The sequence below is a fragment of the uncultured Pseudoflavonifractor sp. genome, from assembly GCF_944387805.1.
In the GTDB taxonomy this organism is placed as follows: domain Bacteria; phylum Bacillota; class Clostridia; order Oscillospirales; family Oscillospiraceae; genus Pseudoflavonifractor.
In genome coordinates this window covers 1-57,671 of sequence record NZ_CALXGI010000014.1, presented here as the reverse complement: position 1 = coordinate 57,671, position 57,671 = coordinate 1, and the positions used below count along the sequence as shown (strand labels likewise).

Here is a 57,671-nt window from a genome sequence, read left to right as displayed (position 1 = left end):
TGCGGCAGCCGTGCAGGCAAAATGGAGCAGCACAACGCCGGCAAGCCGGTGGTGGACGAGGACAAGTGCCGCAGGTGCCACGCCTGCGCCAAGAGCTGCGGCCAGGACGCCATCTTCTTTGACGGCGCCGGCGGCAAGGCCCGCATCGACCACGACCGCTGCGTGGGCTGCGGCCGCTGCCTGGGCGCCTGCAACTTCGACGCCATCTCCAACCCGGAGAGCAATACCAATACCATCCTGGACTGCAAGATGGCCGAGTACGCCAAGGCGGTGGTGGACGGCCGGCCCAGCTTCCATATCAGCCTGGTCATCGATGTGTCCCCACTGTGCGACTGTTACGGCGGCAACGATGTGCCCGTGCTGCCCGACCTGGGCATGTTTGCCTCCTTTGACCCGGTGGCCCTGGACCAGGCCTGCGCTGACGCCTGCCTGCGGCAGGAGCCCCTGCCCGGCTCTGAGCTGGACGAGAAGATGCACGCCCCCGGCTTCTGCGACCACCACGACCACTTCAAGAACCTGGAGCCTGACTCCGAGTGGAGGGCTTGCCTGGAGCACGCTGAGAAAATCGGCCTGGGCACCCGCTCTTATGAGCTGATCACCGTGAAGTAAAAAGAAAATCCCGTCTGTACAGCTGTACAGACGGGATTTTTTCTGCTCAGTCCACCGGGGGTACGTCGTCCTGGCGCTGTGTGCCGCCTTGTTCACCCCGGACGGCGGAGGCAAAGGTGATGGCTCCGCCGCCGTACTTGTCCCGAATCTTGTCCATGGCCCGTTCCAGCCGCTCCAGCTTGTCCCGGTGGGGGGCGGCGCCGGCGGCAAAGAGATCCAGCTGCTCTCCGGCATCATCCTCGTCCACCAGGTTCTGGCCGGTGACGGTGAGGGCCCGGATAGGCAGCTTCAGGTTCCAGGCGGAGAGCAGCAGCTCCAGCGCGGCGTCGGCAATGTCCCGGGACACATAGGTGGGGGCGGGGAGCCGCTTCTGGCGGCAGATGTCCCGAAAGCTGGGGTCCCGGATGGTGACCTGCACGGTGGTGCACTTGAGGCCGTGCCGCCGCAGCCGGGCGGCCACCTCGTCGGACAGGGCGGAGAGCCCGGTGCGCACATCCTCCAGGCCCAGCAGGTTGCGCCGGAAAGTGAGGCCGCTGCCCACTGACTTGGGGGGCGGCAGGTCCCGGGCGGGAACCACCGGATCGTGCTCCGTTCCGGCGGCGTAGCTGTGGAGGGCGGCGCCCTGCTTGCCCAGAATGGACACCAGGGCCTGGGGGTCAAACCGGGCCAGGTCCCCGATGGTCTGGACGCCGTAGCTGCGGAGCACCTTGGCCGCCGCGCCGCCCACAAAGAGCAGGTCGGTCACCGGCAGGGGCCAGAGGAGCTGGCGGAAGTTTTCCCGGGTAATCACCGTGGTGGCGTCCGGCTTTTTGTAGTCGCTGCCCATCTTGGCAAAGACCTTATTGAAGGACACCCCCACCGACACGGTTAAACCGGTCTCCGCCTTCACCGTCTCCCGGATACGGTCGGCAATGGCCTTGCCGTCTCCGCCCCACAGGTGCATGGAGCCGGTGATGTCCAGCCAGCTCTCGTCAATGGAGAAGGGCTCCACCAGGTCGGTGAACCGGTCGTAGATGGCGTTGACAATGCGGGAGTACTTCCGGTACTGATCCCGGTGGGCGGGGAGGAGCACCAGATCGGGACACTTCCGCCGGGCCTGCCAGATGGTCTCGGCAGTTTTGACCCCCATGGCCTTGGCGGGCTCGTTCTTGGCCAGGACAATGCCGTGGCGGGAGTCAGGGTCGCCGCATACGGCCACCGGCTTCCCGCTCTCCCGAAGCTCAGGCAGGGAGAGCAGCTCCACCGAGGCGTAGAAGCTGTTGAGGTCACAGTGGAGTATGGTCCGGTCCATAGCGTGCCGCCCTCCTTTTTCGTGACGCATTGTTCAACAACAGTATAATATCCGGGATGGGAAAAGTCAAACTTATGTTCTATAATTTAACAATAAAAATGCCCCGCCCGGAGAAAAGACCGGGCGGGGCAGCGGCAGGGAAGAACACTCAGATGATATCAGCCAGGACCAGGCCCAGCAGTACGGCGGTGGCCAGCAGGATAACAGCCACAATGGTAACGCCGATGGTGTTGCGCTTGTGGGCCGCCTGACTGGAGCTCTCGTGCTCGGGGACCAGGCGGGCCTTCCGCAGGGCGGTGACCACGGGCTTGTAGATCAGCATGGTGAGTGCGCCGTTCATCAGGGCCTTGACCAGGTTAAAGGGGAGAAAGGCTGTGGGCAGCATGGCCACTACCACATCCCGGGGGACATTCATGTACAGCGGAGTGATGAGGTAGTTCCACAGCAGCATGACGCCGGTCATCATAACGCCGCCCGCAAGCAGGCCCGCCACGGCGCCGGAGAGCTTCTGGCGGCGCTTGTAGATGAAGGCGGCGGGGCAGGCAAAGGCAATGGTGGACAGCACGTTCATCAGCAGGCCGATGGGGCCGGTCTCGCTGACAGTGAACATTTCAATAACAGAGGTGACCAGGGAGATACACAGGGCGTTGAGAGGGCCGTACAGAAAGCCGCCGATGGCGATGATCACGTCCTTCATATCGAAGGTGAGGAACCCGGCCACGGTGAGGGGAGCGAAGATGGTCTTGGAGATGAACATGACCACATAGGAGATGGCACACAGCATACCGGTGCAGACGACGGTGCGCACGTCCAGCCGCTTGGAGCCGGAGGAGGGGAGGGAAGAGGACATAACGGGCATAGAAAAACACTCCTGAAAGCAAAGTAACACCTGAAAAGCAATGCCTTTCAGGTGTTAAATACAATCGAGAAGGGAGGTGCATCCATCGCATTAACACATCTTCTTCCATCCAGACTTCGCGCGTTGGAGCCTTGCGCGTCACTGTCGGTCCCGGAGTTACACCGGGTCAGCCGCACTGCTGCGGGTCGCGGACTATACCGCCGATCGGGATTTTCACCCTGCCCTGAAGACATTCTCTGTTCAGTTGTCCTAATGCTATTATAGCGTGCACGGAAAAGATTGCAACCCCTTTTTAAAAAATTTTTTCGCACTGGTGTTCGAATATGGCGTTGACTTGGGACGCGGGATATACTAGAATGGACACGATGAAAACGAGAGAGCCAGTGAGGGGAGTGCCATGGAACGAGAGACCACCTGTTGTTTTACGGGTCACCGGCCCGACAAGCTGCCCTGGCGGGATGACGAGAAGGATCCCCGCTGCGTGGCGCTGAAGGAGCGGCTGACCGCCGCTGTGGAGGAGGCCTACGATAAGGGTATGCGCCACTTTATCTGCGGAATGGCCCGGGGTGCGGACTTCTATTTCTGCGAGGCGGTCCTGTCCCTGCGGGAGCGGCGGCCCGGCGTCACGGTGGAGGCCGCCCTGCCCTGTGAAGAGCAGGCCGCCCGCTGGAAGGAGCGGGACCGGAACCGGTATTTCAGTCTGGTGGCCCAGTGCGACTACGAGACCATGGTCCAGCACCACTATGACAAGGGCTGCATGCTCCGGCGGGACCGGTACATGGTGGACCGGTCGGCCATGATCATCGCCGTGTACGGCGGCGTGCTGGGCGGCACCATGTACACCCTGGCTTACGCCATGAAAAAAGGCCTGGAAGTGAATATTTTGGACGTGGAAGTGGAGAAGCAACAGACGACAGGAGGAAAAACATGAAATATGCGTTTCTTGTCATGGGGAGCTACGACAGCAGGACGGACAGGGCGGAGATTCAGAACGGAGCCACCCGAATCATTGGCGTGAGCAGCGTGGAGGAGGCCTGTGGGATTGCCCGTGCCCTCCAGGCGGAGGGCGTGGCCTGCATTGAACTGTGCGGCGCCTTCGGCGAGGAGGGAGCCCGCCGGGTCATTGACGCCACGGGCGGAACCCTGGCCGTGGGCTATGTGGTCCACTTTCCCGAGCAGGATGGACTTTTTAAGGCTGTGTTTGGATGAGAATGCAGAAAATACCGGCGCGCTGCCCATTCAGGCGGCGCGCCGGTTCCGTCTATTCCTTTGCCATATGGTTTTCCAGCCAGGTGAGCACGTCCTGATATACCTCATCCCGGTTGATCTCGTTGAGCATCTCGTGCCGCCCGCCGGGGTAGAGCTTCATGGTCACGTCCCTGACCCCGGCGTCCTGGAAGAAGCCGTATACCTTCCGCACGCCCTCGCCCATGGCGCCCACCGGGTCCTGGTCGCCGGAGAAGAGGTAGATGGGGGTCTCCGGGTCCATTTTGGCCAGGTTGTTTGGGTCGGCAATGAACTGGAGGCCCTCCATCATGTCCCGGCTCATGCCGGCCGTAGGCAGGAAGGAGCACAGCGGATCGGCCACATAGGCGTCCACCACATCGTTGTCCCGGGAGATCCAGTCCGCGCCGGTGCGGTTGGGGGCGAATTTTTTGTTATACACCCCCAGAGACAGGTCGTTGAAGAACTTGCAGGGAATGTGATAGCCGCGGATAGCGCCGAACATGGCCAGCACCGCCTTACCGAAGGAGACCGTGGCGGCGGACTCCTGGCCGGTGCCCGAGAGGATGCAGCCGTCCAGCGTGCCCGGCCAGCGGATCAGGTAGGTGCGGGCCACAAAGGAGCCCATGGAGTGGCCCAGCAGGAAGTAGGGAAGGCCGCCGTACCGTTCGCCGGTCAGCACCCGCAGCATGCGCACATCGTCGGTAATGTGGGTCCAGCCGTTGCGCTCAGCCAGGAAGCCGTACTCCTCAGGGCCGGAAGCGGTGCCGCCATGACCCAAATGGTCGTTTCCCACCACGACAAAGCCGTGATCGGCCAGAAAGCGGGCAAAACCGTCGTACCGCAGGATATATTCCGAGATGCCGTGAACCAGCTGGAGTACCGCCCGGGGGCCGCCGTTTTCCGGTGTCCACTCGGCGGCGTGTACCTGGTGGATGCCGTCGCTGGAGGGGTAGGTAAATTCCCGCAGATTCGCCATAGAAAATTCACTCCTCATGTGATAAAATAAAATTACCCCTGTGTATCCCGCCGGAGAACAGGCGGGCGGGAGAGAGATATGGTCCTGATACCAGTCTATCCTGAACGGGAACGTTCGTCAATATACAACCCGGGCCTGTTGTCCCGCCGGGACGCCCGGATGCAGAAAGGAAGCCTGAACATGAGTGTAGCAGAGCGGTTTCTCCGTTATGTAGCCTATGATACCCAGTCTGACGAAAACAGCGATACCGTGCCCTCCACGGAAAAACAGAAAATTCTGGGAGAGACTCTGGCCGCCGAACTGTCCCAGATGGGGCTCCAGAACGCCCACATGGACGACAACGGCTATGTGTATGCCTGGCTGCCCGCCACCCCCGGATGCGAAGGCGTGCCCTGTGTGGGCCTCATCGCCCACATGGACACCTCGCCCGACGCCTCCGGCGCCGGGGTGAAGCCCCGCATCGTGGAGTACCACGGGGGCGACATTGTCCTCAACGAGGAAAAGGGCATTGTAACGCGGGAGGCGGAGTTTGAGAGCCTGGCCCGGTACAAGGGCCAGCGGCTTATCGTCACCGACGGCACCACCCTCCTGGGTGCTGACGACAAGGCGGGCGTGGCGGAGATTCTCACCGCCGTGGAGTACCTGGCGGCCCACCCTGAGGTGAAGCACGGCCGCATTGCCGTGGGCATTACCCCCGACGAGGAGGTGGGCCATGGGGCCGACCACTTTGACGTGGAGGGCTTCGGCGCGGCCGTAGCCTACACGGTGGACGGCGGCGAGCTGGGGGAGATTGAGTACGAGAACTTCAATGCCGCTAACGCGGGTGTGTATTTCCACGGCGTGAACATCCACCCCGGCTCCGCCAAGAACAAGATGAAGAACGCCCTGCTGATGGCCATTGAGTTCATGAACATGATGCCCCCCGCCGAGACCCCGGCCCACACCGAGGGCTATGAGGGCTTCTACCACCTCCACGCCATGAAGGGCGACGAGACTGAGGCGGAGCTCCACTTTATCATCCGGGACCACGACCGGGAGAAATTCGAGGAGCGGAAGCAGTATCTGGGCCGGGTGGCCGCCTATCTGGACGGCAAGTACGGCAAGGGCACTGTGGAGCTCTATCTGAAGGACTCCTACTACAACATGCGGGAGCAGATTGAGCCCCACATGTACCTCATTCTCCGGGCCCGGGCCGCCATGGAGAAGGCGGGGGTCACGCCCCAGGTAGTGCCCATCCGGGGCGGCACCGACGGCGCCCGGCTGAGCTACATGGGCCTGCCCTGCCCCAACCTGTCCACCGGCGGCGTCAACTTCCATGGCGTCCATGAGTATATCCCTGTGGAGAGCCTGGAGAAAATGGTAGAGGTGCTCATCAACCTGGTGACGGTGGAGGAATAGGCCCGCGTCACACCCGGAAAACACATCTAACACAGAAAAGGCAGATATAGCGGACAAGAGGCCGGATTCTCAGGAATCCGGCCTCTTGCCGTTTACTGCCTGAGGGACAGTTGCCGGGACAGAAGGGAGCGCACTCTTAACAAAAAGTTCATCGGTATTTCAGCCTGGTTTCAGCTTGGACTGGTATGCTCTACTCCGCATGAATGCCGCCCTGAGCGGCGGAGCAAAGGAGGATATGGCATGATAGAAGTACGCGACCTGGTGAAGCGCTACGGCCGCCATACGGCGGTGGATCACCTCAGCTTCACTGTGGAACAGGGGCAGGTCTACGGCTTCCTGGGTCCTAATGGCGCGGGAAAGTCCACCACGATGAACATTATGACCGGTTATCTGGGGCCCACCGAGGGCGAGGTGCTGGTGGACGGGTACAGCATGGCTGACGAGCCGGAGAAGGCCCGCCGCCGCATCGGCTATCTGCCCGAGCAGCCGCCCCTGTATGTGGACATGACGGTGACCGAGTACCTGCTCTTTGCGGCCGAGCTGAAGAAGGTACCCGCCAGAGCCCGGAGCGGAGAGGTGAAGCGGGTTATGGAGCGCACCATGCTCGCCGACGTGGCAGGCAGACTCATCCGCAACCTGTCCAAGGGATACAAGCAGCGGGTGGGCATTGCCCAGGCCCTTCTGGGCAACCCGGAGATTGTCATTCTGGACGAACCCACCGTAGGCCTGGACCCCAAGCAGATCATCGAAATCCGCGCCCTCATCCGGGCCCTGGCCAAAGAGCATACAGTAATTCTCAGCTCCCATATTCTGGCTGAGGTCCAGGCGGTGTGCGACCGGATTCTCATCATCCACCACGGGAAGATGGTGGCCGCGGGCACAACCGAGGAGCTGGAGCGCCAGCTGGCCGGAACCACCGCACTGGAGGTTACTCTGAAGGCGGACGAGCCTGCGGGCAGAAACCTGCTGCGGCGGGTGCCCGGCGCGGGGGCCGTATCCTACCGGCCCGGTGCGGCGGAGGGGGAGAGCACCTTCCGGGTGGAGAGCCGCAGGGGCGACCTGCGGGAGAAGATTTTCCAGGCCTGCGCGGCGGAAAACGTGGCCCTGCTGGGCCTGCGCAGCGCCGGCATGACCCTGGAGGACGTGTTCCTCAAGCTCACCGCCGACGACGGCGCCCGGGAGGAACTGCCGGTATCCGGCAGAGAAGAGGAGGATGAAGCGGAATGAGAGCTGTCTACAAGCGGGAGCTGCGCTCCTATTTCACCAGCATGACGGGATATCTCTTTATCGCTGTGGTGGTGTTCTTCATCGGCATCTACTTCATGGCCAACAACCTGTACTACGGAGCTCCCGGATTCTCCACCACCCTGGTCAACGTGATGGTGGTGCTGCTGGTGGCGGTGCCCGTGCTCACCATGCGCTCCATGGCCGAGGAGCGGCGCAGCCGCACCGACCAGCTGCTGCTCACCGCGCCGGTGTCCGTGTCCGGCGTGGTGGCGGGCAAGTACCTGGCCATGGTAACCATCCTGGCCATCCCCATGCTCCTCTCCTGCATCTGTCCCCTCATCATCGCCGCCAACGGCACGTCCCAGCTCATGTCGGACTACGCGTCCATCTTCGCCTTCTTTCTGATGGGATGTGTATTCGTGGCGGTGGGCATGTTTATCTCCGCGCTGACCGAGAGCCAGATCATCGCCGCTGTGGGCACTTTTGCCGCCCTGCTGACCCTCTATCTGTGGGACAGCCTGATGCAGTTCCTGCCCGACGTCCTATCCAATGTGCTGGGACTGTTCTCCTTCAGCTCCGTGCTGTACAACTTCGCCTATTACAGCGTGTTTGACGTGCGGGGCGTGGTGCTCTACCTGACCCTGGCCGGGCTCTTTGTATTTCTGACCGTGCAGGCGCTCCAGAAGCGCCGCTGGAACTGAGGGGGTAGCCGCTTTGAAAAAGACACATCGCAGGCTCCGCCAGGGCGGTTACCTGGCAGCCACCACTGCTATCGTGGCTGCCATTGTAATTTTCATCAACCTGATTGTGGGCCAACTGCCCACCCATCTGCTGGAATTCGACCTGTCGGACAAACAGCTCTATACCGTTACCGATACTTCCAGGGAGCTTCTGGCCGGGCTGGATAAGGACGTGGAGATTGTGGTTCTGGCCGAGGAGAGCAACGTGGATGAACGCATCGCAAAGTTCCTGGACAACTACGCCGCCCTCTCCAGCCATATCACCGTCACCGAGGTGGACCCGGTAGCCCATCCCTCCGCCGCTGAGAGCTACAACGCTGCGGTCAACTCTCTGGTGGTCCGGTGTGAGGAGACGGGCAAGGCGAGAGCCATCTCCTTTGGCGACATCATTGTCTATGACCAGATGTACTACTACATGTACGGACAGGTGTACGAGACCGAGTTTGACGCCGAGGGACAGCTGACCTCCGCCGTGGACTATGTGACCGGCGACAGCGACACGGTAATCTACGCCATGGAGAACCACGGCGAGACCGCCCTCTCCGCCCAGGTCACCGACGCCATTGAGAAGGCCAACCTGACCCTGGACAGCACCAGCCTGCTCCTCACCGGCAGCGTGCCCGAGGACTGCAGCCTGCTCATCAGCTACGGCGCGTCCAAGGACCTGACCGACGGTGAGCTGACCCTGATCCGGGAGTATCTGGACGGCGGCGGGCAGGTGATGTTCGTTCTGGCCCAGACTGAGGAAAAAATGCCCAACTGGGAAGCCCTGATGGCGGAGTACGGCCTGGCCCTGGCCGACGGCTACGTGGCGGACACCGCCCGGTACTACCCCCAGCTGGGCAGCGCCTATGCCATCGCGCCGGTGCTCTCCTCCTCCAGCCCCATCACCAGCGGCTTCTCTGACGACGACCTGACCCTGATGCTTAACGTCCGGGGTATGACCGAGCTGGAGACCCTGCCCGACAACGTGACCGTCACACCCTTCCTGGAGACCTCCTCCTCCGGCGTGGCCGTCACGGCCGACGGCACCCAGACCCAGGGAACCTATCTTCTGGGCGCGGTGTGTGAGAAGACCGATGAGGATGGAAACGCCGCCGGACGGCTCACCGTCATCTCCTCCGCCTCTCTGGTGGATGACAGCATCCTCAACACCATCCCCAACGGCGTCAATCTGGATGTGTTCATGAACGCGGTCACCGACGGCTTTGAGGACATCGACAACATCTCCATCGAGGCCAAGAGCCTGGAGACCACCTATAATACCATCCAGAACGCCGGCAGCTGGAGCCTGCTCTTCATCGCCGTCATCCCGCTTCTCACCCTGATTGTGGGTCTGGTGTACTGGCTGCGCAGGAGGAAACTGTAATGAACAAGGCGACCAAGCTGATGTATGTGCTGGTGGGCGTGCTGGTGGTGTGCATGGCGGCCTACCTGGGCCTGCGCTGGTGGAACGGCACCGCTGAGGACCGGGCGGTGGACGACAAGACCTATCTGGCCCAGCTGGAGGACATCACCTCTCTCACCTGGCAGCGGTCAGGGGAGACCCTGTCCTTTGAGAAGGATGAGGAGGGGGTGTGGCGCGACGCCTCCGACGCCGACTTCCCTCTGGACCAGAGCTATCTGACTGCCCTGGAGACCACCCTGTCCCAGCTCTCGGCCGTCAAGGTTATCTCTGACCCGGAGGAGGACGCCTCCTACGGACTGGACGCCCCTGAGCTGACCCTCACCGCCTCCACCTCCGTCGGCGAGACCTGGGAGGTGACCGTGGGCAGCGAGGTGGACGGCAACTACTACGCCAGACCCGCCGGAGACAGCCAGGTGTACACCATCGCCGCGGCTCTGATGAACCAGACCGAGTACGGACTGATGGAGATGATTGACCTGGACACCATCCCCACCGTCACCGAATCCAGCGTGGAGTCGGTGGAGATCACCGCCGGAGGCGTCACCACCCTGTTTACCAAGGAGACTGTCACCAGTACCGACGGGGAGGGCAACGAGACCACCACCTATGCCTGGAGCCGGAACGGGGAAGCGCTGTACAGCGAGGACGGGAACCTGGCGGACGGCGTGGACGCCCTGGCCGGGCTGTCCTTCACCTCCTGCGCCTACTGGAAGCCAAGCGGCGACACCCTGACGGCCTGCGGGCTGGACGACACCGCCACCAGAATCACCATCACCTATGAGGGCGGGAGCTATGTCCTGCTGCTGGGCGGCACCGATGAGAACGGCTACTACTACGCCCAGCTGGAGGGCTCGCAGCAGGTGAACCTGATGTACGCCGCCACCCCGGACAGCCTGCTGAGGCTGCTGACCGCCCAGACCCAGGCGGAGGCCGACGCCGCCGCCCAGGCGGAAGAGACGGAATCCGAGACGGCGGAGGAGAGCGCCACCGGGACGGATGCCGCCGCCAGCGAGACCCCTGCGGAGACAGACAGCGGGGCAGAGTAATTTCAATACGGTTTCACAGGGCGGGCACAGCGGTTTTCCACTGTGCCCGCCTTTTTGTGGACAATTTCTCTGAGCAGAAGGAAAAAATCTGGGCAAACCGGGGCGAAAAGCGGCGGAACAGAGGGACGGGGGTGTTGACAAACGGACAGTTTGTGATACAATATCTAAGCCAAAGGCCATGACGAAGCCAAGCGGGCCACGCCGCGACGAGCGAGAGGGGACGGTGAGAGCCCTCCGCGACACGGACCCGCGCGCCACTTCACCAGCCGCCCGCGACGAGCGGGACGCCTCATCCCCGTTACCGGATGACATGAGATGCTCTGTTTTAGGGCAGATCAGGGTGGTACCGTGGAGTGAACTTGCTCCGCCCCTGACATGGGGCGGGGCTTTTTTTATGGCCGAACAGGGGGGATATAAATGCTTGACAGCCAGGGATTTGATCTGTGGGCGGATGACTATGACAAGGATGTGGGACTATCCGACGAATCCGACCGATATCCCTTTGCCGGATGCCGGGAGATACTGAACGATATCTACAACCGCATACTCTCACGTCGGAGTGATGAGGCCCCCAGAGTGCTGGACCTGGGGTTTGGTACGGGGACACTGACGACGCGGCTCTATGACCGAGGCTGCCGAATCTGGGGGCAGGACTTTTCCCCGCACATGATTGCTCGGGCGCGGGAAAAGATGCCGGAGGCGGAACTGTATCAGGGTGATCTGACCAAGGGCCTGGTTGACGCACTGTCAGCACAGAAATACGATGCGATCGTTGCCACCTACTCCCTGCACCATCTAACCGACGGGCAGAAGACCGATTTTCTGAGAGAACTGCTCCCCCTGCTGAACCCGGGCGGGAGTATCTATATCGGCGATGTGGCCTTTGCCACACAGAAGGAACTGGAACATTGCCGGGAGGAGGCTGGAACCGACTGGGACGACGATGAGATCTATTTCGTAGTGGACCGGTTGAAAGAGCAGTTTCCATGGCTCACCTTTACCCGCCATTCCGACTGTGCCGGTCTAATCGAGCTGACACAGATAGATGGCTCGGCGGCTCCACTGCCGCAGTAACCAAAAAACAATCAGCAATTCAAATATGGAGGTAGATTTCCATGAAAAACCCCAAGGCTTACGGCCTTAACGAACTGCGCGAGATGTTCCTGAAATTCTTCGAAACAAAGGGCCATCTGCGCCTGCCCAGCTTTTCCCTCATCCCCCAGAACGATGCCAGCCTGCTGCTCATCAACTCCGGTATGGCGCCCATGAAGCCCTTCTTCACCGGCGAGCAGGAGCCCCCCCGCCACCGTGTGACCACCTGCCAGAAGTGCATCCGCACCGGCGACATTGAGAACATCGGCCACACCGCCCGCCACGGCACCTACTTCGAGATGCTGGGCAACTTCTCCTTCGGCGATTACTTCAAGAAGGAGGCCATTCACTGGGCCTGGGAATTCCTGACCAGCCCCGAGTGGGTAGGCCTGGACCCCCAGCGGCTCTATCCCTCCGTGTTCGCCGGCAACGAGACCACCCCTGCCGACGACGAGGCCTTCCGCATCTGGCACGAGGAGATCGGCATCCCCGCCGACCGGATTTTCAAGTTCGGCAAGGAGGACAACTTCTGGGAGCACGGCTCCGGCCCCTGCGGCCCCTGCTCCGAGATCTACTATGACCGCGGCCCCCAGTGGGGCTGCGGCAAGCCCGGCTGCACCGTGGGCTGCGACTGCGACCGGTATATCGAGGTCTGGAACATCGTGTTCTCCCAGTTCAACAACGACGGCGAGGGCCACTACACCGAGCTCAAGCAGAAGAACATCGATACCGGCATGGGCCTGGAGCGTCTGGCCTGCGTGTGCCAGGACGTGGCGTCCCTGTTTGACGTGGACACCGTCATGAACATCACCAACAAGGTGAGCGAGATCACCCACGCCCACTACGGCGAGAGCCAGGCCAAGGACGTGTCCCTCCGGGTCATCACCGACCACATCCGCTCCGCCACCTTCATGATCTGCGACGGCGTGCTCCCCTCCAACGAGGGCCGGGGCTATGTGCTCCGCCGTCTGCTCCGCCGGGCCGCCCGCCACGGCAAGCTGCTGGGCGTCAACGACCCCTTCCTCTATGAAGTGTGCGACACCGTCATCCACGAGAACGAGGGTCACTACCCCGAGCTGCGGGAGCGCCAGGACTATATCACCAAGGTCATCCGCACGGAGGAGGAGAACTTTGCCCGCACCATCGACGGCGGCATGAAGATCTTCAACGACCTGCTCGCCGGCCACAAGGCCAAAGGGGAGACCGTGTTCTCCGGCGCCGACGCCTTCAAGCTGTACGACACCTACGGCTTCCCCATCGACCTGACCATCGAGATGGTTCAGGAGCAGGGCATGACCGTGGACCAGGAGGGCTTCAAGGCCCTCATGGAGGAGCAGAAGGTCCGCGCCCGCAAGGCCCGGGAGGCTCTGGGCGACCTGGGCTGGGCTGGCGTGGAGTTCGGCAAGGACGTGCCCGAGACCCAGTTCGTGGGCTATGACCACACCGCCATTGACGGCGCCAAGGTAGTGGCCCTGGTGGTGGAGAACGAGCAGGCCGAGGAGGTTATGCCCGGCGTGGAGGCCATCGTGGTGCTGGACAAGACTCCCTTCTACGCCGAGATGGGCGGCCAGGTGGCCGACCACGGCGTCATCACCGACGGCTCCGCCGTCTTTACCGTCACCGACGTGCAGAAGAACAAGGGCGGCAAATATATGCACTACGGCAAGCTGTCCAACGGCGTCATCAAGCTGGGCGACACGGTGTCCGCTTCCATCGACGTGAAGCGGCGCAAGGCTGTCATGCGCGCCCACTCCGCCACCCACCTGCTGGACAAGGCCCTGCGCACCGTGCTGGGCGACCACGTGCAGCAGGCCGGCTCCCTGGTGGAGGAGGACCGCCTCCGCTTCGACTTCACCCACTTCTCCGCCATGACCGCTGAAGAGCTTGCTCAGGTCAGCGCCATGGTCAACGAGGCCGTGCTGGAGGGGTACGACATCCACACCGATGTGCTGCCCATCGAGGAGGCCAAGAAGAAGGGGGCCATCGCCCTCTTCGGCGAGAAGTACGGCGACACCGTCCGGGTGGTGGACATGGGCCGCGGCTACTCCGTGGAGTTCTGCGGCGGCACCCACCTGGACAACACCGCCAAAGTAGGCGTATTCCACATTGAGAGTGAGTTCTCCGTGGCCTCCGGCGTGCGCCGCATTGAGGCCACCACCGGCGCCCAGTCCCTGGAGATTATGAACCGGAACCAGGCGCTCCTGTTTGAGGCCGCCGCCATCCTCAAGGCCAAGCCCGGAGAGCTGCGGGAAAAGGCCGAGCAGAACATGGCCGAGCTGCGGGAGATGCGCCATACCATTGAGAAGTTCCGGGCCAAGGAGGCCGCCGGAGAGACCGAGCGCATCCTCTTCGGCGCCCACGAGGTGGGCGGGCTGAGGGTTCTCACCGCCACGGTGCCCGAGGCGGACGCCGCCAAGCTGCGCCAGATGGGCGACCAGCTCCGGGACAAGGCCCCCAACGTGGTGGCGGTGCTGGCAGCGGTGAACGGGACGAAGATCACGTTCCTGGCCGTCTGCGGCAAGGAGGCGGTGGCCCGGGGCATCAAGGCCGGGGACATCGTCAAGCAGGTGTCCGCCATCGCCGGCGGCTCCGGCGGCGGCAAGCCGGACAGCGCCATGGGCGGCGGCAAGGACCCCCTGATGCTGGACAACGCTCTGGCCATGGTGGACAATGTGGTCTCCATGAAGCTGGGGAAATAGGAGGAGCCGCCCATGCTGCCTCAGGACCCTGTAATTCTGCTCAGCTATCTCAACACCAAGCTGCGGGACCAGTACCCCAGCCTGGAGGCACTGTGCGATGACCTTCAGGCCGACGCCGGGGAGATAGCCGCCAAGCTGGGGGCTGTTGGGTATGCTTACGACCCGCAGAGAAACCAGTTTGTGTAAATGAAAAAGCAGGGAAGGGTGATCGGCTGGCCGATCACCCTTCCCTGCCTTTAAGAGAAGCGAAACCATTTGAACCTTTTGAAAAATTGAGCGGGAGAAATAGCGCCATGAAAAAGATTACGGCTATGATTCTGATGTTTGCAATGCTGTTTGCCGCCGGCGGCTGTACCGGCGACCCGGCCCAGCCGCCGGCGCAGGCAGAATCCGCGGCTGTCGGGACGACGTCCGCGGCCCCCACTGCCTCTGAACCTGAGACAACCGAGCCTGCGGAATCCGTTCCTGCCGAGAGCGAACAGCCCGCCTCCCCGTCCGCCTCCGCCCCCGATCCTGTCGCGGAGCAGATGGCCGCTATGACCCTGGAGGAGAAGGTGGGGCAGCTCTTCATTGCCGGATTTTACGGCACGGAGGACGGAGACTATGTGGACAGCCTGATTCGGGATTACAAGGTGGGCGGGCTGATTTTCTTCGGCCGCAACGTGGGCACGGCGGAGGAGCTGGTGACCTTGGTCAACGATCTGCGGGCTGTGAACGGCGATTACATCCCGCTCTTTTTCTCCATGGACCAGGAGGGAGGTACTGTGGAGAGAATGCCCGATGAGGTGAATTCCCTGGAGGATGCCTACGTCTATGGCCAGAGCGGCAGCAGCGAGGTGGGCTATGCCCTGGGTCAGGTGCTGGCCCACGAGTGCGCGGCCTTTGGCTTTAACCTGGACTTCGCCCCCTCCCTGGACATCTGGAGCAATCCGGAGAATACGGTCATCGGTACCCGGGCCTTCGGCACTACGGCGGAGGCGGTGGAGGCGGTGGGCCCCTGGGCGGCCTACGGCCTGATGGACGGCGGGGTGATTCCGGTGGTCAAGCACTTCCCAGGCCACGGCGATACGGCGGTGGACTCCCACGTGGGCCTGCCCACGGTATCCAAGACAGTGGACGAGCTGCTGGCCTCCGAGCTCATCCCCTTCCAGAGCGCCATCAAGGGGAGGGAGGGAGCGGGGGTGCCCGCCGTCATGGTAGCTCATATCCTTATGAGCGCCATCGACCCGGACCATCCCGCGTCCCTGTCCCCGGCGGTGGTCACCGGCCTGCTGCGGGAGCAGCTGGGCTTTGACGGCGTGGTGTTCACCGACGACCTGACCATGGGGGCCATCACGGAGCATTACGGCCTGGATGAGGCCGCCGTCCTGGCCCTGGAGGCCGGCTGCGACGTGCTTCTGGTGTGCCACAACGAGGGGGACCTGGCCCTGGCCCGGCAGGCGGTGCTGGATGCGGTCTCCTCCGGACGCCTGACCGAGGAGCGGATTGACCAGAGCGTGTACCGTGTCCTCTCCCTGAAGCAGGATTACGGCCTGACCAACAATCCCATTGAGATGCCCGACGTCCAGGCCCTCAACCGGGAGATCGCCGCCCTGAAGTGAATGTAGTCCAACATACAACACAAATCAGGCCCAGACGGGAGAAAATTTCCCGCCTGGGCCTGATTGATAGAACCATTTCTTGCGGAAAATAGACCGGTATGGTATGCTGAAACTGGAAAGAGGCAGCCCGCTTTTGGAGCGCCCGCAGGAATACGGGCGGGAAGGAACTGGTGATAAACATGAAGAGACGCCTGTGGAAGGCGGCGCTGGCCCTGCTGCTCCTGGGGGCCTGGACCGCGCCCGCCGCCTCTGCCAACTCGGCCCAGTCTCACTGGTCGGGAACGGACCGGGCGGGGGCCATTGTAACCGGCGGGACCTGCCCGCTGGAGGTGCAGGGGGAAACGCTGACCTTTGAGGTGCGGGAGTTCCCGAAAAACTACTACTCCACCGCGGAGGAATTCCTGGCCTATACCGGCCGGGTGACGGCGGAGTATACCTTCTGTAACCCGGCGGATTACACCGTCACTGCTACCCTGGTATTCCCCTTCGGGGCGGTGCCCGACTACGGATACTACTACGACAGTAAGACCGGGGCGTACATCTGTGGCGCCGACGGGGATAAATATGATATCACCGTCGACGGCGCGGCGGTGGAAAAACGCCTGCGGCACACCCTGGCGGAGCGGCACGACCAGTTTGACCTGGAGCGGGACATGGCGCTGCTCCACGACGGCTATGTGGATGACCCATTCTATGCCCCGGATCTGCCCGTGACGAAATATATCTATGAGGTCACTGGGGTGGACAGTGAGGCGTACCCGGCCGCCAACGCCGCCTTCCGCCTGAACGCCGACCCGGCCCGCACCCGGGTGCTGCTGAAGGAGCAGAGCGGGGGCAAGACCCTGGAGAAGGGTGTGCAGGCGGAGGCCTGGGCGGAGAACGGGGAGCGGTACACGGTCTACTGCTTCGGTGAGCCGGTGGGCGCGCTGGACTGGCAGATGTACGAAAACGGAGCCTGCGACAAAGAGATTGAGGGCGCCGTAGAGCTGATAGACACCTCCGCTATGACCTTCAAGGACCTGGCCCTGGAGGACTGGGAGAGCGGGTCCGGCGTGCTGGAGCAGGACTGGTACAACGCCTTTGTGGAGGAGCTGAACCGGAGCATGTGGAGCTGCGGCGTCATCAGCGGCGGCGATATCCACCGGGATCTGTTGGAGAACCTGATGCGCTGGTATGAGTACGAGATTACAGTTGGACCGGGGGAGCAGGTGGTCAACACCGTGACCGCGCCCCTCTATCCCGCCATCAACACCAACTACGACCCGTCCATCTACACCTATACCTACCTGCTCTCTCCGGCCCGGACCTGGAGGAGCTTTGGAACCCTGGATATCAGGGTGAACACCCCTTATTTCATCACGGAGAGCAGCCTGAAGGGCTTCGAGAAGGGGGAGGGGGGCTACGCCCTGTCCCTGGACGGCCTGCCCGGCGGAGAGCTGACCTTTACCCTCAGCACGGAGGAGCACCCCTCCCAAAAGCCGCCCAACCTGGGCTATCTGATCTTTTATCTTCCCATTCTGCTGCCGGTGCTGGCCCTGATTCTGATACTGGTTGCGGTGATTCTGGTGCGCCGGAGAAGAAAGAAAATGTAAAGCGCAAGAAAATGCCCCGCACCTGTGCAAACCGCATTCAGGTTTCCGAGCTCAAAGAGTGACGGAGTATTTTTCCTTTGCGCACTGCTTTGCGCAGCAAAAAGGGAGGGGGTGTTACCCCCTCCCTTACGCTTACAGAAAGAGTGCCAGCGCCCAGACCAGTGTGGCCGCGCCCGCCCCGGCCAGCCCGTAGACCGGGCCGGGAATTCTTCGGAACCACCGGCCTGGGCCGGTGTTGCGGCGGATGTACCCATCTGCCACCCGCTGAGCCTCCTCCAAAACCTGCCGGGCCGTAACCCCCTGGGCGGAAAACGCCTCCTCCTTGACAATAAAAATGGCCTGCTCAAACAGGCGGCGGTCAGGGGACTTAACCACAATCACCCGCCGGGTGACGCCCTTTACCATGTCCCATCGTCCTCTCCATATTAAAAATTTTATATCTAGTATGGCCCGTTCTTTCTTCCACTATTCTCCATCCGACCTTTTTTCGGAAACCATTTCCTCTGCTTTTTTCGCATACCCCGCCTTTTTCCGCCGTACAATATAGCCAAATGCAGAACAGGAAATGGGGGATTCTCATGCAAAACCGGCGCAGGCTGGTGCTTTCCCTGGCCGTGCTCTTTGCGGTCAATATTGCGGTCATCACCTTCTTTCAGTCGGCGGAGGCCGCCGTATACCGGCAGGGTTCCACCGGCGACGCAGTGCGCACCATCCAGACCAAGCTGAGCAACTGGGGCTACTTCTCCGGGGCCATTGACGGCATCTACGGCCCCAAGACTGAAGAGGCGGTGAAATACTTTCAGCGGAAAAACGGCCTCACCGCGGACGGGATTGTGGGGCCTGCCACCCTCCGGGCGCTGGGCATGTCCACCACCGGCGGCGATTCCCCCGCCTCCAGCCAGTCCAACAGCGTGGACCTGCTGGCCCGGGTTATCTCGGCAGAGGCCAGAGGCGAACCATACAGCGGACAGGTGGCGGTGGGAGCGGTTATTCTCAACCGGGTGGAGCACCCCTCCTTCCCTAACACTATCGCCGGGGTGGTATATCAGCCGGGCGCTTTCACCTGCATGGTAGACGGACAGTTCAACGAGCCGGTGGCTGATTCAGCCTACCGGGCCGCCCGGGCCGCCCTCAATGGCGCCGACCCCAGCGGCGGGGCCATCTACTACTTTAACCCGGACACCGCCACCAGCGCCTGGATCTGGAGCCGCCCCCTCATCACAGTCATCGGCAAGCACCGGTTCTGCTCCTGAGCCGATCTTGACAAAAGGGGCCGGGCGGCATATACTGATTTTGTTCAGGTGTATCGTCCGATACAAGTAAACAGAGAACTTATATAGGCCCAAAATCGGTTGGGTGTCTCTACCGGCTGCCGGAACAGCCGCGCTATAAGTTTTCCTCAGAATGGGGAAGCTGCGCAGCACCGGCAGTCCTTTTTTCTGCTTTTTTGCAGCAGTCTATCCCTCTTACAAGCGTTTGTACAGACTGGAGGATATCAAATGAAACAGCGCAGCTTCGCACTCAGGGGCGACCTCTGCTGGAGCAGAGACCCCCAGCACCTCAATACCCTCCGTGACGGATGGCTGATCTGTGTGGACGGCCAGTCCGCCGGCGTGTTCCGGTCTCTGCCGGAGAAGTACGCCAACCTGCCTGTGGAGGACTGGAGCGGCCATCTGGTGATTCCCGGCCTGGTGGACCTCCACGTCCATGCCCCCCAGTACACCTTCCGGGGCTTAGGCATGGACCTGGAACTGCTGGACTGGCTGGACCGGCATGCATTCCCCGAGGAGACCCGGTATGCCGACCTGGAATACGCCCGCAAGGCCTATATCCGCTTTGTGGATGACATGAAGCGGGGGCCTAATACCCGTGCCTGTGTTTTTGCCACCATTCACGCTCCTGCCACCCTTCTGCTGATGGACCTGCTGGAAAAATCCGGCCTGGTGGCCATGGTGGGCAAGGTGAACATGGACCGCAACTCCCCCGACACCCTGCGGGAGGCGAGCCCGGAGGCCGCCGAAGAGACAACCCGCCGGTGGCTGGAGGATGCAGCCGGGCGGTACGAGCGGGTGGCACCCATCATCACCCCCCGCTTTACCCCCTCCTGCACCGATGACCTGATGGCCCGGCTGGGCAGGCTGCGGAGAGAGTTTGGCGTGCCCGTCCAGTCCCACCTGTCGGAGAACCGCGGTGAGGTGGCCCTGGTTCAGGAGCTGTGTCCCTGGTCCAAGTTCTACGGCGACGCCTACGACCGCTTTGGCCTCTTCGGCGGCGACCACAGCTGCATTATGGCCCACTGCGTCCTCTCCGGCAGCGAGGAGATCGCCCTCATGAAGAAGCGGGGCGTGTATGTGGCCCACTGTCCCCAGTCCAACACCAATCTGGCCTCCGGTATAGCGCCGGTGCGCCGCTACCTGGACGAAGGTCTTAACGTGGGCCTGGGCAGCGATGTGGCGGGCGGCTCTACCCTGTCTATCTTCCGGGCCATGGCCGACGCCATCCAGGTGTCCAAGCTGCGCTGGCGGCTTCAGGAACAGTCTCTGGCTCCCCTCACCGCCCCCGAGGCATTCTGGCTGGGCACCGCCGGCGGCGGCGCCTTCTTTGGCCGGGTGGGCTCCTTTGACCCTGGGTATGAGCTGGATGCCGTGGTGCTGGACGACAGCCGCACCGCCCCTGTGCTCCCCCTCGCTGTGGAGGACCGGCTGGAACGGGCTATCTATCTGTCTGAGGACCGGGATGTGGTCAAAAAGTTTGTCCGCGGCACTGCCCTCTGGTGAAATGCAGAAACGCCCCGCACAGTATACTGCTCCGGAAATAAGGAAAGAGATTCGACACATGACTTCCCCTGCGTCTTGAATATCGGAGCGATACATGCGTAAATAGTTAGAAAAGCGCCCGCAGTCTGCTTTGTAAAGCAGACTGCGGGCGCCTTGTATTTTCCGGAGAATTATAACCATTGTAAGGGATACAGGAAGGCCGTTCACACCAGACACAGGCCGACAACTTGCTTTTGCTTGGTGAAAGCCTTTTGACACTATGCTTCAGAATTCAAAAAAATAGCTGTCCATTGTCTGCTGGCTGTTCAGGATAGCGTCGCTGTTGAGACGCCGCTGCTTCAGCGTCTTGTCGCTCTCCAGCAGGGCACAGTAGAGCACGTCTGTGACATAAAGGAACATCAGATTATTGGAGATTGAGACGGAATTCTGCGTGGTAATCCGGTCGCTGATGATGAACTTAAAGTCCACCAGAGTGCTGAGCTTGGGAGAGTCGTAGCTGGTGATGGAGAGAATGGTGGCACCGCGCTCCCGGCAGATTGTAATGGCTTGGTAAAGCTCACGCATGAGAAGAGTGGGGGCGATAACGATGACCAGATCACCTTTGTTAACACAGCCGGAATAAACCCTGATATTTGCCGGCTCGGAGATCGCCTTGGTATAGAGGCCGACCATACTGAGCTTGAACTCCAGCTCGCGGGCAACAAATCCGGTGTAGGAGAGGGAGAAGATGAAAATATGGGGGGCGCTGCGCATGGCGTCCGCAGCACGGAGAACCTGTTCCTCGTCCAGCATAGCGGTGGTGTTGACCAGCATCTGGCGGTAATCCTTGCTCACGGTGGCGACAAGGCCGGTTTGGTTTTCTGCGCCGGACTCCTGCATGGAGTGGTAGAAGTTATCCTGAGCCAGGGCAACCTTAAAGCTGTTGAAGCCCTTGAAGCCGATCTTTTTGCAGAAGCGGTTGATACTGGCTTCCGAGGTGTTGGTATTTTTTGCGATTGTCGTAATGGTACTGGTTACAACACTGTCAGCGTTGTGGATAACATACTGTGCAATCTCATTCTCGCTGACGGTTAGGCTCTGCTGCATAGAGATAATTTTTGCGATAACGGCGGAGACCACAGATATCCCCCTTTTCTTGGCATTTGACGGGAAATGTATGTTTCAAAGCAGAAATCCAACAAATAGGCGGTTCTTTAAACAGAAAGTTATATCGATTTAATATATCATAAAAAATGGTAGAAAGCAAATAATGCCCCCGGGGAAAAAAGAAATCTGTCGAAGTATACAAATCAGAAAACATCAAATTGTATAAAAATAATTTTCAATAATATTGACAGTTTTAGAAAATAAATATATAATACATACAAAAATAGAGACAAAATTTTAAAAATAAATGTGCAAAAAATATTTAAAACAGAAAAAATATCCAAATAGAATGAAAATTGTGAAAATGTTGTCTTGAAAAAATGCAAAGAAAGTGAAAGGGGATGGAAATAGTGGAACAGACGATTTTCACAAAAAAGTTTGATGTGCTGGTCGCAGGCGGCGGCGTCTCGGGATGCGCGGCGGCTTTGGCAGCGGCGCGGAACGGTGCGGACGTTCTGGTGCTGGAGCAGAACGGGTACTTGGGCGGAACGCTGACCGGGTGCGGTGTGGGGCCTATGATGACGTTTCACGCGGGCAAAAAACAGGTAATCCTCGGCATTATGGAGGAGCTGGTACAGGAGCTGGTGCGCCGGGGACAGTCGCCTGGACATGTGCCTGACACCAAGCAATTTACCAGCACCATCACTCCCTTTAATGCGGAGGGACTCAAGCTTCTCTTGGATGAGAAGCTTGCCCAGGCAGGGTGCACAGTGCTCTTCCATGCTTTTGTGGGAGCGGTGCAGACCGAGCAGGGGAGAATCACGGGCCTGACCGTCTGCAATAAGGACGGGCTGAACACTCTGTCCGCAAAGGTGTATATAGATGCCACTGGCGATGGCGATGTGGCGGCGTGGGCGGGCGCACCTATGACGAAAGGCCGCCCGGAGGATGGAGCTGCGCAGCCCATGACCATGACGATGAAATACTGCGGCGTGGACACAGAAAAGCTAAAGGGCTATGTGATAGCAAACCCGGATCGGTTCCCTAAGCTGGCGCCTCATATGGAGATCTTCCGTCAGCCCGTCCCAGTGGACCTGGAGGGGTTTGACGACGAATTCTCCAGCGACAAGGCGGCCGGGAAACTGACCATCCGTCGGGAGAATGTACTCATGTTCGCCACAGGGCGTCCCGGCGAATATATCATGAATACTACGCGCATTGTGAACCATGACGCCACCGATGCAGCCAGTTTAAGCGAGGCTGAGCAGATTGGACGGCGCCAGTGTGCGGAGCTGGATCGGTTCCTGCGGGCGCGGGTGCCCGGCTTTGAGTGCGCCATGCTGGAGTTTACCGGCCCAACAGTGGGCGTCAGGGGCTCGAGACAGCTGGTGGGGCGGTATACACTCACGGCGGAAGATATTCTGGAGCGGCGGAGATTTCCAGATACGATTGCGCACTCCGGATACCCAATTGACATTCACAGCCCTGACGGCGAAGGAACAAAGGCTGTTTTTATGAGCGAGCCGGGAACCTATTACTCCATTCCTTACTCTATCATGGTGTGTGATTCAGTCAGTAACCTTCTGGTGACGGGGCGGTGCGTCTCTGCCACCTTTGAAGCACAGGCGGCCATTCGCCTGACGCCCAGCGCAGGCGCGATGGGACAAGCCGCTGGGGTGGCCGCCGCAATGGCGGCTGCCGCGGAAGGAAATACCGGGGAGGTGAATATCCAAGCCCTTCAGCGAGCGCTAGTGGATCAGGGCGCCTATCTGGAAGTCTGATTCTGATGCTGAGGAGCCGTATGATACAAAGGACAAAGGTGCAAAAGGTGTAAAAGAGTTATTAGGAGGAAAAATTATGGAAATTGTGCAGGCGATAGGAATCTTTGCAATCTTCGCAGTATGCGTCATTTTGATGATGATGCGCAAGCTCCCCACGATCCTGGCTCTTCCCATCATGGCGGTTGGTATTGCCTTGGTGGCTGGCATTCCCTTCATCTCCTCCGACGCGGAAGCGTTTACTGTGGCCAAAGACGTTTTGGAATCCGGTTCCATGCGCATGAGCACCGCTATTGCCGGCCTGTTCTTTGGCGGCATCTTCGGCAAGGTGCTGACCAAGGTGGGCGTGACCCGCACCATTATTCGCAAGGCGGCGGAGCTGGCCGGCGACAAGCCTCTGCCCATCGCGCTGGCCTTCCTGGTGGTGTGCTCCCTGATCTTTGCCGCCTCCAATGGCCTGGGCATGGTCATTCTGGTGGGCACCATCATTATCCCCATCATGATCTCTGCCGGCGTGAGCCCGATGGTGGCCGGTGCGGTACTTCTCTTCTCTAACGGTATCGGCGTTACCTTCAGCGTCGGCACGCTGGGCGTGTACATCGACACCCTGGGCCTGCCCCTGGAGACCGTCACTGCTTATTCGTGGATGTGTGCCATCCCGTTGATTGTCATCGCTGTGGCGTGGATCGTGTTCTACATCAAGCGCGGCACCAAAACCCGGAAGGCTTGGGCCATGCCTGTATCCGAACCCACTGCTGAGAAGAACGTCCGTGCTATCGCGCTCATCAGCCCCATTGTCCCCGTTGTACTGGTGTTTGCCTTCAGTATGCCCCTGGTCCCCTCCATTGTCATCGGCATCGTGGTGACACTGATTCTCTCTACCCCGAAGAACGCTGTGCAGGTTGTCACCGGCTCTGTTGTTGAGGGCCTGCAGGACACCGCCGGCGCCGCCGCGCTGATGATCGGTATCGGCATGACCCTCAACGCCGTCATGGCGCCCCAGGTGGCCGCCGTGCTCCAGCCTGTCATTTCCGCCGTCATTCCCACCAGCCAGGTGATGTTCGTCCTCATCTTCGGCCTGCTGAGCGTGCTGGCCATCTACCGGGGTCCCCTCAACGTCTGGGGCCTGGGCAGCGGTATTGTGGCCCTGCTGGCAGCTTCCGGCATGAATCCTGTCGCCGCCATGGTGGCCCTGCGGCTGGACTCCAATATCCAGTCCGTCTGTGACCCCACCAATTCCCACAACGTCTGGGTGTCTGACTTCACCAAGATTGATGTCAACGAGTACCTGAAGAAGACGATTCTTTGGATCATGATCTCCACCTTTGTGGGCCTGATCGTGGCAAGCTTCTTTGTAGCAATCTGATGTATTCCTTTCGTCTGCCCGGCTCTGAATCAAATGGCCGGGCAGACGAAACAATATTCCCCGCAAATTTTGGAGGTAAGCAATGAGTAAGAAAGTGCGGATTGGCATTGATGTGGGAGGTACTTTCACCGATGCAGTGGTCATTGATGCCAACACCTATGAGGTAATTGCAAAGAGAAAAATCCCAACCACCCACAAGGAGGGCGTGGCCCACGGCGTGGTGAAGATTATCTCCACGCTGATGGAGGAAAATCACATCGCGCCCGAGGACGTGGCATTCATCGCCCACGGCACCACCCAGGCCACCAACGCTCTGCTGGAGGGCGATGTGGCCAGCGTGGGCATCGTAGGCATGGCCACCGGCATCGACGCCAGGGGCGCCAAGGGCGAGACCAACGTGGGGGACATTGAGCTGGCCCCAAACAAATATCTCAGGAGCTACCACACCTTCCTGGACAGCAAGGGGCTGACCGACGAGAGCATCCAAGGAGCCATTCAAACGCTGAAGGATCAGGGTGCCCAGGTGATTGTGGCCAGCGAGGCCTTCAGTGTAGACGACCCGGCCAACGAGCAGCGGGTCATTCAGAAAGCGGAGGAGATGGGGCTCTACTGCACCGGTGGACATGAGATCAGCCAGCTCTACGGCCTGAAGATGCGCACCCGCACCGCTGTGGTCAACGCAAGCCTGATCCCCAAGATGATGGAGACCGCCAATATGACGGAGCAGGCCGTCCGGGACACCAAGATCAAGTCGGACCTGATGATTATGCGCTGCGACGGCGGTGTTATGAGCATCGACGAGGTGCGTAAGCGCCCCATTCTCACCATGCTCTCCGGCCTGGCGGCCGGCGTGGCCGGCGCGCTGATGTATGAAAAGGTCTCCGACGGCATCTTCTTCGAAGCCGGCGGAACCAGCGTGGACATCAGCGTCATCAAAAACGGCAAGGTTATGATCAAGTACGCACAGGTGGGCGGCCACAAGACCTATCTCCAGAGCCTGGACGTGCGCACCCTGGGTGTTGCCGGCGGCAGCATGATCCGGGTGCGGGATGGAAAGATTGTGGACGTGGGTCCCAGAAGCGCCCACATCGCCGGCAAGGAGTACGAGTGCTTTGCGCCGGCCGGAAGCATCACCTCCGCCAAGGTGCAGCTGGTCAGCCCCCGCAGCGACGACCCCTGTGAGTACGTCACGGTCCTGGCTCAGGATGGAAAGGAATACTCCCTCACACTGGCCGGCGCGGCCAACCTGCTGGGGTATGTGCCCGATCAGGACTACGCCCGGGGCGTGGACGAGACCAACGCCCCTGCCTGGGAGGCGCTGGGGCAGTACCTGGGCATCACCGGCAAGGAGGCCGCCCGCCGGGTTATGGACCTGGCCATGGAGAAGCTCTCCGTGGTGGTGGAGGATCTCATCAGCGAGTACGAGCTGGACCGGAACTTCATCAGCCTGGTGGGCGGCGGCGGCAGCGGCGCGGTTATCGTCAACGCGCTGGCAGAAAAGATGAAGGTCAAGTGCCAGATGGCCAAGAACGCGCCCTATATCTCCACCATCGGCGTGGCCCTGGCCATGGTGCGGGAGCAGCTGGAGCGCACCATCGCCAACCCAACGGATGAGGACATCAAGCGCATCCGCGCCGATGTGATAGAAAAAATTGTCCGATCCGGCGCTAAGGAGGACACCGTGGACGTGTCCATTGAAATCGACGCTCAGAAGAACATCCTGCGCGCCATTGCGACCGGCGCCACGGAGCTGCGGCAGAAGAACCTGGGCGCGGCGGATCTGACCCGGGAGGAGATGGGGAAGATCGCCGCGGATTCCCTGGGGGCCAAGGCGGAGCAGACCCAGTACGTCTGCGGCACCGGCCGCTGGAACCTGTTTGAGGGCCAGTTGAGTAAAAAGATGCTGGGCGGTCTCATTAAGCTCAAGCGCCGCGGTGTGGCCGTGGTGGACCGGGAAGGCGTTGTGCGGCTGCGCAAGGAGCAGGCATCTTATGTTATCTTCCCAAAGGAAAAGCAGAAGGATATTTTCAATTCCTTCCTGGACGATAATACCACCTATTCCGATGCCAACGCTACCATACCAAAGGTGTTTGTATTTTATAAGGAGAAGATGCTGGATCTGACAGGCATGCAGACGGCGGAGCAGCTCTACTCCATTCTGGATGTGGAGACCGAGATGATGGGTCCCGGTGAGGAGATCCTGGCTGTGGCCTATAAATAAACAGGGAGGCAGGCAGATGGACGATCGGATTCTGGCGATGTGCGAGCTCTCCAACGATCTGATGTTTCAGAAGATACCGCCGGAACGGATGGCCTATTACATCGACGGGGCGCTGGAGGCCGGACGGACGGCGGCTGGGAAGTTCCGCGGGACGGATATCAGGACACTCTACCAAAACAGCGGCATCCAAATCCACAGGGGCGGGACGGGGAAAAAAGGATACGGCGTTGTCCTGCGGGGGCAGGCCACCATGAGTCCCGCAGAGTGCAGTGTGGAGGTCTACCCCGACTCCATCGACGAGCTGGCCCGCCACAGCGCCTGGGAGGGCCGCAGCCTTACCAGTGAGGAGGCTATGGACGTGCATCTGGCCCACGAGTTCTTTCACATCTGGGAGTACCGGCAGAACCGCTCCATTGTGGAGGAGCTGGACCCGGTGGTCAGCTTCACCTTTCTGGGGCTGAAGCGCCGCTCCCGCATCAACCGGTGCGGGGAGATTGCGGCCCACGCCTTTGCGGAAGAACTGCTGTCGCTGCCCTGCCTGCCCAATTTCTATGACTATCTCTACCTGATCCATACGGGAAAAATGAAGCGCAGTGATTTTGAGGAGCTTTGCAGCCGGATGGAAGGGCTGCTCCTCGGTCAGAGCGCATAATATGCGGTAAAAGGAGGAGCCAAATGAAAAAAAGAGCGTGTTCTTTACTCCTGGCGCTGGCCATGATCCTGGGCCTTTTCCCCACTTACGCTATGGCAAAGGACGGGAACAGTTGGAATTTGCTTGACGCAGACGCTGCGACAACCGCTCCATTCTCAACTAGCATCGGATCGATTGGAGGGACGGTCGAACAGCGGAATGGGTATGTAAACATACAGAAGGGAAACGACAAGTCTACCTCGAACGGTTCCTATACTTACCTGACGGCGGCTGTTGACATGCCTGAGACGGTGTTTACGCTGGAGGCGGCCATCCGTCTGTCCGGTGGCGTGACCGGCGACCGGAGCAACGGATTTTCCGTCCGAACGGGGGGATACCTCTATCATGCGTTTCTAAAATATGGGACGGTGGAAGAGGGAGGGGGAATCTCCATCTACCCTGACTATAGAGAGCTTGTGCCTGTGGATACCACGGTTTGGCACTATTATGCCATTGTGGCAAATCCGGATACCAAGAGTTACGCGCTGTATGTGGACGGTGAGCAGGTGGCAGAGCACACCACGACGTGGACCATGTCGGGAAGCGACCTCATCCGATTTGGTGCCGACACAGAGGGCTACGCCAACATGGATGTCCAGACAGCTAGAGCAGGTGCCGGAGATCTCAGCGGTCAGCTTACCGCCTATGAAGGAGAGCAGGAGGCGGTTCCACGGCTCACCTCTGTTCAGCTGTCTCAGTACGAGCAGGTGGAAAAGCAGGCCCAGACTATCACAATTACGGTTACTGGCGAAAATCTGGAGGATGATACGCAGATTACTGCGGCGTTGGTAGATACTGGCGGGATGACCGCGGAAAATGCAGCAACCTCCGGCGAATCTCAGGATAACCGGGCTGAACTCACTCTGTCAATTCCCGACACAATAAGCGTGGGTACTTATTATGTGGAGGCCAAGATAGACGGCAGTACACTGCGCTCCGAGGCTTATAAGGTGAAGGCAGACCGCGCCGATCCGCAGTTGCCGGCCTTTTCTGCAGCGGGCTATACGATTGAAATGGAGAACTACCAGTATAATCCCACCGAAGAGTTCAACTTTCCCACCATCGTGGACACCAAGGACCACCCGGTAAGCAACAAGCTGGGCGATTACCGCTACTATCTGTTCTACGCGCCTCATGACGATCCGGCGGGGAATTGTGTGGCAGTATCCAACTCTCTGAACGGACCTTGGGTGGAGTATGCAGAGAATCCAGTGGTATCCAACAAGTGGGATTCCTATTATGATGTCTCCCATGTTTCTTCTCCTCATGTTACATGGATTGACGAGCAAAACTGCTATGTCATGTATTACCACGGGCCTAATAATATCACACGGTACGCCACCTCTGCAGACCTCCTGAACTGGACCTATGGCGGCGTGTGTATAGAGGCCGATGCTTTCTCCACAGAAGAGGAGACCTATCAGCAGGCCAGCTATGCCCGTGTCTTCGAATATACGGTGCCCGGGCTGAATAACAAGTATATCATGCTGATGATGGTTACGCACAACGGAGCGAATAACAGCTACAACAGCCACATTGGATGGGCGTATTCCAGCGATGGAATCAATTGGACCGCAGTGAAAGAGCCGCTTGTTGATCCCGACATCAACGCAGACCTCTATGGTCCCAACCTGTCCGGTCCCTGGTTCATACCTTGGGAGTCGGGGGGAGAGACCAGATATTTTGTCATTTGCCATGCCTCTGACGGCAATATGTATGCCTTTGAGGTGGGAGAGAAACTGGACGAGTGTATAGAGTGGGGACTGTTCTATGACTCCCAGGGTATAAGGAATACGGATGATCTCAATCCAGACACCTACCCTGACTATGGCCGTGCCGGAGCGCCCTGCTTCGTACAGGATGACAATGGGAACTGGCATATGTTTTACGAGGGCGGTAAACGTCTCCATGCCAATATCGTTCACGCTGTAGAGGTAAAAAAAGGCGAGGAGAGTCAATTGGCCCGGGCCAGCCTGGAACTGGACGGTGCGGTCCTCCAGACCGGCGATAAGGTAGAGCCTGTGCTGCGTATTTTTGACAAAGGCAACAACAAGGTGCCTACAGACGCGGAAGGATTAAACCTGACCTACCATGTCAGCGACAGTCGGGTACTTTCTTATGAAGACGGTATACTTACTGCTGTGGGCATGGGTACTGCCTCTGCTTGGGTAGAGATCTCCAAAGCTGATGGTAGCACAGCCGTCAGCACCAAGGTCAATATTACGGTGCAGGAGCAGTCCAGCCTGTGGAATCTGTTCAATGCCGGCACAGCGCCCTACGATGGTAATTTCAATGTAGTGAATACGCCGGGCGGAGGATCAGTGATGCAGAAGGCTGGCTACGTCAACATTGAAAAAGGAAATGACAAGAGCAATACCGCCACCGGAGACGCCTATACCTGGTTGACGGCTGCACCGGCCCTGCCTGCGGATAAGGTATTTACTGTGGAGGCAACTATCCGACTCGCCAGCGCAGTGGATGGAGGGCGGACAAATGAATTCGCCGTCCGGATCAACGGGACCGGAAAGTACTACCCAATCTTCCTGAAATACGGGGCAGATGGCGCCGTCACAAACCAGACCAGTTTTGACAGCGCCAAAGCACTGGACACCACCTCATGGCATAATTATGCCATGGTGATTGATCCCATTGCACAGAGGTATGACGTATATGTGGATGGTGAATTGGTGCTGGAGAATGTCTCCGCTCAGAAGATGAGCGGAGGCAACCTGATTCGTCTGGGTGCGGATAATAAAGGCCGCTGCGACATGGACGTACTGGCTGTGCGCGTAGGCGAGGGCGACCTGAGCGAATCCCTCGGTGGTTATGATGGCCCTGAGTACCCAGAGGCAGGATTGACTTCCGTGCTCGTCTCGCCTGAGAGTCAGGTGGAGAATACAGAACAGCAGGTGACAGTTACTGTTACCGGCGAGAATCTGGAGAATGACACCGAGGTCACTGTAACACTGATGACTGCCAGTGGTACAGCGGTAGAGGGAGTAAGCGCCAGCGGCATGTTTGTGGACAACCAGGCTCAGGTTGAATTAACCATCCCCGACACAGTCCCTTTGGGCAGCTACTATGTGGAGGCCGAGGCGGCGGGAAGTAAGGCCAGATCTGATGTATATCAAGTGACCAGCAGTCTGTCGGCCCCTGACTTCCCCACTTTCGCGGCTGTGGGCTATACGATTGAGATGACGGACTATCAGTACAACCCCACCGAGGAGTTTAACTTCCCCACCATTGTGGACACCAAGGACCACCCGGTAAGCAATGAGCTGGGCGATTACCGCTATTATCTGTTCTACGCCCCCCACGACGCTCCTGCGGGCAACTGCGTGGCGGCGTCTAACTCCCTGGACGGCCCCTGGGTGGAGTATGAGGGCAACCCGGTGGTATCCAACAAGTGGGACCCCTACTATAACGTCTCCCACGTCTCCTCCCCCCACGTCATGTGGATTGAGGAGCAGGGATGCTACGTCATGTATTTCCACGGCGAGAACCCTGTGACCCGATATGCAACCTCCGACGACCTGCTCCACTGGACCTACGGAGGAGAACTTCTCAAAGCCAACGACTTTTCCAAGACCGGCAGCGGCTTCAGCGAGGCCAGCTATGCCCGCGTCTTTGAGCACGAGGTACCCGGCCTGGGCAACAAGTACATCATGCTGCTGATGATCACCGGCAGCGGCAACAACATGCACCGCAATATCTATTGGGCGCACTCTGAGGACGGCATCAACTGGACCCCTGTCCAGGAGCCGCTGCTCAATCCGGACGAGCTGGGTCCCGAGTATAAGAACAACTTCTCCGGCCCCTGGTTCATGGAGTGGGACGGACGGTATTTCGTCATCTGCCACGCCTCCTCCGGCGAGATCTACGCCTTCGAGGTAGGGGAGAGCCTGGACCAGTGCATTGAATGGGGCGAGGTCTACAACTCTCAGGGCGTCCGCAACGTGGATGACGCCAACCCCGACGCCTATCCCGACTATGGCCGGGCCGGCGCACCCTTCTTCATCCAGGACGACGAGGGCCGCTGGCATATGTACTATGAGGCGGGCAAGCGCCTGAACACCAACATTGTCCACGCCGTGGAGGTGCGGCCCGGCGAGGAGGAGCAGCTGGCCCGGGCCGGTCTGACGCTGGACAGCGAAACCCTCACTGTGGGCGCGACCGCTGAGCCGGAGCTGCGGGTGTTCAACAAGAGCAACGACAAGGTGACCGAGGGCCTCACCTACACCTACCATGTGGGCGGAGCCAACCCGGACTGCGTCACCTATGAGGACGGCGTGCTCACCGCCGTAAGCGCGGGCGAGGCCACCATCTGGGTGGAGGTGACCGCACAGGACGGCTCCAAGGCTGTCAGCGATAAAATCGGGATCACCGTCAAGGAGAAGGAGGCCCTGCCCAAGGAGGTCATCATCACCAACCAGATGACCCCCAACAAGACCGCCCTCAACCTGGAACTGCCCGCCATCTTTAAGGCGAAGGGCGTTCTGGCCGACCCGATTAACAATTACTACCTCTATTTCAGCTACAACGATGAGAGCGGCGGCACCAGAAGCATCGCTCTGGCTACCGCTCCCGCACCCGAGGGCCCCTGGACCGTATATAAAAACGGTACTCCCGTGATGACCGCCCAGTCTCTCGGCGTGGAGAGCAGCGTCAACGCGCCCTGGCCTGTGTGGGACAGCGAGAACCAGCGGATGCTGATGTATTACAGCATGGGCGCTACCGCCATCGGTGTGGCGGAGTCCACCGACGGAATCAGCTTCACCAACATGCAGACCGTCTTTGAGGGGTCTGATGCCCCCGCGGGCACCCAGGCCTACCAGCAGAGCGTCTATGCGTACACCGTTGAGGGACAGGACAACAAATATGTGATGTTCTACACCGGCAACGGCTACCGCTCCGAGGACGGCACCTATACCAACGGAAAGCAGATTTTCTACGCCGTGTCCGACGACGGACTGAACTGGACCGACTCCGGTAAGGTGCTCCAGTATCCCGATTCCGGTGACAAGGGGAACATCGCCTCTCCCCGGCTGATGATCAGAGACGGCGAGCCCTATGTGGTCTACCACAATTCCAACGGCAACCTGGGCTACTCCCTGCTCAGCGGGGATTTCTCCACCGCGAGCCGGCAGGGACGGCTCTATGACTCCACGGACGGCGAGCCCGACCGTGGCCGCGCCGCCGACGCCTGCTTCCTGCAGGAGGGAGACAGCCTGTACTTCTACTACACGGCCCGCTCCAACAAGGCAAAGAACGAGGAGGACGCCTCCATGATTGTCTGCCGGAAGCTGAGCGGCGGCGATCAGGAAGATGTTATCTTCCAGGACGATTTCAACGACGGAAACGCCGACGGCTGGGAAGTGGACAGCGGAACCTGGGCCGTGTCTGACGGCGCGTATGTCCAGAGCGCCGCTTCCGGCGGCGCCATGACCTTTGCCGGCGACGCGTCCTGGAGCAATTATGAGGTGGAAGTCAAGGTGACGCCCACCGAGACCAGCAAGAGCATTGCCGTGATGGTGAGCGGCCGGGCGGACGGCACCCAGAACCGCTATATCGGCGCTTACAACGGCGGCAGGCTGATGATCGACCGGCGGATCAACGGCAGCAACAGCACCATTCTGGCCCAGAAGGAATACACCATGGAGCTGGAACAGACCTATACCCTGAAGATGACCTTCTCCGGCGAGAATATCGCGCTGTATGTCAACGGCGTAAAGGAGCTGGAAACTGTGGATGACACGCATGCCTCCGGCAAAATCGGCCTTGCAACCTACAATACGGCCGCCAGCTTTGACGACGTGATTGTCCGGGCTGTGAATGGAGCGCCTGAACCCTCCGAGGACCTGACTGTGGAGGACTTCGGCGACCACCAGGTGGTCCAGAGAGACGCGGAGAACAAGAATGCGGTCATCACGGTCAACGGCACTGTGACCGCCGAGGGCGCGGAGAAGGTGGAGGCCCGGGTTATGGCCTATGACGCCGACGACGGCGCCGCCGCTGTGGTGGACTGGACCGAGATGACCTGCGACCTGTCCGCCGGGACCTGGTCCGGCAGCCTGACCGTTCCCCAGGGCGGCTGGTACCGCCTGGAGGTCCGGGCCAGCGGCGCTGACGGCCAGGTGCTCGAGCAGACCGCGGGCGCCCACAAGTGGGGCGTTGGCATCAACATCCTGTGCATCGGCCAGTCCAACATGGTGGGCCAGGCCCAGGACAAGCCCCGCACCGAGGCCGACGATCTGGTGGCCAACTATACCCGCTCCGGACAGTGGACCCACCTGGTGGACCCCTATGACGGCGCAGGCGGCTCCCTTGTTCCCGCTCTGGGCAACAGCCTGGTGGAGGAGCTGGATATCCCCGTGGGCTTCATCCCGGCGGCCGACTCGGGCTCCGGTCTCCACGCCCCCAACGTGGGCCACGCGGAAACCCGCTACTGGATGTATTACAACACTGAAAATCCCGGCGACACCACCACGCTGTACGGCAAGGCGCTGACCCGCGCCAAGGCCGCGGGCGGCGTGGAGCTGATGGTGTGGAACCAGGGCGAGACCGACGGACGCCTGATGATCGCCGAGGAGACCTACGAGCAGGACATGAAGACCCTGCTTCAGCGCTTCCGCACCGATCTGGGTGATGAGAGCATCCCCATGTTTATCTGCCAGATTGGCACCCACGACGAGAACATCTCCAATGATGCGGCCTACACCGCCATCCGGAATGCGCAGCACGACCTGGACGACGGGAAGAACTTCTTCCTGGCGGCCACGGAGATGGAGTTCGCCCGCAAGGACACCGCCCACTACACACAGCCCGGACTGGACGAGATCGGCCGCCGGGTGGCCAACAGCATCCTGTACTACTACGGCCAGTCCGACTACTACCGCGGCCCCTATATCACCGGCGCGGAGTATGCGGACGGAAACCGCTCCGTGGTGGACGTGAAGATTGCCCACCGGGGCGGCAGCGGCATCGTAACAGAGGGACAGATCACCGGCTTCACCGTCCTGGACGGCATGAACGAGGTGGAGATCACCTCTGCCGTGCGGAAGGACAGCGACACCATCCGCCTGACCCTGGCACGGGCCATCTCCGGCAGCGGCCGCGTCCGGTATCTCTACGGCCTCAACCCCGAGCACAGCAACATCGCCAAGGACAACACCGAACTGCAGCTGCCTCTGGAGAACACCACCTCCGACATTCTCATCAGCGGAGACGAGATGCTCAAGTGGGATCTGATGGACCACGCCATGGCGCCCGACTGGACCGCGGATGGCTGGCGCTCCTCCACAAAGACGGGCAGCATCAACCAGCAGAATGAGTATGTCAACATCAGCAAGCCCAATGAGAGCGGCACCGGCAGCCAGAAGCTCTATCACTGGGTGGTGTCTCCCACAACTCTGGCCCTGCCCAGAGACGGCTTCACCCTCCAGGTAGAGGCCAGGGTGGCCGGCATGGTGGACGAGCAGGCCAATGAAATTGCCGTGCGCATGGGCATGGACGCCAACGACACCAATGGCAAGATTGCCTCCATCTTCCTGGGCTACGGCAAGGACGGCTTTGTCAGCACCACCACCGCAGGGAACAGCCGCTTTACCATGCCGCTGGACACCACGGTATGGCACACCTTCAGCATGGTGGTCCGCCTGGACGAGGGCGCGTATGTCTTCGACCTCTATGTGGACGACCAGCTGGCCTTTGAGAACGTGCCCCTCAATACCTACAAGGGCGGCGATCTGATCCGCCTGGGCGCGGACAACGGCGGCCGCTGCAACCTGGACGTGAAGCATGTCCGCCTGGGCACCGGCGAGGTCCTGCCCGAAGGCGTATCCCCCGCCCGTGTCACCAGGGTGACGCTTTCGGAAGAGAGCCAGAAGGAGACTGAGAGCAGTCTCCTGGACGTGACCGTCACCGGAACCGGCTTTGACGACAACGAGACGGTAACGCTCACGCTGGTGAACAAGTACTATCAGACTGTGGAGGGCGTAGACGCCGTGGAGGCCAGCTTTACGGACAATACTGCCCGGGCTCAGATTACCATCCCCAGCGGACTGGACGCCACAACCTATTATGTAAAGGCCGAGGCCAACGGCCGGGTGCGCTATTCCGGCGCCTACACCGTGGAGGCCGACCGCGCCGCGCCCGTATTCCCGCAGTTCACTGCTCAGGGCTATACCATTGAGATGGAGGACTACATCTATAATCCCACCCAGGAATTCAACTTCCCCACCATTGTGGATACCAAGGAACACCCGGTGAGCAACGAGCTGGGCGACTACCGCTACTACCTGTTCTACGCTCCCCACGACGCCCCTGCCGGCAACTGCGTGGCGGCGTCCAATTCCCTGGACGGCCCCTGGGTGGAGTACAAGGGCAACCCGGTGGTGGGCAACATGTGGGACCCCTACTACAGCGTCTCCCACGTGTCCTCTCCCTACGTCATGTGGCTGGAGGAGAAGGACTGCTACATCATGTACTTCCATGGGGAAAATCCCGTCACCCGCTATGCGCTTTCTGACGATCTGATCCACTGGGAGTACGGCGGCGAGTGCCTCAGAGCCACAGATTTCCGCAGCGACGGCGGTGAGGCCAGCTATGCCCGTGTCTTTGAGCACACCATCCCGGAGCTGGGCAACAAGTATATCATGCTGCTGATGATCAGCCCCACCGGCGGCTTCAGTGACAAGAACCGGGACATCTGCTGGGCCTATTCCGACAACGGCACAGACTGGACTGTGGTCCAGGAGCCCCTGTTGGACCCCACTATGAACGACGAGTACCAGGGGAATTTCTCCGGTCCCTGGTTCATGCCCTGGGAGGTGAACGGTGAGGAGCGCTACTTCGTCATCTGCCACGCCTCCTCCGGCAACATGTACGCCTTTGAGGTGGGCGAGAGCCTGAACGAGTGCATCGAATGGGGCGTGTTCTACGACTCCAAGGACTCTGCCGACCCCGACAACCCGGATGATGAGAGCGCCTATCCCGACTATGGCCGGGCCGGAGCACCCTGCTTCATTCAGGATGACGAGGGCCGCTGGCACATGTTCTACGAGGGCGGTAAGCGGCTCCACGCCAATATTGTCCATGCCACCGCACCTGCGGCTGAGACGCCCGAGATTGTCCAGCCTGGGCTTACTACTAAGGTAGAGACCCTGCCGGACGGCAGCAAGGTAGTTACTCAGAAGAATCTGCTTACCGGGGATATTACCGAGACACTGACCCGACTCGACGGTGTAACTGCAAAGACCATAGTCACCAAGGAGGGCGATTCCCAGAGCCGGATTACAGTTCCTGAGGGCATGAATGGCACCATCGTTGAGGTGCCCGCAGGAAACGGCAACGTGGCAATCCGGGTCAGTGAGGACGGCACCGAGACTGTGCTTCCTATCGCATACATCGAAAATGGCCGCGCCCGTCTCTGGGTGGAGCGCTCCGCCGTTGTCCGGTTTGAAGTGCGTACAGCCGCCTTTACGGATATTTCCGACGGGGAGATCAGGGCGGCTGCGGAACAGCTGGCCGCGCAGGGCATCTTCTCCGGCACCGGAGACGGAAACTTCTCGCCCAGCCTGCCCGTGGACCGCGCCACCCTGGTGACTGTGCTCTACCGGCTGGATGGAAGGAAGCAGCCGGAGGCGGCCTCCAGCTTTGCAGACGTGGAGGCTGATGCCTGGTATGCTGACGCCGTGGCCTGGTGTCAGGGCGCCGGGGTGACCAACGGCGTGGGCGGCGGACGGTTTGCGCCTGATATGGCTTTGACGTGGGAGCAGACTGCCGTTATGCTTTACCGGTACGCGGAAACACTAGGCGTTGTAAAGCCTGAGAATGAGAACGAGACTGAGCGGGAAGCGGCCCTCCGGTGGTGCGCCGCCAAGGGTGTGAGCGCTGCCGAGAATCCGGGCAGAGCCGTCAACCGGGGACAGCTCGTCCTGATTGTACAGAATTATATCAAGGCCCTGGTGGGCTGAACGGAAATTTTCCGGTTCCGGCGGCAGGCTGACTGTCCTGCCGCCGGAATGCCGCAACATAAGAGATAAGGAGCGTATGCATTATGAAGCGATCGGAGATCAACGCGGTCCTGCGGGACGCGGTGGAGTTCTGCCGGAAGATGAACTTCCAGCTGCCGCCCTGGGCCTACTGGAGCCCGGAGGACTGGGCTCGGGCTGGACACGAGTGCGACGAGATACGGGACAATATGCTGGGCTGGGATATTACGGACTACGGTCACGGGAAGTTCCGTGAAATCGGCCTGGCGCTCTTCACCATTCGCAACGGAAACCTCCACAACAGCAAGTACAGGAAGCCTTACGCTGAGAAGCTGCTCATCTCACAGGAGGATCAGCTCTCCCCCAACCACTTCCACTGGAGCAAGATGGAGGACATTATCAATCGGGGCGGCGGAAATCTGATGGTCCAGGTCTGGAATTCCACTGAGGATGAGGCGCTGGCCGATACGCCGGTCACGGTTCACCTGGACGGCGTGGAAAAGACGGTGCCTGCCGCCACGGTGCTCCGCCTGACTCCCGGCATGAGCATCACCCTGCCTCAGCGGCAGTACCACGCCTTCTGGGCGGAGCGGGGCCACGGCCCGGTGCTCATCGGTGAGGTGTCCATGACAAACGACGACAATGTGGACAACCGGTTTTATGAGACACAGGGCCGTTTTCCCACCATTGAGGAGGATGAGAAGCCTCTCTATCTGCTCTGCAACGAGTACCCCGCGGCAAAGGAGCGCTGAGCCATGAAGCGGTATGATGTGGCGGTGCTGGGTGAGGCGCTGATTGACTTTACCGATTACGGCGTCTCAGACGGCGGCGGGCGTCTTTTCGAGCAGAATCCAGGCGGCGCGCCCGCCAATGTGGCCTGCGCGGTAAGCCGGCTGGGCGGCCGGGCGGCCTTTCTGGGCAAGGTGGGCGACGATATGCACGGCCGCTTCCTGCGGGATACTCTGGCAGGGGAAGGGGTGGATGTGTCCGGCATGGTGCTGGACCCGTCCGTCTTTACTACTCTGGCCTTTGTGGCGCTGGACGACAGCGGAGAGCGGAGCTTCAGCTTTGCCCGCAAGCCGGGGGCCGACACCTGCCTGCGGCGGGAGGAGGTATCCAAGAACGTGTTAGAACACTGCGGCATCCTCCACGTAGGCTCTCTCTCCCTCACCGACGAGCCCGCCAGAAGCGCCACCCTCTGGGCAGTGAAGCAGGTCAGAAGCCGGGGCGGCGCTGTGGCCTATGACCCCAACTACCGCGCTTCTCTCTGGAGGAATGAGGAAAATGCCCGCCTCCAGATGCGGAGTCTGACGCCCCTGGCGGACTACATCAAAATCTCTGACGAGGAGACGGAACTGCTCACCAGTCACAATAGCCCTGAAGAGGCCGCACAGACCCTGCTGGAGCAGGGCGCCTGCTGTGTGGCGGTGACCTTGGGCGCGGAAGGAGCGCTGATCGCAGCCCGGGATGGAATGAAGGTTGTACCCGGCTGCCCTGTCGAATGGGTGGCAGATACTACAGGTGCGGGCGACGCATTCTGGGGCGCCTTCCTGGCTCAGACAGCAGGCAGCGGGCTCTCTCCCCAGGAGATGACATTGGAAAAGGCGGCAGAGTTTGCCCGATTTGCCAACATGGCCGCCAGCCTGTGCATCGGCCGCCGGGGCGCCATTCCTGCCATGCCCACACTGGCAGAGGTAGAAAGTAGGCTGAGAAAGTAACTGGAACAGAATTGCGCCCGGGAATCTGGTTCCCGGGCGCGATTTTGCTTGTCTTAGCAATTTTTGCGGAAGGAAAAAGAATGGCGCGCTTTTTCATTCTTTTCCGTCTAACGTTTCGAGACCTTTCGCGCACCTTGCATTTTCCGGAGAAACACCGCTGCACTGCCAAATGAAACCAGGGACACCTTCGCATAGGGAAAAGAAACCTGCAAATAATAGGGCTGTTTAGAAAAATAAGACCGCAGGAGGAATCCTATTTATGAAGGCCACAGGCATCGTAAGACGCATTGACGACTTGGGCCGGGTCGTGATTCCCAAGGAAATCCGCCGGACCATGCGAATCCGCGAGGGCGACCCCCTGGAGATCTACACCGACAAGGACGGCGGGGTCATCTTTAAGAAATACTCCCTGATGGGCGGGCTGGGCGACTTTGCCGGCCAGATGTGCGAGACGCTAAACAAGACGACCGGCGCGATCTCGGTCATCACCGACCGGGACAGCTGCATCGCTGTGGCGGGTACTGCCCGCCGGGAGCTGGCGGAAAAGCGCATCTCCCAGGACCTGGAGCAGCTGATGGAGGGGCGGCAAATCTACCAGTACCATCAGGGTGAGACTCCGCTTCTGGTCAGCGAGGAGAACGAAAAATACTTTATTTCCACCGCTGCGCCGATTCTGTCTGAAGGAGACGTGCTGGGCTGTGTGCTCTTCGCCTCCACGGACCCGGAGATGACCACCGGCGAGACCGACTACAAGCTGGCTCAGACCATTGCAGGCTTCCTGGGACGGCATATGGAGTCCTGAAGCAGAAAGGGACATGAACCCCGGTGGGGGTCCATGTCCCTTTTTTCAGCTTATAGCAGGACATCACATAGAGGAACCGGGGAAAAGCAGGACAGCTATCCAGAGTGAAAATGCTGATAAGTAAAAGCAAAATCCCTGTTGCAGATGTCCGGGAAGCGCGTCTAATTAGATAGAGGGAAGAAAAGGGGGGCCCAATGAGCTGGATGAAAACGGGAGGGGAACCTTGACGCTCCACAGAACTTCTGGACCGTTCCGCAGGAAAGGGTAAGCCGCCCGGCGGCAGACTTGCAGTTAAGGGGCTGCGGAACTGTGAGAGGGTACCATATCAAAATCATACATAGGGAGGTTACGGTCATGAGACGATGGATTGCCTGTGTTCTGACCCTGCTGTTCTGTATTGCAATGTTGCCTGCATCGGCGGCAGAAAGCGCTGGGCCGTCTGTCTGGGCGGAAGCTGAAATAAATGAGGCCATTTCCGACGGCCTTGTGCCGGAGGAACTCCAGACAGACTACCAGCAGAATATCACCCGGGAGGAGTTCGCGCAGCTGGCCGTTACCTTGTGCATGGTCAAGCTCCGCTACGTGGGCAGCCCGGAGCAGTTTGTGGAGGACTACCGGCGTTATTTCTATGACAGGAACGGGAATCCCGCCGCCGTCATTTCGGCGGAGTTTTCCGATGCAGCACGCTGGGGAACTGCGGCCGCTGGGCTGGGCATTGTCCAGGGGAGGGGAGACGGCACCTTTGATCCGGAGGGGCTCATCACCCGCCAGGAGGCGGCAGCCATGGTGACACGGGCTTATCAGGCCTACTCCGGCCAACCCGAGCTGAATATTATAGGCGGAGGCTCCGCCTATGAGAATGCCCCGGACTGGGCGGCGGAGTCCATCGCCTGGCTGGAGTGGTGGGGGTTTATGAAGGGGGACGGCAAGGGGGACTTCATGCTCCAGAGCCACCTGACCCGGGAACAGGCCATTCTGATTTTTAAGCGCCTGTCGGACTGGTATCTCCCGACAGACGGGCTGGTGCCCTATGAGGAGGAGCTGTCCCGCACCCTGTTCCCGGAGGAGGGCAGCTTCAGCCTGACGGAGATGGTTGAGAAGTCAAACAACGCTGGCGTGCTGGGCATCGAAGCTGACGGCACCCCTTCGTTCTGGATCCTGTATGCAAGGGGCGGCCGGACGCAGCTCTGGCCCATTCTGGAGGATCTGGTCCCCGGAATGACCGGGGTGGAGGGCCTGTCCATCGTGAACGGAACGGATCTCACGTTCTACGTGAAGGCAGAGGACGGTGTCCGGCTCTTCCGGTTGTCTATTTTCTGTAAGACCGTCAGGGAGATGAGGGAGGTCCTGACCCCGCAGCCCGCCCTGGACGGCATCGCGGTGACAGGCTTTGACGGGACCCATGTGTTTGCAGCGGCGGAGGACGGCGTAGCTGTCTATGACATGATGGGGCAGAAGATGTTTGACCTTCCGCCGGGGGAGATCACCTGGGACAGTGATACCGATATATTCCGCCATGAGAGCGCCGACGGCGTCATGTACTATACATCGGAGGGAAAGCCCTTGGGCCAGACGCCTTGGTTTGCCGCAACCAATTTCCATATCGGCCAGGCCGTGGTTCAGGGGGAGGCGGGCGGCCCCGTCTCCGTCATTGACAGCAGCGGAACGGTGCTCAGCACCCTGGACAGCTACGGCGGAACCATTGCGGACATTACTTATGGCGGCGGCTACGGCGGAAATTATGTACTGCTGGATAAGGATGACCGCCACTACCTGCTCAACACCACCGATGGAAGCCTGTTCGGCGGGGAGTATCTGGACGTGGGGCCTTTTGAAGGGACCAACATACCGGTGAAGACGGAGGAGGGATGGGGATTTCTCAACCAGTTTTTCCAGATTGCTGTCTCATGCCAGTATCTGAAAGTATATCCGCTCCACAACATGGCGGTGGTACAGCGGCGCGATGGGACGTTTTCCAGCGTGGATGCACATGGCCGTGACGGGACCCTGGGCTCCGGCTGGACGTTCCTCTCCGGACTCAACGGTCAGGGCTGCACCCTCGGCATCCGTCCCGATGAAGAAGGAATACCCCAGACGATGCTCGTATCGGAAATCAAGAATCCTGTGCCCTTGCCGGGAGATATCACGGAGTATGTGCTGTACGGCGGGGTTGCGGTGCGCACAGCGGGCGGAAAAATCACCCTCTTCCACGAGAACGGAACAGAAGTGCTCACAAAGCTGGAGGTGGAGGGCGTCTGGGGACGGGCGGACGGCGATACCCTGCTGCTCAAGTCGGCCGGGCGGTATTACCTTTACGATTCGCTTGGATAAAAGAAAACAGCGGCTGGATTCCCACTTCGGGATCCAGCCGCTTGAGACTGTGGATAAACCCTGAGGCTTAATGGTTCGGAGGGAAAGATAGTGTGAAAGAAAACCGTCAGGGTTGTCTTTCGCGTGCAATCAAACCACTTTTTCAAACTTTTTTAAAGGTTGAAAAAGTGTAACAGCCTGCCTGGTCTGCCGCAATGAGCTTGTATGCAGCCTTTCTTGCCCGGCTCAATGCCATACGGACGCTGTCGGACTTTATGCCGAGCGCCGTCGCAAGTTCGGCTGGGGTCTTTTCCAGAATATAATACCCTTCAAGCAGGTATTTGCTCCGGTCATCCAGACGAGCCCATACGCGGGACAGAGCGGAGAAGTCTGCCTTTTCCAGAATGATGCGCTCCACCTCATGCACAGCGCCCCAGCTGAGGTCGGAATCCTGGACTTCATCAAAGGAGCTGTCAGGTCCGCGACGTGCCTTTTTCCGCATGTAATTAAGGGCGGTGTTTCTGGATGTGGTAACCACATAACTGATGCGCTGAACGTCTGTCCGGCTCTTCAGCAGTGGAATTTTGTCAATCAATTTTACAAGGGCGGACTGCATGACGTCTTCCGCTGCCCAGTCGTCCCGGACGATGTTCCTGATGGTGCTGTACATAAGCCGCTGATAGCTCATATACAGGTTCTCCATAAATGCACGGTCGTCCTCATCTTCAATGGCAAGGATACAGATTGGGATCACAGTATTTCCTTCTTTCTGTGGGGAATCCGGTATCGTATTTGGGGGTGGAAAAGCATGCGCGCTGCGTGGATAAAACGGGGAGATGGCTCTTCTAAACGCGCATAAAGTGTGTTATGCTGAGTCTGAGACGGCAAAATGAATGATACAAAGTATCTGTACGTCTGTGCAGAGAAAGGGGACGTCCCATGACGCGACGTGAAGAGTTATATGAGAGATACCAGGACGCTCTGTTTGCACTCCTGATGGAGGAAGTGTCTGAGGTACAGGGCAAAAAAGCGCTGGAGGAAAACGAACGATTGAATCAAGACGCCCAGGCGGAAGTTCCGCCTGAAATTTCCGCCAGGTGTATGGACTGTATCAGAAGGGCATTCAGAAGGCAAAGGACTGTGGCTGCCAGAAGAACAGTTCTTCGGCTGTCACGGGGGATTGCGGCGGTCCTTCTGGCGGTGATGCTCCTCTTTACCGGAGCGTTCGCGTTTTCGGACTCCTTTCGCTCCGCAGCGCTGAATCTGTTCATTGAGTATTTTGGAGACCGGATTGATTTTAACTTCAGGCACTCAGAGGGGACCGGAATGCAGATTCAGGTGGGATGGGTGCCGGAGGGACTTGAGCTGACGGAAAAAATAGAGGAGTCCACGAACACAGTCTACATTTATATCGGAAAAGCCGGTCAGAATCTGACGCTGGCATTTTACCAGACAGAAGGAAGCTCGTTCAGCTTTGACAGCGAAGATGCGGATGAGGTGACGGATATATCCATCAACGGCAGGCAGGCGCTCCTGATTGTAAAGGGAAATACAGTACAGATTATACAGGTTACCCCTGATAAATCGATGCTTATCTATGTTACCGCAGAAAACGTTGGTAAAAGCGATGTCATCAAATTCGCTGAGTCGGTCACCTATTGAAGCTTCGCCTGATTCCTGCGTGCAGTGGCAATAGGCTTATTGCGGTCCGCCCCCGGCATTGCCGGGGGCGGATTTCTCTGCCCTCCTCAGGGGCGGGTCAGCGGCAGCATAACCTTTACGGTGAAGAAGCCCTCCTCCACGCTGTAATGGAGGATGCCGTCGCACCGCTCCACCGCCTGGGAGACGATTTTCATCCCAAAGCCGTGGGCGCTCTTGTCGGCCTTGGTGGTATGCAGGTCGGGGTTTTCCGCCAGCACGTCCCGGCTGACCTTGTTGCGGATAACGCACACCAGATACTCCTGCACGCACTTGATGGTAATCTGGAGCAGGGGGTCCTCCTCCTTCCGGCTGGCCTCAATGGCGTTGTCCAGCAGGTTGAGGAGGATGGTGCACAGGGCGTCCTCGCTGACGGCCAGGCTGGTGGGCACCACCACCTCGGTGCAGGTACGGATGTGGTGCTTCCGGGCCTCGCCCAGCTTCCGGTTGAGCAGATAATCCATGAGGGCGTTGCCTGTCTCAATCTGGTTCAGGGCGGCCAGGTCCTCTCCTGTTACCCTGTCCAGATAGGCGCTGAGCTGGTCGTACTTCTCCTGCTTGAGCAGGGCCTGAATGTAGTAATAGTTGTTTTTCAGCTCGTGCCGCTCCTTCTTCAGCTGTTCCTGGAGGGTGAGGGAGAAGCGAAAGCGGGTCAGCTGGGCCTGGGTCTGGGTGAGCGCCTGGTCCAGCCTGCGCAGGTTTTCATAGGAGCGGATGATAAGAGAGAGGACGTAGTAAATCACCGGCAGGTTGGTGATGACCACTGCCGAGATGATCTGGAGTGAGTAGTTCAGCAGGGCGGGGCTGTTGGTCACCAGCACATAGGCTATCAGCAGGCTCACCGGAAAATAGAGAGATATAAAAAGCTGGCTGGGGGCGAAATGGAGGGAGGTGTCCACGGGAAATTTGCGGAAGAGCAGGATGAGCAGTACCAGCAGCAGGCACAGTACCAGTTCGCTGCCCACGTCCAGAACGGCGTAGAGCCGCTCCGGAAGCAGGGACTCCCGCTCGTAGAGAGGCTCACACACCATCTTGAAGAGCTGGACAAAGGAGACATAGAACACAATGTAGATGAGCTGAAAGAGAAAGGCCTTGTGCAGCAGGAAATGGGCCAGCACCAGCTGCACCAGAATATTGCACAGGAAATAGTACCAGTAGGGCTGCACATAGGGCGTGGTGGAGGGCAGGGCGTAAATCGGCAGGGAGGGGAGATTCATCATGGCGAAGTAGACGGCGGTAGACAGCAGCACATAGAGCCAGCCTCTGAGCCAGCGCCGCTTGGGGCCGCAGAGCATATAGATAGTGCAGGAGAGCAGGGCGAAGTTAACGATACCGTCCAGGGCGACCAGACGGTAAAAGCGGTAGAAGGACATAAACAAAGCACAATCCCTCCCGTCAGTTGGTGCTGTATTGGAGAAACTGCTGCTTGACCGCCTCCAGCTTGCCCCGGCTGATGGGGAGCTCCGTCCCATTGCTCAGCCGCAGGCTGCTCTTGCCAATGTACCGAATGGCCTCGCAGTTGACCAGAAAGCTGCGGTGAGGCTTGAGAAAGGGCCAGGGGACCAGCTGCGCCTCCAGGTCCATCAGCTTGCAGCGCAGAACGGTCTCCCCCTCGGCGGTGACCATGCGGCAGTCCTTCCGCTGGGCCTCCACATACAGCAGCTTGTGGACGTCAAAGGAGTAGATGTCCCCGGACAGGGGCTCCCGGATCTGGAGCATGTGCCGTTCCGACTGCCGCAGGCGGGTGAGCAGGGCGTCGGCCAGGGCGTCCAGCTGCCTGTCGTATTGGCTTTTTCGGACAAAGCGGAAGGGCTGAACCTCGAAGGTCTGAAAGACCAGCTCGTCCTTCTGGGAGAGAAAGACCACCAGGGCGTCAGGGGACTGGGCACGGATGCGGCGGCAGACCTCAATGCCGTCCAGACCGGGCATCTCGATGTCCAGAAAAATCATATCGTAGTGGTAGTGGGACTGGTACATGGCCAAAAACCGGTCTCCGGAGGGGAAGAGGTCGAACCCCACCGACACGTTCCGCGCCTGGAAGGCGTCAGCCAGGGTGGTCCGAAAATAATCCCGGATAACGGCGTCATCCTCCACAATGGCGGCCTGATACATAAAATCCCCTCCTTTTCCTCCAGTATAGCACAGGACAAGGCGGCGCTGTCAACGGCCCCTTGCTGCATTTCGTACCCTATTTGCGCCTTTCGTACCGATTTTCAAAAATGGGGAAAAAGCGTGCTAGAGTAGGGGACGAAAGGAAGCGTGCCCGTGCCCGGGTAGCTCCCGCAGACATGAAGGAGGAACGGAAATGGAACAGAAAAAGAAAGGCAGAACCGTCGGCGCGGTACTGCTGGTCATCCTGCTGGTGCTGGCCGTTGTGGTCAACGTGGTCCTCACCGGCCCGCTGTACACGGTCATGAACATGTACTTCGGCAAGGGTGACGCCATCATCGAGGAGAACGAGAGCAGTGCCGGCATTGATGGCAACTACTACACGTCCGACTATGCCAGCGCCGAAGAGCTGCTCTCCGCCAGTGAGGAGCTGGCCCAGCGCATTGAGGGCGAGGGCATCGTGCTGCTGAAGAATGACAACAGCGCCCTGCCTCTCTCTGACGGCGAGCGGGCGGTGTCCCTGTTCGGCCGTACCAGCGTGGACCCCATCTACACCGGTGCGGGCAGCGCGGCTACTGAGAGTAGCCCGGTGGACTACAAGACCGCCCTGGAGGAGGACGGCTTCTCCGTCAACCCTGACCTCTACGACTTCTACGCCAACCACGCCATCTCCACCACGGTCAATAAGGTGACCATGCCCACCGGCATGGGTGACATGCCTGTGGAGTACACCGGCCGCGGCTTCATCTCTTCCATGGGCTCGGCCATGTTCATCAACGACATCATCGCCGAGGTGCCCGTCCAGGACTACCCCGACAGCCTGAAGGACTCCTTCACCTCCTATAATGGCGCGGCCATCGTGTTCATCGGCCGGGTTGGCGGCGAGGGCTGCGACCTGCCCACCGACATGAGCGACTACGCCCCCCGTGAGGAGGACAAGGACAAGACCTACCTGGAGCTGAGCAGCATCGAGGAGGAGATGCTCGCCTACGTCAAGGAGCAGGAGGACGCGGGTGTGTTCAGCAAGATCATCGTGGTGTGCAACACCGCCAACGCCATGGAGCTGAGCTTCCTGGAGGACGAGGCCTACGGCATTGACGCCGCCCTGTGGGTGGGCTGCATCGGCGACCAGGGCGCCCGGGCCCTGGCCGACGTACTCACCGGCGAGGTGACCCCCTCCGGCCGGACCGTGGACACCTATGTATACGACCTGACCAAGGACCCCTCTTTCCAGAACTTCCAGGAGCTCTACTACACCAACGTGGACGGCTCCATCGGCGGCTATGAGTCCGGCTCCTTCATCGAGTATGAGGAGGGCATCTACGTGGGCTACCGCTACTACGAGACCGCCGCCGCCGAGGCTCTGGCGGGCAACTACCCCGGCTTTGACTACGACACCGCCGTCCAGTACCCCTTCGGCTACGGCCTGTCCTACGTCGACTTCACCATGGAGTACGACGACGCCCCCACTTACGCTGACGGGACCTTTACCTTCCACGTGAAGGTGACCAACACCAGCGGCACCTGCTCCGGCCGTCAGGTGGTGCAGATCTACGCCGAGGCCCCCTACACCTATGGCGGCGTGGAGAAGTCCAAGGTGGTGCTGGTGGCCTTCGGCAAGACCGAGGAGCTGGAGCCCGGCGCCTCCCAGACCCTGACCCTCACCGTGCCCGCCGAGGCGCTGGCCTCCTATGACTATAAGGGCGAGGGCTGCTACGTGCTGGACGAGGGCGACTACACCTTCTACCTCAGCGACAACGCCCACAGCTGGGCTGAGCTGACCCAGGGCGACGGCAGCAGGGTATTCACCCAGCGCCTGGAGAAGGTGGTCTACAACGGGGACAACAAGCGCCCCTCCGACGTGGTGGCCGCTGTCAACCAGTTCGACCAGGTGTCCGACGTGTTCACCGACACCCCTGTGGAGGGGGCGCCCCTGAACATGACCCGTGCCGACTTCGCCGACACCTTCCCCACCGCCCCCACCGCCGCCGACATGGAGGCCGAGGAGGCCATCAAGACCGACCTGGAGACCGTGTTTGACGAGAACACCGACCCCACTCTGGGCAATATGGAGGGCAGCCTGGTGTATACCGACCAGATGCCCGCCACCGGCGTCTCCAACGGCCTGACCCTCATCGACCTGCGGGGCAAGGACTATGACGACCCCAGCTGGGACCTGCTGCTGGACCAGCTGAACATGAGCGAGGTGGCCAACATGCTGGCCAACGCCGGCTACAACACCGCCGAGATGCTCTCTATCGGCAAGCCTGCTACCCTGGACTACGACGGCCCCATGGGCTGGTCCACCTGGGTGAGCGCTGCCGGCGGAGACGCCGTGTGCCTGGGCTTCCCCGCCGAAGAGGTGCTGGCCGCCACCTGGAATGAGGAGCTGGCCTATGAGATGGGCAAGATGGTGGGTGAGCAGGGCCTGTACAACGGCTTCAACGGCTGGTACGCCCCCGCCATGAACACCCACCGCTCCGCCTTCGCCGGCCGCAACTACGAGTACTACTCCGAGGACGGCCTCCTGTCCGGCAAGATGGCAGCCCGCGAGGTGTCCGGCGCCATGGAGAAGGGCGTGTACTGCTACCTGAAGCACTTCGCCCTCAACGACAAGGAGGACGGCCGCAACGGTATGGCCACCTTTGCCAACGAGCAGGCCATCCGGGAGATCTACCTGAAGCCCTTCGAGCTGTGCGTCAAGGAGGCCGCCGCCACCATCCGCTACACCGGTGAGGACGGCCAGATGACCAGCAGGGAGATTAAGGCCGCCACCGCCATTATGAGCGCCTACAACTGCATCGGAACCCAGTGGGCGGGCGGCAACTACGGCCTGATGACCCAGGTGCTCCGCAACGAGTGGGGCTTTGAGGGCGCCGTCATCTCCGACTACTACGGCGGCAACCCCTATATGGACCCCGACGAGGGCGTGCGGGCCGGCAACGACCTGATGCTCAACACCTTTGCCGACGGCTCCCTGTCTGACACTTCCTCCGCCACCGGTGTGGCCGCCATGCGCAACGCGGCCCACAACGTGCTCTATATGGTGGCCAACAGCAACGCCATGCAGGGCATCACCTCCGGTGTGACCATCCGCTATACGCTGGCCGGCTGGCAGAAGGCCCTGATCGCCGGCGATGTGGTGGTCGCTGTTATCGTGGCGGCGGGCGCAGTCCTGCTGCTGCGGAAGAGAAAGACCGCCAAGGCCTGAAGCGCTGACAAAATCTCGCCTCTTTATAAAAAACAGGGATGGCACAGCAAAAGCTGTGCCATCCCTGTTTTTTTACTTCACGTCCGGCAGATACTCCAACGGGTCCACATAGGCCCCGTCCTTCATCATGGCCAGATGGAGGTGGGAGGCGGAGAGACTCTCGGCCTTGGCGGTACTGCCCACCGAGCCGATAATATCCCCGGTAGTGACCACGTCGCCCACCTCCACAGTGGGCTGCTCGGCCAGATTGGAGTAAACGCTCACCATGCCGTTTCCGTGGTCGATGGTGACGGTTGTGCCCATAAAATAGTCCTGCTCGATGGCGGAGACGGTGCCGCCGGCGGCGGCCTTCACCTGAATCCCCAGGCCGGCGGCAATATCCACCCCGTTATGGGTCCGCCAGTCCCCCATGGTGGGGCTGAAGACCTGCTGATCCGGGGAGAAGGCGTTGAGCACCGCGCCCTTCACCGGCCAGGTGTACACGGAGGAGGTGACCACCTCAGAGGGCTTGGGCGTGGCGGAGGGTGTGGTGCTGGCGCTGGGGGTGGGAGTGGGTGTCGGCGTGGGCGTGGGCGAGGGGGTGGCCGGAATGGTCGGCTTCACCGCGTCCACGGTGGGGGAGGGGGAGAGGCTGGGCGTGGGGGTGACGGTGACCTGAGCGGTTCCGCCTGCCGGGGCGGCGGGATCGTCCCCGCCAAGGGTAGAGAAGAGGTAATAGCCCGAAATTCCAATTGCGGCGACGCAGAGGAACAGGACTATGTAAAAGCCCTTCCCCGCCATGAAGTCGCTGAAGCGGTCAGTCCATGTTTTTTTCATTGTGACGCTCCTGTCCTAAGATTTGAGGGGGCCGGAGCTCCCTTCGCGTCCTATTGTGGACAAGGGAGAGGAAGAATATACATGATAATACAAAAAAAGTAAAATAGGCATGATAATATGGAACGGCGGAAATGTAAACAAACTTAAAATTTTCCCGGCACTGAATTGACACATGACAACCTGTCAGCTATCATGTCTGAGAGATTATCAGATGCGGAGGGATGAGATGCCGAGCACTACATTCTTTAATCTGCCGCCGGAGAAGCGGGAGAAGCTGCTCTCTGCCGCCCGGGCGGAATTTGCCCGGGTGCCCTATGCGGAGGCCTCTATCAACAAGATGATCCAGGCGGCGGATATTCCCAGGGGCAGCTTTTATATGTACTTCCGGGACAAGAAGGAGCTGTTCCTATACCTGATGGGCGAGTACGGCCAGCGGCTCATAGCCCTGATGGAGAAACTGCTGGAGCGGCGGCAGGGAGATATTTTTGCCGCATTTTTAGATCTGTTTGACCGGATTCAGGCAGAGTACCGGGACCCGGAGAAAAAGGAGCGCTACCAGCACATTATGGGCATTGTCCGCAACAACAGCGGCGTCCAGCTCTTCTCTCTGCTGGGGATGGAGGACTGGCTGCCTATACCGGGGCGCCTGGTGGAGTGGGTAGACCCAAGGCTGCTGGACCTGCGCAGCGCCGACGATCTGGAAAAAATATTCTGCATCCTGATAGACGTTACCGGCCAGGCGGTGCTCCGGGGCATCCAGGCAGAGGACCCGGCGGCGGTGCGGAGCAGTTACCTGCGTATGTTGGACATCTTGAAGCGCGGCATGGCGAGAAAGCAGCCTGAAACACAGCACGAATAAAGGAGAATCAGCATGGAAAGCACAAAAATCAAAGAAGCGGCGCCCCAGGCGCCGGCTGCCGTGAAAAAGCCGGAATTCAAAATTCCAAAGCCAAAGAAAAAGCGCAGATGGCTCAAGGTGCTGATTGTGCTGGTGATTCTGGCGGCGCTGGCGTTCTGGTTTGTGGTGCGGCCTCTGATGAGCGCCTCCAGCCAAATTGAGAACATGCTCTATCAGACCGGCACGGCGGAGTACCGGGATCTGACAGTCTCGGTGTCGGGCACCGGCACAGTGGAGCCCGCCGACTCCTATCAGGTCACCGCTCTGGTGAAGGGCGAGATTCTGGACGCCCCCTTTGAAGAGGGGGACCGGGTGGAGAAGGGGGACGTGCTCTATCAGATTGACGCCTCCGACGTACAGAACTCCATCGAGCGGGCGGAGATCTCGGTGGAGCAGGCCCGGCTGAGCTATCAGAACGCCCTGGACAGCAGGGATGATGCCGCGGAGAACACCGACGTGAAGGCCAGCGACACCGGCGTGATTCAGAAGCTGTACTGCGAGGCCGGGGACACGGTGGCTGCCGGTACGCCCATTGCGGATATTTTGGACCGGGACACCATGAAGCTGACCATTCCCTTCCACTCCGCCGATGCAGCAGCTCTCTACGTGGGCGAGAGCGCCACAGTGTATGTGGACGGCACCGCCGAGACCCTCCAGGGCACAGTGGAGTCCATCGCTCCTGTGGATCAGGCGGGGACGGGGGGCACCCTGGTCCGGGAGATCACCATCGCCGTCCCCAACCCGGGAGCCCTCTCCGACCAGAACACCGGCACCGCCTCGGTGGGCGGGGCGGACTGCGCGGGCACCGGTACCTTTGCCTACGCAGCTCAGTCCACCGTTACCGCCAGGACCAGCGGCAAGCTGGAGTCCCTCACCGTCTCTGAGGGGGACCGGGTGACCAAGGACCAGATTATCGGCGCCTTTGAGGCCACCGATATGGACAGCCAGATCAAAAACGCGGAGCTCAGCCTCCGTTCCGCGGAGCTGAGCCTCCAGAGCACCAAGGATCAGCTGGAGAACTACACCATCACCTCTCCCATCTCGGGCACGGTGATTGAGAAGAATTACAAGACGGGGGATAACCTGGACACCTCTTCTGCTGCCGCAGGCTACCTGGCGGTTATCTACGACATGTCCAGTCTCAGCTTCACCATGAACATCGACGAGCTGAATATCGGGCAGATTGCTGTGGGCCAGGAGGTGAACATCACCACCAAGGCCCTGGAGGGCCAGGAGTTTACCGGCCATGTGAGCAAAATCAACATCAACGGCACCACCATGAACGGCGTCACCACCTATCCGGTCACTGTAGAGATTGACGACCCCGGCGACCTGCTGCCCGGCATGAACGTGTCCGCCAAGATCCTGGTGGAGCACGCCGAGCATGTGCTCTCCGTGCCGGTAGAGATGGTGGGCCGGGGCAACGTGGTGCAGGTGTTGCCTGCCGACGCCTACGACAAGGACGGCAACCCGGACTACTCCCGCCTGGTGGAGACGCCGGTGGAGCTGGGCCGCAACGACGACCAGTACATTGAGATTCTCTCCGGCCTGAGCGAAGGGGACACGGTGGTGTACAAGATGGAGCAGACCAGCCTGTTTGAGCAGATGATGGGAGGCATGGCCCAGTCCGGCGGGGCGGCGGCCTCTGTGACGGTGACCGCGCCATGATTAAGTTTACCGACGTCTACAAGATTTATCAGATGGGCGACACGGCGGTCCACGCCCTGGACGGGGTGTCCTTTGAGATCAGCGACGGGGAGTTCGTGGCCATTGTGGGCCAGTCCGGATCGGGCAAATCCACAGCCATGAACATCATCGGCTGTCTGGACGTGCCCACCAGCGGTACCTATGAGCTGGCAGGTGTGGATGTGTCCACCATGGACGACGACCAGCAGGCCGTCATCCGCAACAAGATGCTGGGCTTTATCTTCCAGCAGTACAACCTGATTCCCACCCTCAACGTGCTGGAGAACGTGGAGCTGCCCCTGCTTTACGGCGGCATGCCGGCCTCCGAGCGGCGGTCCAGGGCCATGAAGGCCCTGGATATGGTGGGCCTGAGCAGCAAGTACAGAAACCGGCCCAACCAGCTCTCGGGCGGCCAGCAGCAGCGGGTATCCATCGCCCGGGCGCTGGCGGGCAATCCCGGCGTCATCCTGGCCGACGAGCCCACCGGCGCCCTGGACTCCCGGACGGGCCGGGAGGTGCTCTCTTTCCTCCAGCAGCTCAACGCGGCGGGACACACCATTGTGCTTATCACCCATGACAACTCCATCGCCGTCCGGGCCCAGCGGATTATCCGCCTCCAGGACGGGCGCATCATTTACGACGGCGACGCCCACGACCCGCGTGCCGTGGTTCAGCCCACTGAGAGCGGCGCGGAGGAGCCCGCCGGCTTCGGAGAGGAGGATGAGGCATGAGCTTTTCCCAGTCCTTCCGCCTGGCGGTGAAGAGCCTGGCCACCAGCAAGATGCGGGCGCTGCTCACCATGCTGGGCATCATCATCGGCGTGGCTGCCGTCATTATCATCATTTCCCTGGGCGACGGCATGAACGACATGATTAACTCCGAGTTCGAGAAGATGGGCACCAACCTGCTCCAGGTTCAGATTATGGGCCGGGGCACCGCCCAGAACATCGGCGAGGAGGAGATGTACGCCCTGGAGGACGAGAACCCGGACTGCATCGCCGCCATGAGCCCCAGCGTCAGCTCCGTGGCCACGGTGAAGCAGGGCTCCGAGACCCTGAGCACCACCCTCACCGGCGTGGGGGAGGAGTATATCGCCGTCAAAAGTCTGGAGCTGAGCCAGGGGCGGTTTATTCAGTATATCGACACCGCCCGGATGCAGGACGTGTGCGTCATCGGCTCCTATGTCAATGAGGAGAGCTTCAACGGCGCCGGTCTGGGGGAAACCCTGAGCATCAACGGCAACGAGTATACCATTGTGGGCGTGCTGGCCGAGCAGGCGGACAACACCTCCTACGGCGGCGACAACTCGGTCTACATTCCCTACACCAACGCCACCCGGCTCAACGGCAACGCGGTCATCAGCCAGTACCTGTTCACCGCCACCAGCGAGGACACCAACGCCCGGGCCAAGGCGGTGATTGAGAGCAGGCTGGAGCAGTTCTACGGGGATGATGACTACTACATGGTCATCTCCATGAGCGAGATGATGGACATGATGGGCAATATCCAGGGCACGGTCATGACCGTCCTGGTGGCCATCGCCGCCATCTCCCTGCTGGTGGGCGGTATCGGCATCATGAATATCATGCTGGTGTCGGTCACTGAGCGCACCCGGGAGATCGGCATCCGCAAATCACTGGGCGCCAAGGGCAAGGATATCAGACGGCAGTTTATCATTGAGGCGGGCACCACCTCTGTGCTGGGCGGCATCATCGGCATTGTGCTGGGCGTGTCGCTGGCCGCAGTGGCGGGCAATATTGTGGGGATTACCGCCAAGGCCTCCCTGTCCGCTATCCTGATTTCCACTGGGGTGTCCCTGGCGGTGGGTGTAATTTTTGGCTATCTGCCCGCCAACAAAGCCGCCAAGCTCAACCCCATTGACGCCCTGCGCTACGAGTAAAGGAGCATACAAAGATGAAAAAACGGATTATTTGCGCGCTGATGTCCGCCGTCCTTGTGCTGGGACTGGCCGCGCCCGCCTTTGCCGCCCAGGCCCAGGTCACGGTGGACGAGGCCGCCCAGGTGCTCTCCGCCCTGGATATCATGACCGGCGATGAAAACGGCGACCTCCACCTGGACCAGCCCGTCACCCGGGCGGAGTTCACCAAGCTGACCGTGGCCGCCTCCTCCTGGGCCGACAGTGTTGGCCCTGCCGCCAGCATCTCCCCCTATCCCGATGTGCCCAAGACCAGCTGGGCAGCCCCCTATATCCAGGTGGCCCAGGAGAAGGGCATGGTCCGGGGATATCTGGACGGCACCTTCCGCCCCGACAGCCAGATTCAGCTGGTGGAGGGGGTGTCCATGGTGCTCTCCCTGCTGGGGTACGCCAACGAGGACTTTTCCGGCGCCTGGGGCTCGGGACAGATGGCCATGTACCAGTCCCTGGAGCTGGACCGGGGGGTCACTGCCGGCAAGAACGACCCCATGACCCGGCAGGACGCCCTGTGGCTGTTCTACAATCTCCTCACTGCGCCCACCAAGACCGGACAGATCTACCTGACCACATTAGGCCACAGCCTGACCGCCTCCGGCGAGATTGACCGGGTAGCCCTGATTAACTCTGCCATGGAAGGCCCACTGGTGGCGGAGGGAAACTGGCAGGCCTCGGTGCCCTTCTCCCTGACCACCGCCACGGTGTACCGGGACGGCAAGGAGGCCCAGCTCGCTGACATTCAGAGCCTGGACGTGGTATACTATTCCAAGCCTATGCACACCCTCTGGGCCTGGTCGGGCAAGGCCGCCGGCACCATTCAGCAGATTAGCACCACGGCCAACCCTACATCCGTGACGGTAGGCGGTCAGACCTATGCCATTGAGACCGCCTCGGCGGCCTACGACCTGTCCGACCTGGGCTCCTTTCAGGTGGGGGACAGCGTCACCCTGCTGCTGGGACGTACGGGCGGCGTGGCTGCCGTCCGTATCTCCAACGGGAGCAGCGCCGCCGTTTACGGCATAGTGACTGTCATTGGCGCCGGAACCTACCAGGATGCCGGCGGCCACACCTACACCGCCGATACCATCACCCTTACCGCCACTGACGGCAGCACCTACCGCTACCGCTGCGACAACGCGGACAAGACCTTCGAGCCCGGCGACCTGGTCCAGGTTACCGGCGGCACCCAGGTCAGCAGGCTCAGCTCCGCCTCCCTCACCGGCAGGGTGAGCGCCGACGGGACCTCCATCGGCAGCTATGCCCTGGCGGCCAACGCGGAGATTCTGGACACCTGCGGGGATACTCAGACCCTCCGGGTCTACCCCAGCCGTCTGGCCGGCGTGAACCTGACCAGCGGCATGGTGCGCTGGTACTCCACCAACGCCCAGGGGGAGATCGACCGGCTGATTCTCAACGACGTCACCGGAGACCTCCACCAGTACGGCGTCCTCACCGACGTGACCGAGCAGGCCATGGGCATGCTGCTCATGAGCAGCTATGTCTACGACATTGCCGGAGTACCTGGGGTATACACCAGTCAGACAACCATCTGGAATCTGGAGAAGGGACCCTGCCAGGTGCGGACGGACGGCAAAGAGGTGGAGCGGATCTATAACCTGACCGGTGTGGCACTGACGGCGGTGGACGGCAGGACCGCCATGGCGGGTACCCAGACCTGGACCATCTCCGACAGCGCAGTGGTATATGAGTACCGGGACAAGAATTACTACCTCTCCGACCTGAGCCGGGTGTCCGGCGGCGGCTATGACCTGACGGGCTACTATGACAAGGCCCAGAACCAGGGAGGCCGCATCCGGGTTATCATCGCGGAGGAAAATTGACAGAAAACAGGAGCCCTGAACCAAACGGTTCAGGGCTCCTGTTTTGACTGAGCCTGGAATGGCGGGGAATGTCAGCACCCGAAAGGCGCACAAAAATTCCCGGCGCTATTGGTCGTTCTGACAAATCGGGATGCCGGGCGGGAAGGTGCGTTGTTCTTTGAAGGGAGATGTGATATACTAATTTAGTTATGTGTTCTCAATTGGAATGAAACGTTTGATTTTTAGATGGAACAGAGAGGATGGGAGGGCGCGGCGCTGCGGCGCGCCGGGCCGGAAGGATGAACAAGATCGGATTTGACAACAAGAAGTACCTGGAAATGCAGTCCGCCCACATCCGGGAGCGGATCAGCCAGTTCGGCAACAAGCTGTACCTGGAGTTCGGCGGCAAGCTCTTTGACGATTACCACGCCTCCCGGGTGCTGCCCGGTTTTGCACCGGACAGCAAGATCCGCATGCTCAAGGAGCTGCGGGACTCCGCCGAGATCGTTATCGCTATCTGCGCCAACGACATCGAGAAAAATAAGGTTCGGGGCGACCTGGGCATTACTTATGATGTAGACGTGCTCCGCCTTATCGACGCCTTCCGGGGCGAGGGACTGATGGTGGGCAGCGTGGTGGTCACCCAGTACGCCGGCCAGGCCGCCGCCGACGCCTTCCGCACCCGGCTGGAGAGCCTGGGCGTCAAGGTCTACCTCCACTATCCCATCGCCGGTTACCCCCACAACATCGGCCTCATCGTCAGCGACGACGGCTACGGCAGGAACGACTATATTGAGACCAGCCGTCCCCTGGTGGTGGTCACCGCCCCCGGTCCGGGCAGCGGCAAGATGGCCGTGTGCCTGAGCCAGCTCTACCACGAGTACAAGCGGGGGGTCAAGGCGGGCTACGCCAAATTCGAGACCTTCCCCATCTGGAACCTGCCCCTCCAGCACCCGGTGAACCTGGCCTACGAGGCCGCCACCGCCGATCTGGG

General features: G+C 60.2%; 41 protein-coding genes and 2 riboswitches (1 of these 43 running past the window's edge). Of the genes, 32 read left to right on the top strand and 9 right to left on the bottom strand.

What is annotated here, in order from left to right:
• A protein-coding gene (locus Q0K06_RS05885) for a DUF362 domain-containing protein (RefSeq protein WP_294549839.1) crosses the window boundary here: on the top strand, positions 1-609 show its 3' portion. The gene continues 522 nt to the left of window position 1, outside the view; only the last 609 of its 1,131 coding nucleotides appear in the window; its start codon lies off the left edge, out of view; its stop codon occupies positions 607-609.
• Between the two features lie 46 nt (positions 610-655).
• On the opposite strand, the gene dinB is transcribed toward Q0K06_RS05885, so the two are convergent.
• Positions 656-1,900 carry a DNA polymerase IV gene (dinB, locus tag Q0K06_RS05880; protein ID WP_294549836.1) on the bottom strand — a complete coding sequence of 415 codons (1,245 nt, stop codon included), beginning with the start codon at positions 1,898-1,900 and terminating at the stop codon, positions 656-658.
• A 148-nt stretch (positions 1,901-2,048) separates the two neighbouring features.
• Complete coding sequence (locus Q0K06_RS05875; protein WP_294549834.1) at positions 2,049-2,759, bottom strand: ECF transporter S component; 711 nt, start codon at positions 2,757-2,759, stop codon at positions 2,049-2,051.
• 93 nt (positions 2,760-2,852) lie between these two features.
• A riboswitch (FMN riboswitch) is annotated at positions 2,853-2,994 on the bottom strand.
• 162 nt (positions 2,995-3,156) lie between these two features.
• On the opposite strand from Q0K06_RS05875, the gene Q0K06_RS05870 reads away from it, so the two are divergent.
• Positions 3,157-3,690 carry an SLOG family protein gene (locus Q0K06_RS05870; protein WP_294549832.1) on the top strand — a complete coding sequence of 178 codons (534 nt, stop codon included), beginning with the start codon at positions 3,157-3,159 and terminating at the stop codon, positions 3,688-3,690.
• Positions 3,687-3,968 carry a DUF6506 family protein gene (locus Q0K06_RS05865; RefSeq protein WP_294549829.1) on the top strand — a complete coding sequence of 94 codons (282 nt, stop codon included), beginning with the start codon at positions 3,687-3,689 and terminating at the stop codon, positions 3,966-3,968. Before Q0K06_RS05870 ends, Q0K06_RS05865 begins: the two co-directional genes overlap by 4 nt.
• Positions 3,969-4,020: 52 nt before the next feature.
• Here the strand turns inward: Q0K06_RS05865 and Q0K06_RS05860 are convergent, their stop codons facing one another.
• Positions 4,021-4,962: an alpha/beta hydrolase gene (locus Q0K06_RS05860; RefSeq protein ID WP_294549827.1), complete on the bottom strand. Its 942-nt coding sequence runs from the start codon at positions 4,960-4,962 to the stop codon at positions 4,021-4,023.
• A 180-nt stretch (positions 4,963-5,142) separates the two neighbouring features.
• Here Q0K06_RS05860 and pepT point away from each other — a divergent pair, with 180 nt between their 5' ends.
• From pepT to Q0K06_RS05810, 10 genes are all read left to right on the top strand, one after another.
• Entirely contained in the window at positions 5,143-6,360 is a 1,218-nt protein-coding gene (pepT, locus tag Q0K06_RS05855; RefSeq protein ID WP_294549825.1) for a peptidase T, read from the top strand.
• Between the two features lie 240 nt (positions 6,361-6,600).
• Positions 6,601-7,587, top strand: coding sequence for an ABC transporter ATP-binding protein (locus tag Q0K06_RS05850; protein ID WP_294549823.1), 987 nt, complete (start codon positions 6,601-6,603; stop codon positions 7,585-7,587).
• A complete protein-coding gene (locus tag Q0K06_RS05845; protein WP_294549821.1) occupies positions 7,584-8,288 on the top strand; it encodes an ABC transporter permease subunit in 705 nt (234 codons plus the stop codon). The genes Q0K06_RS05850 and Q0K06_RS05845 overlap by 4 nt, the downstream gene beginning before the upstream one ends.
• 13 nt (positions 8,289-8,301) lie before the next feature.
• The gene (locus tag Q0K06_RS05840) at positions 8,302-9,696 is read left to right on the top strand and encodes a Gldg family protein (protein ID WP_294549819.1); all 1,395 of its coding nucleotides are present in this window, start codon (positions 8,302-8,304) and stop codon (positions 9,694-9,696) included.
• A complete protein-coding gene (locus tag Q0K06_RS05835; RefSeq protein WP_294549817.1) occupies positions 9,696-10,781 on the top strand; it encodes a DUF4340 domain-containing protein in 1,086 nt (361 codons plus the stop codon). Before Q0K06_RS05840 ends, Q0K06_RS05835 begins: the two co-directional genes overlap by 1 nt.
• Positions 10,782-11,198: 417 nt before the next feature.
• Complete coding sequence (locus Q0K06_RS05830) at positions 11,199-11,855, top strand: class I SAM-dependent methyltransferase (RefSeq protein ID WP_294549815.1); 657 nt, start codon at positions 11,199-11,201, stop codon at positions 11,853-11,855.
• Positions 11,856-11,896: 41 nt separating this feature from the next.
• Positions 11,897-14,572, top strand: a complete 2,676-nt coding sequence (gene alaS, locus Q0K06_RS05825; protein ID WP_294549813.1) for an alanine--tRNA ligase — start codon at positions 11,897-11,899, stop codon at positions 14,570-14,572.
• A 12-nt stretch (positions 14,573-14,584) separates the two neighbouring features.
• A complete protein-coding gene (locus tag Q0K06_RS05820; RefSeq protein WP_294549811.1) occupies positions 14,585-14,758 on the top strand; it encodes a DUF4250 domain-containing protein in 174 nt (57 codons plus the stop codon).
• Between the two features lie 107 nt (positions 14,759-14,865).
• Complete coding sequence (gene nagZ, locus Q0K06_RS05815) at positions 14,866-16,173, top strand: beta-N-acetylhexosaminidase (protein WP_294549809.1); 1,308 nt, start codon at positions 14,866-14,868, stop codon at positions 16,171-16,173.
• Between the two features lie 179 nt (positions 16,174-16,352).
• Entirely contained in the window at positions 16,353-17,765 is a 1,413-nt protein-coding gene (locus Q0K06_RS05810; protein WP_294549807.1) for a hypothetical protein, read from the top strand.
• Positions 17,766-17,897: 132 nt separating this feature from the next.
• Here Q0K06_RS05810 and Q0K06_RS05805 read toward each other — a convergent pair whose 3' ends face one another.
• Positions 17,898-18,170, bottom strand: coding sequence for a translation initiation factor 2 (locus tag Q0K06_RS05805; protein WP_294549806.1), 273 nt, complete (start codon positions 18,168-18,170; stop codon positions 17,898-17,900).
• 173 nt (positions 18,171-18,343) lie between these two features.
• On the opposite strand from Q0K06_RS05805, the gene sleB reads away from it, so the two are divergent.
• Together sleB and Q0K06_RS05795 are read left to right on the top strand one after the other, a co-directional pair.
• Positions 18,344-19,018 carry a spore cortex-lytic enzyme gene (gene sleB, locus Q0K06_RS05800; protein WP_294549804.1) on the top strand — a complete coding sequence of 225 codons (675 nt, stop codon included), beginning with the start codon at positions 18,344-18,346 and terminating at the stop codon, positions 19,016-19,018.
• A gap of 59 nt (positions 19,019-19,077) precedes the next feature.
• A riboswitch (purine riboswitch) is annotated at positions 19,078-19,174 on the top strand.
• Between the two features lie 90 nt (positions 19,175-19,264).
• Positions 19,265-20,542, top strand: a complete 1,278-nt coding sequence (locus Q0K06_RS05795) for an amidohydrolase family protein (protein WP_294549802.1) — start codon at positions 19,265-19,267, stop codon at positions 20,540-20,542.
• 264 nt (positions 20,543-20,806) lie between these two features.
• On the opposite strand, the gene Q0K06_RS05790 is transcribed toward Q0K06_RS05795, so the two are convergent.
• On the bottom strand, positions 20,807-21,661 hold the full coding sequence (locus tag Q0K06_RS05790; RefSeq protein ID WP_294549800.1) for a MurR/RpiR family transcriptional regulator: 855 nt from the start codon (positions 21,659-21,661) through the stop codon (positions 20,807-20,809).
• Between the two features lie 377 nt (positions 21,662-22,038).
• On the opposite strand from Q0K06_RS05790, the gene Q0K06_RS05785 reads away from it, so the two are divergent.
• The 9 genes from Q0K06_RS05785 (at position 22,039) to Q0K06_RS05745 (ending at position 42,527) form a co-directional block, all read left to right on the top strand.
• Positions 22,039-23,409 carry an FAD-dependent oxidoreductase gene (locus Q0K06_RS05785; protein ID WP_365924824.1) on the top strand — a complete coding sequence of 457 codons (1,371 nt, stop codon included), beginning with the start codon at positions 22,039-22,041 and terminating at the stop codon, positions 23,407-23,409.
• Between the two features lie 76 nt (positions 23,410-23,485).
• Complete coding sequence (locus Q0K06_RS05780; protein WP_294549796.1) at positions 23,486-24,772, top strand: citrate transporter; 1,287 nt, start codon at positions 23,486-23,488, stop codon at positions 24,770-24,772.
• Between the two features lie 82 nt (positions 24,773-24,854).
• A complete protein-coding gene (locus tag Q0K06_RS05775) occupies positions 24,855-26,993 on the top strand; it encodes a hydantoinase/oxoprolinase family protein (protein ID WP_294549794.1) in 2,139 nt (712 codons plus the stop codon).
• Between the two features lie 16 nt (positions 26,994-27,009).
• Positions 27,010-27,645 (top strand): hypothetical protein, encoded by a 636-nt coding sequence (locus Q0K06_RS05770; RefSeq protein WP_294549791.1) that lies wholly within the window; start codon positions 27,010-27,012, stop codon positions 27,643-27,645.
• Positions 27,646-27,923: 278 nt separating this feature from the next.
• Positions 27,924-37,658 carry a sialate O-acetylesterase gene (locus tag Q0K06_RS05765; protein WP_294549788.1) on the top strand — a complete coding sequence of 3,245 codons (9,735 nt, stop codon included), beginning with the start codon at positions 27,924-27,926 and terminating at the stop codon, positions 37,656-37,658.
• A gap of 83 nt (positions 37,659-37,741) precedes the next feature.
• The gene (locus Q0K06_RS05760; protein ID WP_294549784.1) at positions 37,742-38,428 is read left to right on the top strand and encodes a D-lyxose/D-mannose family sugar isomerase; all 687 of its coding nucleotides are present in this window, start codon (positions 37,742-37,744) and stop codon (positions 38,426-38,428) included.
• Between the two features lie 3 nt (positions 38,429-38,431).
• Positions 38,432-39,394, top strand: a complete 963-nt coding sequence (locus tag Q0K06_RS05755; protein ID WP_294549782.1) for a carbohydrate kinase — start codon at positions 38,432-38,434, stop codon at positions 39,392-39,394.
• A 259-nt stretch (positions 39,395-39,653) separates the two neighbouring features.
• Positions 39,654-40,196: a stage V sporulation T C-terminal domain-containing protein gene (locus Q0K06_RS05750; protein ID WP_294549780.1), complete on the top strand. Its 543-nt coding sequence runs from the start codon at positions 39,654-39,656 to the stop codon at positions 40,194-40,196.
• Positions 40,197-40,550: 354 nt separating this feature from the next.
• Positions 40,551-42,527 (top strand): S-layer homology domain-containing protein, encoded by a 1,977-nt coding sequence (locus Q0K06_RS05745; RefSeq protein ID WP_294549777.1) that lies wholly within the window; start codon positions 40,551-40,553, stop codon positions 42,525-42,527.
• Positions 42,528-42,669: 142 nt separating this feature from the next.
• Here the strand turns inward: Q0K06_RS05745 and Q0K06_RS05740 are convergent, their stop codons facing one another.
• A complete protein-coding gene (locus tag Q0K06_RS05740; protein ID WP_294549774.1) occupies positions 42,670-43,209 on the bottom strand; it encodes a sigma-70 family RNA polymerase sigma factor in 540 nt (179 codons plus the stop codon).
• Positions 43,210-43,445: 236 nt separating this feature from the next.
• Between Q0K06_RS05740 and Q0K06_RS05735 the strand changes: the two genes are divergently transcribed.
• Complete coding sequence (locus Q0K06_RS05735; RefSeq protein ID WP_294549771.1) at positions 43,446-44,168, top strand: DUF4367 domain-containing protein; 723 nt, start codon at positions 43,446-43,448, stop codon at positions 44,166-44,168.
• 86 nt (positions 44,169-44,254) lie between these two features.
• Here the strand turns inward: Q0K06_RS05735 and Q0K06_RS05730 are convergent, their stop codons facing one another.
• Positions 44,255-45,577 (bottom strand): GHKL domain-containing protein, encoded by a 1,323-nt coding sequence (locus tag Q0K06_RS05730; RefSeq protein WP_294549848.1) that lies wholly within the window; start codon positions 45,575-45,577, stop codon positions 44,255-44,257.
• 22 nt (positions 45,578-45,599) lie between these two features.
• Positions 45,600-46,316 carry a LytTR family DNA-binding domain-containing protein gene (locus tag Q0K06_RS05725; protein WP_294549768.1) on the bottom strand — a complete coding sequence of 239 codons (717 nt, stop codon included), beginning with the start codon at positions 46,314-46,316 and terminating at the stop codon, positions 45,600-45,602.
• A gap of 193 nt (positions 46,317-46,509) precedes the next feature.
• Between Q0K06_RS05725 and Q0K06_RS05720 the strand changes: the two genes are divergently transcribed.
• On the top strand, positions 46,510-49,524 hold the full coding sequence (locus tag Q0K06_RS05720; RefSeq protein ID WP_294549764.1) for a glycoside hydrolase family 3 protein: 3,015 nt from the start codon (positions 46,510-46,512) through the stop codon (positions 49,522-49,524).
• A 72-nt stretch (positions 49,525-49,596) separates the two neighbouring features.
• Here the strand turns inward: Q0K06_RS05720 and Q0K06_RS05715 are convergent, their stop codons facing one another.
• Complete coding sequence (locus Q0K06_RS05715) at positions 49,597-50,340, bottom strand: M23 family metallopeptidase (protein WP_294549761.1); 744 nt, start codon at positions 50,338-50,340, stop codon at positions 49,597-49,599.
• Between the two features lie 226 nt (positions 50,341-50,566).
• On the opposite strand from Q0K06_RS05715, the gene Q0K06_RS05710 reads away from it, so the two are divergent.
• The 6 genes from Q0K06_RS05710 to Q0K06_RS05685 all read left to right on the top strand — a co-directional run.
• Positions 50,567-51,199, top strand: a complete 633-nt coding sequence (locus Q0K06_RS05710; RefSeq protein ID WP_294549758.1) for a TetR family transcriptional regulator — start codon at positions 50,567-50,569, stop codon at positions 51,197-51,199.
• Positions 51,200-51,211: 12 nt separating this feature from the next.
• Complete coding sequence (locus Q0K06_RS05705) at positions 51,212-52,906, top strand: HlyD family efflux transporter periplasmic adaptor subunit (RefSeq protein WP_294549755.1); 1,695 nt, start codon at positions 51,212-51,214, stop codon at positions 52,904-52,906.
• Positions 52,903-53,655 carry an ABC transporter ATP-binding protein gene (locus tag Q0K06_RS05700; protein ID WP_294549753.1) on the top strand — a complete coding sequence of 251 codons (753 nt, stop codon included), beginning with the start codon at positions 52,903-52,905 and terminating at the stop codon, positions 53,653-53,655. The genes Q0K06_RS05705 and Q0K06_RS05700 overlap by 4 nt, the downstream gene beginning before the upstream one ends.
• The gene (locus Q0K06_RS05695) at positions 53,652-54,824 is read left to right on the top strand and encodes an ABC transporter permease (protein WP_294549749.1); all 1,173 of its coding nucleotides are present in this window, start codon (positions 53,652-53,654) and stop codon (positions 54,822-54,824) included. The genes Q0K06_RS05700 and Q0K06_RS05695 overlap by 4 nt, the downstream gene beginning before the upstream one ends.
• 14 nt (positions 54,825-54,838) lie before the next feature.
• Positions 54,839-56,698: an S-layer homology domain-containing protein gene (locus Q0K06_RS05690; RefSeq protein ID WP_294549746.1), complete on the top strand. Its 1,860-nt coding sequence runs from the start codon at positions 54,839-54,841 to the stop codon at positions 56,696-56,698.
• Positions 56,699-56,976: 278 nt separating this feature from the next.
• Positions 56,977-57,671, top strand: a 695-nt coding sequence (locus tag Q0K06_RS05685) for a DUF1846 domain-containing protein (protein WP_294549743.1), incomplete at its 3' end; no start/stop codon positions are given.

Bases quoted from the DNA above. Each gene is read 5' to 3' on its own strand.
- Q0K06_RS05755 (WP_294549782.1), top strand. From the start codon at position 38,432: ATGAAGCGGTATGATGTGGCGGTGCTGGGTGAGGCGCTGATTGACTTT.
- Q0K06_RS05745 (WP_294549777.1), top strand. From the start codon at position 40,551: ATGAGACGATGGATTGCCTGTGTTCTGACCCTGCTGTTCTGTATTGCA.
- Q0K06_RS05845 (WP_294549821.1), top strand. From the start codon at position 7,584: ATGAGAGCTGTCTACAAGCGGGAGCTGCGCTCCTATTTCACCAGCATG.
- Q0K06_RS05750 (WP_294549780.1), top strand. From the start codon at position 39,654: ATGAAGGCCACAGGCATCGTAAGACGCATTGACGACTTGGGCCGGGTC.
- Q0K06_RS05865 (WP_294549829.1), top strand. From the start codon at position 3,687: ATGAAATATGCGTTTCTTGTCATGGGGAGCTACGACAGCAGGACGGAC.
- Q0K06_RS05695 (WP_294549749.1), top strand. From the start codon at position 53,652: ATGAGCTTTTCCCAGTCCTTCCGCCTGGCGGTGAAGAGCCTGGCCACC.
- Q0K06_RS05795 (WP_294549802.1), top strand. From the start codon at position 19,265: ATGAAACAGCGCAGCTTCGCACTCAGGGGCGACCTCTGCTGGAGCAGA.
- Q0K06_RS05780 (WP_294549796.1), top strand. From the start codon at position 23,486: ATGGAAATTGTGCAGGCGATAGGAATCTTTGCAATCTTCGCAGTATGC.
- Q0K06_RS05810 (WP_294549807.1), top strand. From the start codon at position 16,353: ATGAAGAGACGCCTGTGGAAGGCGGCGCTGGCCCTGCTGCTCCTGGGG.
- Q0K06_RS05820 (WP_294549811.1), top strand. From the start codon at position 14,585: ATGCTGCCTCAGGACCCTGTAATTCTGCTCAGCTATCTCAACACCAAG.
- Q0K06_RS05690 (WP_294549746.1), top strand. From the start codon at position 54,839: ATGAAAAAACGGATTATTTGCGCGCTGATGTCCGCCGTCCTTGTGCTG.
- alaS (WP_294549813.1), top strand. From the start codon at position 11,897: ATGAAAAACCCCAAGGCTTACGGCCTTAACGAACTGCGCGAGATGTTC.
- Q0K06_RS05720 (WP_294549764.1), top strand. From the start codon at position 46,510: ATGGAACAGAAAAAGAAAGGCAGAACCGTCGGCGCGGTACTGCTGGTC.
- sleB (WP_294549804.1), top strand. From the start codon at position 18,344: ATGCAAAACCGGCGCAGGCTGGTGCTTTCCCTGGCCGTGCTCTTTGCG.
- Q0K06_RS05710 (WP_294549758.1), top strand. From the start codon at position 50,567: ATGCCGAGCACTACATTCTTTAATCTGCCGCCGGAGAAGCGGGAGAAG.
- Q0K06_RS05740 (WP_294549774.1), bottom strand. From the start codon at position 43,209: ATGGAGAACCTGTATATGAGCTATCAGCGGCTTATGTACAGCACCATC.
- Q0K06_RS05860 (WP_294549827.1), bottom strand. From the start codon at position 4,962: ATGGCGAATCTGCGGGAATTTACCTACCCCTCCAGCGACGGCATCCAC.
- Q0K06_RS05770 (WP_294549791.1), top strand. From the start codon at position 27,010: ATGGACGATCGGATTCTGGCGATGTGCGAGCTCTCCAACGATCTGATG.
- Q0K06_RS05835 (WP_294549817.1), top strand. From the start codon at position 9,696: ATGAACAAGGCGACCAAGCTGATGTATGTGCTGGTGGGCGTGCTGGTG.
- pepT (WP_294549825.1), top strand. From the start codon at position 5,143: ATGAGTGTAGCAGAGCGGTTTCTCCGTTATGTAGCCTATGATACCCAG.
- nagZ (WP_294549809.1), top strand. From the start codon at position 14,866: ATGAAAAAGATTACGGCTATGATTCTGATGTTTGCAATGCTGTTTGCC.
- Q0K06_RS05870 (WP_294549832.1), top strand. From the start codon at position 3,157: ATGGAACGAGAGACCACCTGTTGTTTTACGGGTCACCGGCCCGACAAG.
- Q0K06_RS05700 (WP_294549753.1), top strand. From the start codon at position 52,903: ATGATTAAGTTTACCGACGTCTACAAGATTTATCAGATGGGCGACACG.
- dinB (WP_294549836.1), bottom strand. From the start codon at position 1,900: ATGGACCGGACCATACTCCACTGTGACCTCAACAGCTTCTACGCCTCG.
- Q0K06_RS05850 (WP_294549823.1), top strand. From the start codon at position 6,601: ATGATAGAAGTACGCGACCTGGTGAAGCGCTACGGCCGCCATACGGCG.
- Q0K06_RS05830 (WP_294549815.1), top strand. From the start codon at position 11,199: ATGCTTGACAGCCAGGGATTTGATCTGTGGGCGGATGACTATGACAAG.
- Q0K06_RS05775 (WP_294549794.1), top strand. From the start codon at position 24,855: ATGAGTAAGAAAGTGCGGATTGGCATTGATGTGGGAGGTACTTTCACC.
- Q0K06_RS05875 (WP_294549834.1), bottom strand. From the start codon at position 2,759: ATGCCCGTTATGTCCTCTTCCCTCCCCTCCTCCGGCTCCAAGCGGCTG.
- Q0K06_RS05805 (WP_294549806.1), bottom strand. From the start codon at position 18,170: ATGGTAAAGGGCGTCACCCGGCGGGTGATTGTGGTTAAGTCCCCTGAC.
- Q0K06_RS05715 (WP_294549761.1), bottom strand. From the start codon at position 50,340: ATGAAAAAAACATGGACTGACCGCTTCAGCGACTTCATGGCGGGGAAG.
- Q0K06_RS05705 (WP_294549755.1), top strand. From the start codon at position 51,212: ATGGAAAGCACAAAAATCAAAGAAGCGGCGCCCCAGGCGCCGGCTGCC.
- Q0K06_RS05765 (WP_294549788.1), top strand. From the start codon at position 27,924: ATGCCTGAGACGGTGTTTACGCTGGAGGCGGCCATCCGTCTGTCCGGT.
- Q0K06_RS05735 (WP_294549771.1), top strand. From the start codon at position 43,446: ATGACGCGACGTGAAGAGTTATATGAGAGATACCAGGACGCTCTGTTT.
- Q0K06_RS05730 (WP_294549848.1), bottom strand. From the start codon at position 45,577: ATGTCCTTCTACCGCTTTTACCGTCTGGTCGCCCTGGACGGTATCGTT.
- Q0K06_RS05725 (WP_294549768.1), bottom strand. From the start codon at position 46,316: ATGTATCAGGCCGCCATTGTGGAGGATGACGCCGTTATCCGGGATTAT.
- Q0K06_RS05760 (WP_294549784.1), top strand. From the start codon at position 37,742: ATGAAGCGATCGGAGATCAACGCGGTCCTGCGGGACGCGGTGGAGTTC.